This window comes from Herbaspirillum sp. NPDC087042 (genome assembly GCF_044745245.1).
Lineage (GTDB): Bacteria > Pseudomonadota > Gammaproteobacteria > Burkholderiales > Burkholderiaceae_D > Herbaspirillum.
Map to the genome: position 1 here is coordinate 172,752 of NZ_JBIUZW010000010.1, position 46,381 is coordinate 219,132.

A 46,381-nucleotide genomic window follows, 5' to 3' on the forward strand; every position below is an offset into this window, starting at 1 on the left:
AGGCCGAGGTGTGGAGCGTGACCAGCTTCACCGAGCTGGCGCGCGATGGCGTGGCGGCGCAGCGCGCACAACGCCTGGAGGGCAGCGACGCGCTGCCGTATGTGACGCAGCAGCTGCAGGCCGGCACTACCCCGGTGATTGCCGTGAGCGACTATATCCGCAGCTTGCCCGAGAGCATCCGGGCCTTCGTGCCGGGCACTTACGTCACGCTGGGCACCGACGGGTTTGGCCGCAGCGATACGCGGGTGAACCTGCGCGACTTCTTCGAGATCGATGCACGCTGGATCGCCTACACGGCCTTGTGCGAAGTGTGGGGCGAGGATCGCGCGCGACTGGAAGCAGCGGCGCGCACGCTGGGCATCGATACGACCAAGCCGCTGTCGAGCACGGTGTAGACAAGGTGTGAAGGCGATGGGCCGCAGATGCATGAATGCCGGCCCGGCGGATTGAAAATCTCTCATCTGCCCTTGCGCCGTGTTTGTTATAGTGAAAACCGCCTGTGCATCACAGGCGGTTTTTTTATCCACAGGTGATGCACGTTCCCGTCCATAAGATCAATTGAGGAGTCAATACGATGGCAGCACCGAAACGAATTGCGCTGGTGACCGGCGCCGGCTCCGGCATCGGCCGGCAGATCACCCTGGCGCTGCTGCGCGAAGGCTATGGCGTGGCCCTGGCCGGGCGTCGCCAGGATGCGCTGGAAGAGACCGTCAAGCTGGCCGGCGACGATGGCGCCAATGCGCTGGTGGTGGCCACCGACGTGACCGACGCGGCCTCGGTGAAGCAGCTCTTCGCCCGAACGAAAGAGCGTTTTGGCCGCCTGGACATGCTCTTCAACAATGCCGGCGTCTTCACTCCGCCGGTGTCGCTGGAAGAGATGAGCGTGGAGCAGTGGAGGTCGGCCGTGGATATCAATCTCACCGGCGTCTTCCTGTGCACGCAGGAAGCCTTCCGCATCATGAAGGAGCAGTCGCCGCGGGGTGGACGCATCATCAACAACGGTTCGATCTCGGCCCATGCGCCGCGTCCGTACTCGGCTGCCTATACCTCGACCAAGCACGCCATCACCGGCCTGACCAAGGCCACTTCGCTGGATGGCCGTGCCTATGACATCGCCTGCGGCCAGATCGACATCGGCAATGCGTCCACCGACATGACCACGCTGATGAAGAAGGGCACGCTGCAGGCCGACGGCAGTACCAAGGTCGAGCCGACCATGGATGCCGGGCATGTGGCCAAGGCCATCCTCTACATGGATAGCCTGCCGCTGGATGCCAACGTGCAGTTCATGACGGTGATGGCGACCAAGATGCCGTATATCGGACGCGGTTGAATCCTCGCGCGCGTTACCCCAATTGAAAATGGCCGCTGCATCATGCAGCGGCCATTTTCATTGCTTACCCGGATAGCGCGAGGGCCTAGCCGATGAATACCGACGTGCCGACTGCGAAGCGTTCGGCCAGTGCCTTGACCTGGCGCAGGTTGAGTTCGCGCTTGCCACGCAGGATTTCCGAGACGACACCCTGCGAGCCGATTTCCGGCAGGTCCGATTGCGTCAGCTGATGTTGCTCCATCAGGAATTGCAGCACGTCGATCGGTGTGACGTCTTTCAGCGGGAAATGTTTTTCATCATATTCGCCGATGAGGCTGCCCAGGGTATCGACCAGGTCGGACAAGGGATGGGCTTCATCAGCGGCACCCGCATCCAGCAACTGGTTCAGTGTGGCGACGGCGTGATCGTAATCCTGCGCGCTGCGGATCGGACGTAGCGGGATGACGGAGGACAACGCGGTAAAGTGCGAGGTGATGTCATCCATCACGTGCTTTTCCATCAAGGCTTCCATTTGTCATACTCCCTGTGTGTGAAGACGTACCGGATATAGAGCTTCTGGCTGTTGAAATTGATGAGCGTGATGATCCGGTACTTGTTGCCGCCAACATCGAAGACGTGGAAGTCACCTGCCTTGTCGGTAGCGTTGAAGGCTTTCTTCAACTCGGCGAAGTTGTCGAACGTGCGCGATTCGATGATCTTGCGCCACACTTGTAGTGGTGTCTCTGCCTGCGGATGGCGCAGGGAAAAATCGGTCAGGGCTTTGTTCGAGATGACGCGCATGAAGGCATGATATCTCAATTTGAGATATTTGCAAGAAGCATGCGGCTGATGAAGAGACCGGTGTCAGGCAGGCGGAGGTCGAATGCCCGGTCAGTCGGTGCTGCCCTTGAGCCCTTGCCACTCCGGCGTCAACTGCGAGGCAATACCAAAGAGGTCCAACACCCGTCCGAGGGTGTGATCGACCATCTCTTCCAGCGAGGCCGGGCGCTGGTAGAAGCCCGGCAGTGGCGGGAAGATCACCCCCCCCATTTCGGTGACGGAAGTCATGTTGCGCAGGTGCGCCAGGTTGAAGGGGGTTTCGCGCACCATCAGCACCAGGCGGCGGCGTTCCTTCAGGACCACGTCGGCGGCGCGCGTGATGAGGTTGTCCGACAGGCCATGGGCCACCGAGGCCAGGGTCTTCATCGAACAGGGGGCCACCACCATGCCGGTGGAGGCAAAGGAACCGCTGGCGACACAGGCGCCCACGTCACGCACGTTGTGCACCACGTCGGCCAGCGCTTCGACATCCTTGCGCCGCATGTCCAGCTCCTGGTGGAGCGTGAGCACGCCGGCGTCGGAAATCATCAGATGGGTCTCGACCTGCCCCTGCTTGCGCAGGTGTTCCAGCAGCCGCACGCCATAGATCGCGCCGGTCGCGCCAGTGATGGCGATGACCAGGCGCTGGCGCGGTGTGCCGGAGGTGGCGTTCATGATCGCCAGGCTTGTCGGGGAAAGCGGATCAGCCCTGGATGAGGGTCTGCAGTTCGCCCGAGGCGTACATCTCGCTCATGATGTCGGAGCCACCGACGAATTCACCCTTGACGTACAGCTGGGGAATGGTCGGCCAGTTCGAGTATTCCTTGATGCCCTGGCGCACGTCCGGGCTTTCCAGCACGTTGACGGTGACGATGTTCTCGGCGCCGCTGGCCTTGAGCAGCTGGATGGCCTTGCCGGAGAAGCCGCATTGCGGGAACTGGGCGGTACCCTTCATGAACAGCACGACAGGGTTTTGGGTCACGGTTTCTTTGATCCAGGATTGGACGTCGCTCATGGCTATGCCTTTGAAAATGGGATTGCCGACATTATAGGGAAAAGCCGGCGCTCGCGTTGGAACCGCCACACCCGGATTGATCTCGCACACAACAGTTTATTTCAATCGGGAAACTATTTATATGATATGCAAGCAATGACGCAGCTTGCCCAAATGCAAAAGGGCGCTTGCGCGCCCTTTGCTCATGTCAGGTGATGAAACTGTCAGGGCATCATGCCGCGCCAGCCATCATGTCGCCGGCAGCTTCGTCCGGCAGGCGTTTGGCGGCGGAGTGATGCTCCTGCAGCCGGTCCTTGTGCTTGATGACCTGGCGATCGAGCTTGTCGATCAGGGCATCGATAGCAGCATAGAGGTCGTGTGCGATGCTTTCCGCATGTAGATCCTTCCCCTTGATGTGGACGTTGATTTCCGCTTTTTGGCGCTTTTCCTTTTCTGTGAGTTTATCTACGCTCAGGATCACGCTGACGTCGATCACGTTGTCGAAATGGCGCTTGATGCGTGCCAGCTTGCTTTGCACGTATTCCCGCAGGGCGGGGGTCAGTTCGAGGTGGTGTCCACTGATGGTCAGATTCATACAACACTCCTATCGTGAAGTCACTGGAGGTTCGAGCAATCCATCGCTACTGCTGCGCTGCCAAAGGCACGTCTGACGTGTCGGTTGGCATCGGATGCTTGCCAGAACACAGCAACGGCTACTGCAGAGAAACTGAGAAAAAAATGCGAAACACTCAGAGGGACTTGCGGAGATTGACCGGCGGAATCTTCAACACTTCGCGGTATTTGGCGACTGTACGTCGCGCGACCACCATGCCTTGTTCTGCCAGCATATCCGCAATCTTGCTATCGGATAATGGGGTCTGCGGGTTTTCGGCTCCTATCAACTGTTTGATCAGTGCCCGTATCGCGGTGGAGGAGGCTTCGCCTCCGGTTTCAGTCGCGACGTGGCTACCGAAGAAGTACTTCAACTCAAACATGCCGTGCGGCGTGAGCATGTATTTCTGAGTTGTCACGCGAGAGATTGTGCTCTCGTGTAGACCCAGTGTATCAGCAATTTCACGCAGCACAAGGGGGCGCATGGCGACTGCCCCATGTGAAAAGAAGTTTCTTTGACGTTCGACAATAGCCTGTGCAACTCGCAAAATTGTATCGAAGCGCTGGCGCATATTCTTGATGAGCCACTTCGCCTCCTGCAGCTGGGAAGACAGCGATCCCTCGCCCTTGGCCTGCTTCAGCGCACTCGCATACATGGCATTGACGCGCAGCTTGGGCATGACCTCATGGTTGAGCATGACCTGCCAGCCGGTCTTTGTCTGTTTGACAATCACATCCGGCACCACGTAGTCGGAGGAATCGCGCGCGAATTCCGCACCCGGATGGGGGCGGCACTGGCGGATCACCGCCTGGGCTTCGCGCAGGTCCTCGTCGTCGCAATCGAGGGCTTTCTTGATCTTGTTGAAGTCGCGCTGGGCGAACAGCGGCAGGTAATCCTCAACGATCCTCAGCGCCAGCTTGCGGGTCACGAACGGCACCTTGGGCAGGCGCCGGATCTGCAAGGCCAGGCATTCGCCGGCACTGCGCGCGCCGACACCGGCCGGGTCCAGGCTCTGCAGCAATTTCAGCGCAATGCCCAGCTCTTCCAGGTCGATGCCCAGCTCTTCGGGCAGGCGCGCCAGGATATCTTCCAGCGGTTCTTCCAGATAGCCGCTGTCGTCGAGCGCGTCGGTGAGCAGTTCCAGCAGTGCGCGGTCGCGCAGGGTGCGGGCGGTCACGCGGATCTGGTCCAGCAGGTGTTCGCGCAGGGTGATTTCGTGGGCTTCCAGTTGCGGACGGGCATCTTCGTCGTCAGACGATTTGCCGTTGCGGGCAACGTCGTCGAAGCTCCAGTCGGACTCGCCGCTGACACCGCCCTCGGGGGCGTTGTCCTGGTATTCGAAGCTGGATTCGCCATCGGCGCTGGCGGGGGCCGCGTCGCCGCTGCCTTCGCTGTTGCCTTCGGCCACACCCGAAGAGGGCGTGGCACTGACGGCACCATCGGCCAGCAGGCGCACCGAATTGTCCAGCGCATCGTCGAGGCGTTCCAGCAGCGGATTGTCGGAGAGGATCTGTTCCAGCTCCTGGTGCAGTTCCAGCGTCGACAATTGCAGCAGTCTGATCGACTGCTGCAATTGCGGCGTCAATGCGAGGTGCTGCGAAGTTCGTAACTGGAGCGATTGTTTCATCTGTTTTTCGTGTGGCGGCGTGGCCCGCTGTTTTCTATGCCTAGCATCTCCGCACGCAGGTCTTACATGCGGAAGTGCTCTCCCAGGTAGACGCGTCGGACCGATTCGTTGGCGATGATCTCATCCGGATTGCCGCTGGCCAGGACCGTGCCCTGGTTGATGATGTAGGCGCGGTCGCAGATGCCCAGGGTTTCGCGCACGTTGTGGTCGGTGATGAGCACGCCGATGCCGCGTTCCTTGAGGAAGCGCACGATGCGCTGGATCTCGATCACCGCGATCGGGTCGATACCGGCAAAGGGTTCATCCAGCAGCACGAAGCGCGGATCGGTGGCCAGGGCGCGGGCGATCTCGACGCGCCGGCGCTCACCGCCTGACAGCGACAGGGCCTGGCTTTCGCGCAGCTTCTCGATCTGCAGTTCGTGCAGCAGGTTGTTGAGGCGGTTCTCGATTTCGTCGCGCGAGAGTGACTTGCCGTCTTCCTTGCGCAGTTCCAGCACGGCGCGGATATTGTCTTCCACCGTCAGCTTGCGGAACACCGAGGCTTCCTGCGGCAGGTAGGACAGGCCCAGCGTGGCGCGCTTGTGGATGGCCAGGCGCGAGATGGGCGAGCCATCCAGGTCGATCTCGCCGCCATCGGACGGCACCAGGCCCACGATCATGTAGAAGGAGGTGGTCTTGCCGGCGCCGTTGGGGCCGAGCAGGCCGACCACTTCGCCGCTGCGCACTTCCATGGAGACATCGCGCACGACCTGGCGGGCGCCATAGCTTTTCTTCAGTCCGCGGACTACCAGCGAGCTCGTCATTACTGGTCCTTTCCGGGTTGCGCGGCCTGGGGCTTGCGTTGCGGCGCGGCCGGCTGACCCGGGACGGAAGCAGGGGCGGGAGCAGGCGCAGCACCGGCCGGCGGCGGACTCTTGGGCTGGATCACGGCCGTGATGCGGCCGGCGCCCGGCTTGCTTTCGCCGCTGACGGTGTTGTTGACCGAGTAGAACTCGGCGCGGCTGTCATAAGAGATGAACTCGCCATTGACCTCGTCGGTGACGCGCTTGCCATCCATGCGCTGGATGTGGGCGCGCTGGAACAGCTTGGAAATCTCGGTCTGCTCGGAGTACTCGATGCGCTCGGCCTGGCCTTCGATCCACAGGTCGGGGCCGCCATCGCGCTTCTGGCGGAAGCTGGCCAGTGCGCCCGGGGCGGCGTACAGGGTCGCATACTCGTAGCCGTACTGGTCGGTCGTCAACACCACGCGACCGGCCTTGATGATGAGCGTGCCGCGGGTCATCACGACATTGCCGGTGAAGGTCTTCACCTGGCGCACGTCGTCATAGACCATCTGGTCTGCTTCGATGTTGGTGGGCTTGGTGGAGTCGGCCTTCTCGGCACGCGCCACGCCGCACACGGCAACCAGCATCAACAAGGGCAGTAAGAGTGAGCGTTTCATAGATTCCTGTCGGGTCTTGGCGATCTTGTTGTAATGGGGAGGGACTCAGCGTTTCTTCGGGGCCGGCTCGTAGTAGCCGCGGACATTGCCAAACAACTGCACGACCGCCGTGGCGTTGTTGGCCAGCATGCCCACACCATTCAATCTGGTGGTGCCCATCGTCATTGCAACCGGTTTGTCGGTCTTGACGATTTCATCGTCGGGCAGCAACAGCAGGTATTCCGACACCAGGTGCATGGGGTCGCGTCCCTTGGTGGCGCCACGGATGGCGTTGGCATTGCCGTACATGTGGATCTGGGTCTGGTCATCGGTCACGTGGGCGGTGTCCGAGTACAGCTCCATGGGGGGCTTTTCCTTGTCCAGGTTGTGCACCACCGGCTTGGTGATCTCGAAGGAGTCGTCCAGCGGGAAGTGGACCATCTTGGTGCCGGAGACGTCGTAGCGCGGCAGGCCGGTCGGCCCCATCTTCACGTAGTTGAAGTTGTCCAGGTAGTAGTCGGGCTTGCCGCGCGGACGTTGCGCCGCCTGCTGGTCGCCAGTGGCGCGCAGCGCCTGCAGCACCCAGAAGCTGCCCAGGGCGGCGCCGATCAGCAGGACCAGGATCACCACGATGCGGATCCGGTCGGCTGCACGTTCGCCGCTGCGCCCGCTCATGCCAGGTACGGCGCCAGCGCCGCCTCGTAGTTGCCCTGGGCGGCCAGCACCAGGTCGCAGACTTCGCGCACCGCGCCGTTGCCGCCGCTGGCCTGGGTCACGTAGTCGCTGCGGGCCTTGACCTCGCGATGACCATTGGCCACGCAAGCCTTGAAGCCGACCCGGGTCAGCACCGGCAGGTCGATGACGTCGTCACCCAGGTAGCCGCAGGCCGATGCGCTCAGGCCGGTGTGCTGCAGCAGTTGCTCGAAGGCCTGGCGCTTGTCATGCACGCCCTGGAACACCTGGGCGATGCCGAGATCGCGCGCACGACGCAACACGTAGGGCGACTGGCGCGCGGTGATGATGGCTGCCGCCGTGCCGAACTGCTGCATCATCTTGATGCCGTGGCCATCCAGGGCGTTGAAGCGCTTGAACGCTTCGCCGTCTTCGCCATAGAACAGCCCGCCATCGGTCAGCACGCCATCGACGTCGAAGATCATCAGGCGGATAGCGGCGGCCTTGGCCAGGACGGCCGGGTCGAAGGTGCTGGCGAAGGCTGGCGTGGTCATCAGATCACCTTGGCACGGGTCAGGTCATGGATGTGCAGCGCACCGGTCAGCACGCCATCGGCATCGGTGACCAGCAACTGGTTGATGCGGAATTCTTCCATCAACTGCACGGCATCCACCGCCAGTTGGTCCTGGTTCACGGTACGCGGGTTGGCGTGCATGATGTCGGCGATGCAGAACTTGCTGAAGTCCTGGCCGCGTTCGAGCAGGCGGCGCAGGTCGCCGTCGGTGAACACGCCGATGGGACGGAAGTCCGCATCCACCACGGCCGTCATGGCCATGCCCTTGCGCGTGATTTCCATGAGCGCCTCCGACAGCGAGACATCCGGGCGTACCGCCGGGATGGCATCGCCACTGCGCATCACATCGCGCACATGGGTCAGCAGGCGGCGGCCCAGCGCGCCACCGGGGTGGGAGCGGGCGAAATCCTCTTCCAGGAAGCCGCGCGCATCCAGCAGCGAGACCGCCAGCGCGTCGCCCATGGCCAGGGTGGCCGTGGTGCTGGCGGTGGGGGCCAGGTTGAGGGTACAGGCTTCCTTGTCCACGCCCACGTTCAGGTGGACGGTGGACAACCGGGCCAGGCTGGAGTTGTCATTGCCGGTCATGGAGATGATGACCGCGCCCATGCGCTTGACGATGGGCACGATGGCCATCAGCTCGGCGGTTTCACCGGAGTTGGAAATGGCGATGAAGACATCCTTGGCCGTCACCATGCCCAGGTCGCCATGGGCGGCTTCGGCCGGATGCATGAACAGCGACGGGGTGCCGGTGGAGGCCAGGGTAGCGGCGATCTTGCGGCCGATGTGGCCGGACTTGCCGATACCGGAAACGACGGCGCGGCCATTGCTTTGCAGCAAGAGATGCACGGCCTGGGCCAGTGGCTCGGCGCTGTCGTCGGACAGGCGGTTCTTCAGCGCCAGGATGGCATCGGCTTCGATCTGCAGGGTCTGGCGCGCCAGTTCGAGGGCGCGGCGGGCATCCCCGGCCGAAAAAGATGCAGGCGTGGTTTTGTCATCGGTTACACTCATAACCGAAGTATAAACGAATTAGCAAAGCAAAAAACTTGCCAGATGTAAGGGAATGCTGCTGGCCTGACCCGGTCGGGCGCGGTGCAGCATGCTTGCAACAGGGAGCGCACTGGCAGTGGCGACGATATCAGGTTGCGGTGCAAAAAATGGTAAGGCAATGGGGGCACAGGAATGAAGCTGCTGTTGCCATGTCGCCGGCCTGAATCCACAAACTGGTGCGCACCAAACTGGGCCGGTGCTGGCGTGCCGCGGCCATCATCCCGATCGGCCTGATCGGCTTGATCTGCCCACCCATCTCGGCCATCCGGCATGTTTCTCGCTTCACGGTGGTCAATGCGATTGCCCGTGCTGATTCCCGGCGAGTCCCAACATCGTTACCAGAATCACATCATCCACACATGTTTTCCGGACTGGAACTGACCCTCTTCCTTCTGGCCGCGGCGGTGCTCGGCGTGGTCGCTTTTCGCATGATGCAGTTGCCCCCCATGCTGGGCTACCTGGTGGTGGGCATCGTGATCGGGCCGCACGGCCTGGCCTTTGCCGAGGATAACGAGACCACCCATGCGCTGGCCGAGTTCGGCGTGGTGTTCCTGATGTTCTCGATCGGCCTGGAGTTCTCGCTCTCCAAGCTCTCGGCGATGCGGCATATCGTCTTCGGCCTGGGCGTAGCCCAAGTGGCGGCCACCATCGCCGTGACCATGGTCGGGGCCTGGGGCGCGGCCATGTTCCTGCCGCAATTCATCAACGTCACCTGGCAGGCCGCCTTTGCGCTGGGCGGCGCCTTGACCATGTCTTCCACGGCCATCGTCTCCAAGCTGCTCACCGAACGGCTGGAGCTGGAGACCGAGCACGGCCGCCGCATCCTGGGCGTGCTGCTGTTCCAGGATCTGGCCCTGGTGCCGCTGCTGATCGTGGTGCCGGCGCTGGCCAAGGATTCCGGCGACATCATGGTGACCCTGGCCTGGGCGGTCGGCAAGGCGCTGGTGGTGCTGGCGCTGCTGCTGTTCTTCGGCCAGAAGCTCATGCGTGGCTGGTTCCGCATCGTGGTCAAGCGACGCTCGCAGGAACTGTTCATGCTGAACCTGCTGCTCATCACCCTGGGCGCGGCCTGGATCACCGAGAAGGCCGGCCTGTCGCTGGCGCTGGGCGCCTTCATCGCCGGCATGCTGATCTCCGAGACCGAGTTCAAGCATCAGGTGGAAGAAGACATCAAGTCCTTCCGCGATGTGTTGCTGGGCCTGTTCTTCATCACCATCGGCATGCTGCTCAATGTGCGCACCCTGGTGGACCACTGGTTCCTGGTGCTGGCCCTGCTGACCGGCCCGGTGTTGCTCAAGTTCGGCCTGATCGCGGCGCTGGCGCGGCTGTTCGGGTCGAGCCCGGGCGTGGCGCTGCGCGTGGGCCTGGGGCTGGCGCAGGCCGGCGAATTCGGCTTCGTGCTGCTGAGCCAGGCCGGTGGCCTGAAGCTGGTCGACCCCATGCTCATCCAGGTGATCCTGGCGGCCATGGTGCTTTCGATGCTGGCGACGCCCTTCATCCTGGCCAAGTCCGACGCCATCGTCATGAAGCTCTCGGCCAATGAATGGATGCTGCAATCGCTGGCCCTGACGCAGCTGGCTACCCGCACCATGGGGGTGCAGAAGCATGTGATCATTGCCGGCTTCGGCCGCAGCGGCCAGAGCCTGGCGCGGCTGCTGGAAGAAGAGGGCATCGCCTACCATGCGCTGGAGATGGACCCGGAGCTGGTGCAGGATGCCCGCAATGGCGGCGCCAATGTCTCCTATGGCGATGCCGCACGGCGCGAAAGCCTGGTGGCCGCCGGTATCCATCGCGCCGCCGCCCTGGTGGTGACTTATGCCAGCACGCCCTCGGCGCTGAAGGTCTTGCATCATGCCGCCGAGCTGGAACCGGAGCTGCCCGTGATCGTGCGCAGTCACGACGACGCCGACATGGAAAAGCTGCTCCATGCCGGCGCCACCGAGGTCGTGCCGGAGGCGCTCGAAGGCAGCCTGATGCTGGCCTCGCACGCGCTGGTGATGCTGGGCGTGCCGCTGCGCCGCGTGGTGCACCGGGTGCAGGATGCGCGCGACGAACGCTATGCCTCGCTGCGCGGTTACTTCCACGGCATGTCCGACGCCGAGGCCGATGGCGTGGGCATGAACGTACGGCTGCAGTCGGTTTCGCTGATCGACGGCGCCAGCGCGGTTGGCCGCACGCTGGCCGAGCTGGACCTGCCGGCCCAGTGCGGCGCCGAGGTGGCCATGCTGCGGCGGGGCAAGCTGCGTATCGAAGCGGGCCAGGATACGGTGCTCCTGGCCGGCGATATCGTGGTCCTGCGCGGCAGCTCGGAGAGCATCCTGCGGGCCGAAAAGCGCCTGCTCAGCAAATAAACCGGTCGCCACACCAAAATAATTGTTCTCCTGGCCGGGCGCGCCCCTGTTCCCTTGGTACGGGAAATGCTAGTGTTTCCCTGCGGCAGTGAGCAGGCTTATCCGCGCCTCTCGCTGCACCCATGCGCGCTAGCGGCTTACACGATGAGTCGCTGGCAAAGAAAACAAGAACGCAAGTCCAGGAGAAACATGTTCAGCACACTCACGATCAGGGCACGCCTGATTTTCGTCATCGGTTTTCTGGCCCTGCTGCTGGTGGCGTCCGGCGTATTGGGCGTCGCCAGCCTGCGCTCGACCAATGCGCAGATGCGCTCGCTCTACGAGGACAGGCTGGTCGCCTTCTCCGAGCTGGAGCGCATGTCCTCGGCGCTGGATGCAGCGCGCAACGGCATCTCCAGCTCGCTGGTGGGGGACTCCGGCGAGATCGATGCCAGCATGGACAAGCTGGAAAAATCGCTCAAGGACAATGACGCCGTCATCAAGCAATACCAGGCCACCGCGCTTACCGACGAGGAAGCCGCGCTGCTGCAGAAGATGGTGGCGCAGCGGCAGAAATTCATCGCCGAGGGGATCAAGCCCGCCGTCGAGGCCCTGCGCAATCGCGACCTGCAAAGTGCCATCGAGGTGTATGGCGATGCCATGCTCAAGCGCTATACCGAGACCCACACCACACTGGCGCAACTGATGGACCTGCAGCGCAATGTCGGTCGCGATCTCTACGAGCAGGCCCAGCGGCGCTATCAGCTCCTGCTGGTGGTGATGAGCGTGGCCATGGCCGCCGGCCTGGCGGTGGCACTGTGGATGGGCGCCCTGCTGGTGAAGGCCATCTCGCGTCCGCTGCAGCGCGCTGTCACGCTGGCGCAGGCGGTGGCTGCGGGCGACCTGACGCAACAGATCGTCGTGCATAGCCAGGACGAGACCGGACAGCTGATGCAGGCGCTCAAGCAGATGAACGAGAACCTGCAGGGCATCGTCGGCCAGGTGCGTGCCAGCACCGATACCATCGGCACGGCCTCTACCGAGATCGCCCACGGCAATCTGGATCTCTCTTCCCGTACCGAGCAGCAGGCCGGTGCGCTCGAAGAGACCGCCTCGACCATGGAGCAACTCACTTCCACGGTGCGCCACAATGCCGAGAACGCCCAGGAAGCCAAGCAACTGGCGCAGTCGGCATCGGAGGTGGCGGTGCGCGGCGGCGAGGTGGTGCGCCAGGTGGTCGATACCATGAGCGCCATCAACCAGTCTTCCAGCAAGATCGTCGACATCATCAGCGTGATCGACGGTATCGCCTTCCAGACCAATATCCTGGCGCTCAACGCAGCGGTGGAAGCCGCGCGTGCCGGCGAGCAGGGACGCGGCTTTGCGGTGGTGGCCTCCGAGGTGCGCTCGCTGGCCCAGCGGTCGGCTGCGGCGGCCAAGGAAATCAAGGTTCTCATCGACGATTCGGTGGCACGCGTGGGCAGTGGCAGCGCCCTGGTGGCGCAGGCGGGCCAGACCATCGACGAGGTGGTCAGGAGTGTTCAGCGCGTCAGCGAGGTGGTCAGCGATATCAGTGCGGCCGGCCGGGACCAGAGCCTGGGCATCGAGGAGGTCAACCGCGCCATCACGCAGATGGACGAGAGCACCCAACAGAATGCCGCGCTGGTGGAGCAGGCTGCCGCCGCCGCGCAATCCCTGCAGGAACAGGCGGCGCAGTTGAGTGGCGCAGTCAGCGTGTTCCGGCTGGGCGGGACGAGCGGAATGGGCGGGGTGGGCGGGATGAGCAGCGCAGGTGGCCCCGCCCTGATCGCCTGATCGCCTGATCGTCTGAACGCACCCACGCCCGCTGCCGGCGCTGCCGCGCCGGTCAGCAAATGCCAGTAATTTCGCGCCGCTTTGCGGGACACTCCCTATCGTGACAAGTACAAGAACGATAGGGAGAATCCGTGAACAAGATGAGTATCAAGTTTCGCCTGATCCTGGCGATCAGTTTCCTCGCTGTGATGCTGGTGGCATCGAGCGTGCTGGGCCTGCTGGCCCTGCGATCAAGCAACGACCGCATGCGTTCGCTGTACGAAGACCGGCTGGTGGCGCTGTCCTTGCTGGAGCGCGTCGAAGCCACCCTGGAGGCCACCAGCAACGGTATCTACGGCATCATCACGCTCGATTCCAGCGAAGGCTGGAATCCCGCCGAGATCGACCGGCGCCTGGATGAGCTGGAAAACAAGCTCCAGGCCAGCGAGCCCGATATCCAGATCTACCAGGCCACCTACCTGACCGAGCAGGAATCGACCCTGCTGCAGCAATTCCTCAAGCAGCGCACCAGCCTCATCGAGGACGGCTTCAAGCCAACCCTGCTGGCCTTGCGCAAGCGCACCTTCCAGGCCGCCGACGATATCTTCAGCGGCACCGCGCGCAAGCGCTACGACGAGGTGCATCACACGATGGTGGAGCTGAAGCAATTGCAGATCGATGTCGGCCGCGAGCTCTATGAGACCGAACAGGGGCGCTATCGCCTGCTCATGCTGGTCATGGGCGCTGCCATGCTGACCGGCCTGGTGGTGGCTTGCCTGGAGGCGGTGCTGCTGGTGCGGGCAATTTCCCGGCCGCTGGGTCAGGCGGTCTCGCTGGCCAGGGTGGTGGCCTCGGGTGACCTGAGTCGCGACATCGAGGTGCGCAGCCACGATGAAACCGGACAGCTGATGCAGGCGCTCAAGGACATGACGGCCAACCTGCATCAGATCGTGGCGGCGGTGCGCGCCAGTACCGATACCATTGGCGCGGCGTCCAAGGAAATCAGCGCTGGCAATCTGGACCTGTCGGCGCGCACGGAACAGCAGGCCGGTTCGCTGGAGCAGACCGCCTCGGCCATGGCGCAGCTGACCTCGACCGTCAAGGCCAACGCCGACAATGCCAGCCAGGCCAACATGCTGGCGGCGTCGGCCTCGGAAGTGGCGGTGCGTGGGGGCGAGGTGGTGCGGCAGGTGGTCGATACGATGAACTCGATCAACCAGTCTTCGACACGCATCGTGGACATCATTGGCGTGATCGATGGTATCGCCTTCCAGACCAATATCCTGGCGCTCAATGCGGCGGTGGAAGCCGCGCGGGCTGGCGAACAGGGGCGTGGTTTTGCCGTGGTGGCGTCCGAAGTGCGTTCGCTGGCGCAACGGGCGGCAGCCGCCGCCCGTGAGATCAAGGACCTCATCGACGATTCAGTGGACAAAGTCGGCAAGGGCACGGCCCTGGTCGGGCAGGCCGGACAGACCATGGATGAAGTGGTGGCCAGCGTGCGCCAGGTCACTGACATGGTCGGTGAAATCAGCAGCGCCAGTCAGGAACAGAGCACCGGCATCCAGGAAATCGATCGTGCCATCGTGCTCATGGATCAGGCCACGCAGCAGAACGCGGCACTGGTCGAACAGGCCGCCGCCTCGGCACAGGCCTTGCTGGAACAATCGCAGCGCCTGGAGCGGGCGGTCAGCGTGTTCCAGCTGGGCAGTGCCGCCGCAATGGCGGTTACGAAGGTGCCGCCACTGGAAGATCAGTTGTCCAGCGCGATATCCTCGGAAGCCGCCGAGCGGGTGCCGGCCAAGGGGGGATTGCTCTTGCCGTGATAGGCGAACACCGCCGAGCACTTGACCCGGTCGCTGTCATTGCGGCCGGCGGCGTGGAACAGTCCGCTATGGAACAGCACCACGTCGCCCGGTTCCAGCGAGAGCGCGATGCCCTGCGCAAACAGGGCCTGGTTGGCCGGCACTTCCGGGCGCAGGAAGTCCAGCTCATCCATCTGCTCGGGCTGCAGTTGCAGCGTGTGGGAGCCGGGGATGAACTTGAGCGCGCCGTTCTCGGGCGTCTCCGCACCCAGCGCCAGCCACACCGAGACCAGCTCGTTGCGCGGGAATGACCAGTAGCGGATATCGCGATGCCAGCCAGTGGCCGTGCCAAAGGCCGGGTGCTTGGTCATGATGCAGTTGTGGTGCGCCAGCGTGATGCAGACCGGTTCCTCGAACAGCTGGTGCAGCATGGCCACCAGTTGCGCGTCGCCGGCCCATTCGCGATAGACCGGATCGCGCTGCCAGGCTGCACGCAGGCGCCGCGCGGTGCGTCCGCCTTCGGCTTCCAGCGAGGCCGGGGCGCCCTCATAGCCGACCTCGGCTTCGTATTCGAGCGGGGCGACGGCGTGTTGCAGATGATCCTGGGTCACCGCCAGCATGCGCTCACGCAGCGCGGCGGAGGCCATGCCCTTGATCAGCAGGTAGCCCTGCTCGCGGAAGAAAGTGACCTGGGCGGGGGACAGCGGGTTTGACATGATGGACTTCCTGGGTTGCACAAGGAGCGCATGGATTGCGCCAAGTGCATGACTGTATGCCTCGGCCAGCGGCGCGCAAGATACAGATGTGCTTCTTTTCTGTATCGTTTGCGCGCGCGCAAGAGCGGGCCGGTTTTTCCTACTTTTTCTTCTTCAGCAAGGGGGCCAGGTACTTGCCGGTGACGCTGGCCGGATTCTTGGCCACGTCCTCGGGTGTGCCTGCGGCCACGATACGGCCACCGCCGGCGCCACCTTCCGGCCCCAGATCGATGATCCAGTCGGCGGTCTTGATGACGTCCAGGTTGTGCTCGATGATGGTCACCGTATTGCCCTGGTCGCGCAGACGATGGATCACCTTGAGCAGCAGGTCGATGTCATGGAAGTGCAGGCCGGTGGTCGGTTCATCGAGGATGTAGAGCGTGCGGCCGGTATCGCGCTTGGACAGTTCCAGCGACAGCTTCACGCGCTGTGCCTCGCCGCCCGAGAGGGTGGTGGCGCTCTGGCCCAGCTTGATGTAGCCCAGGCCCACGTCCAAGAGCGTCTGCAGCTTGCGGGCGATCAGCGGCACCGGCTTGAAGAACTCGTGCGCATCCTCTACCGTCATGTCGAGGATCTCGGTGATGTTCTTGCCCTTGTATTGCACTTCCAGCGTTTCGCGGTTGTAGCGCTTGCCGTGGCAGACATCGCAGGGAACGTACACGTCCGGCAGGAAGTGCATCTCCACCTTGATGACGCCATCGCCCTGGCAGGCTTCGCAGCGACCACCCTTGACGTTGAAGGAGAAGCGCCCGGCACTGTAGCCACGCTCCTTGGACATCGGCACGGTGGCGAAGAGGTCGCGGATGGGGGTGAACAGGCCGGTGTAGGTGGCCGGGTTGGAACGGGGCGTACGGCCGATGGGGGCCTGGTCCACCGCGATCACCTTGTCGAAATGTTCCAGGCCGCCGATGGCTTCGTGCTCGGCCGGCTCGGTCTGGGAGCCATACAGGTGGCGCGCCGCCGACAGGTAGAGCGTGTCGTTGACCAGGGTGGACTTGCCCGAACCGGACACGCCGGTCACGCAGGTCAGCAGGCCCACCGGCAATTCCAGGTCGACGTTCTTCAGGTTGTTGCCGGTGGCGCCGGTGATGGTCAGCATGCGCGACTCGTCGCAGGGCGTGCGCTTCTTGGGCACGGCGATTTCCAGCGAGCCGTTGAGGTACTTGGCGGTCAGCGACTTCTTGTTCTTCAGGATCTCCGGCAGCGAGCCATGGGCGATCACGTCGCCGCCATGCACGCCGGCGCCGATCCCCATGTCGACGATGTAGTCGGCGGTGCGGATGGCGTCTTCATCGTGTTCCACCACCAGCACGGTGTTGCCGATGTCGCGCAGGTGGCGCAGGGTGTCGATGAGGCGGTCGTTGTCGCGCTGGTGCAGGCCGATGGACGGCTCATCCAGCACGTACATCACGCCGGTCAGGCCCGAGCCGATCTGCGAGGCCAGGCGGATGCGCTGGGCTTCGCCACCGGAGAGGGTGTCGGCGCTGCGTTCCAGCGAGAGATAGTCGAGGCCGACGTTGTTGAGGAAGGTCAGGCGCGAGACGATTTCCTTGATGATGCGGTCGGCGATTTCCTTCTTGGCGCCGGTCAGCTTCAGGGTCTCGAAGAAGGACAGGGTTTCGCGCAGGGGCGTGGCGGCCACTTCATAGATGGCGCGCTGCTGCTTGCCGCTGCCCACCTTCACGTAGCGTGCTTCCACCCGCAGGCGTGCGCCGTGGCAGGAGGGGCATTGCTTTTCGTTGATGAACTTGGCCAGTTCTTCCTTGACCGCCATCGAATCGGTCTCGCGATAACGGCGCTGCAGGTTGTTGACCACGCCTTCGAAGGTGTGCTCCTTGACCACGGTGCGGCCACGCTCGTTGACGTAGGCGAACGGAATGGTCTGGCGGCCTGAGCCGTACAGCACCGCCTGCTGGGCCTTGTCGTCGAGCTGCTCGAAGGGAACGTCGAGGTCGAAGTTGTAGAAGGCGGCGATGCTGGTGAGCATCTGGAAATAGAACTGGTTGCGACGATCCCAGCCCTTGATCGCGCCCGAGGCCAGCGACAGGTTGGGGAAGGCGACGATGCGCTTGGGATCGAAGAACTCGATATGGCCCAGGCCGTCGCATTCCGGGCAGGCGCCCATGGGATTGTTGAAGGAGAACAGGCGCGGCTCCAGCTCCTGCAGCGAATAGCCGCAGATGGGGCAGGCGAACTTGTTGGAGTACAGGTGTTCCTTGCCGCCGTCCATTTCGAGCGCGATGGCGCGGCCATCGGCCAGGCGCAGCGCGGTCTCGAAGCTCTCGGCCAGGCGCTGCTTGATCTCGGCCTTGACCTTGACGCGGTCGATCACCACGTCGATGGTGTGCTTTTCGGTCTTCTTCAGCTTGGGCAGGTCATCGACCTCGTAGACCTTGGCCGCGCCGGTGCCGCTCTGGATGCGGAAGCGCACGAAGCCCTGGGCCTGCATCTCCTCGAACAGGTCGGCGTGTTCACCTTTGCGGTTGGCCACCACCGGCGCCATGATCATCAGCTTGGTGTCTTCCGGCAGGGCCAGCACGGCATCGACCATCTGCGAGACCGATTGGGCCTCCAGCGGATGTTCGGGGTGATCCGGGCAATAGGGCGTGCCCACGCGGGCGTACAGCAGGCGCAGGTAGTCGTGGATCTCGGTGACGGTGCCGACCGTCGAGCGCGGGTTGTGCGAAGTGGCCTTCTGCTCGATGGAGATGGCCGGTGACAGGCCTTCGATCAGGTCGACATCGGGCTTTTCCATCAGCTGCAGGAACTGGCGTGCATAGGCCGACAGCGACTCGACATAGCGGCGCTGTCCCTCGGCATACAAGGTATCGAAAGCCAGCGAAGACTTGCCCGAACCGGACAGGCCAGTGATGACGATAAGCTTGTTGCGGGGGAGGTCTAGGTTGATATTCTTCAGGTTATGCGTGCGCGCGCCGCGAATGCGAATTTCTTCCATGGATGCCTTCAGCTAGGGTTTCCTGCCGCCGCGTGGAATGACGCCGTGCGCGGAGCAGCGGTGGGACAACATGTAACTATAACAGGACTGCGCATGGCCGGCAGGCAGGCTTGCCGCAGCAGGAGACCCATGTGGGCGCACTTGCCGCAAATGAAAGTGCAGCCATGAAAAAAGCCGGCGCGAGGCCGGCTTGGGGGGTAATCCGATCTTGTTGTCTGCTACACCACGGCCATCAACCGGCGCGCTGGTAGACCTTGAGCAACTGTCCGGTATCGCCGTCGCGGCGCCCTTCCCAGAACAGGCGCCAGTGGCCATGCGGATGCGGCGCCACGCCCGGGGTCTGCAGCATCACCCAGTTGCACTGGGTACGACGGGTGCCGTCGATGGGCTGGTGCAGGATGCCGGTGTAGTAATACAGCATCGGAGCCTCGGACTCGCCCAGGTTTTCGCTGGCCATGCAGTCACCGGGCTGCCAGAGCGGGGCGATCTGGGTCTTCAGGTCGGTGTAGACATATTCATAACTCTTGCCATAGTCCGCCCAGGGCAGCAACAGGGTATAGGCCAGGCCCCACATCAGGGTGATGCCGCCGAACCAGCTGAAGACACCGCGCCACTGGCCCGACAGGCGCAGCTTGTTGAGGCTCCAGATCCACAGGATGCTCATGGCGGCAGCCGCCAGCAGCGCCAGTGGTTGGAAGGGGGTGACGAAGTCCAGCGGCAGCCACTTGCCCATGAAGCCGATCCAGTGGTGGTAGCTGGTCGGCAGCGTGGAGACCACATAGGTCGCCCAGATGCCCACGGAGATCAGGCCGAAGACGATGCGCGAGAACCAGTCCCAGGCCAGGTGGGCCCAGTGAGGCAGGCGCGGGATGGCTTGCACGGCCAGCAGGGCCAGCGGCAGCAGCACCGGCAGCAGGTAGAGCTGGCGCGCCGTGGCCGAGCTTTGCAGTACGGCCAGGCTGATGCCGGCGAAGGCCAGCGGCAGCGCCACCATCGGCTGACCGATGCGGCGCCAGTCGCCCAGCGCCAGTGCCAGCAGGGCCAGCACCGAACCGGGCAGGGCGAAGCCGAACAGGGCGCGCAGGATTACGGCCTGATCGTTATCCGACCCCAGCTTGTTGACTGAGAAGCCGAAGAAGCGGCCGACGTTGTTATCCCAGAACCACTCCATGAAGAGCGGCACCGAGTGCTGTGCCAGCAGGGCCGGCCACACCACGAAGAAGGGCAGCGAGACCAGCACGGCCGCGCCGACCATCTTCCAGTACGACAGGCTACGGCATTCGCGCACCATCACGCCCACGGCCATCGCGGTAGCCGCGAAGGTCAGGGGAATGAACAGGCCCTTGGTCATCTCGGTGATGCCGACGCCCAGGCCGAACCAGAACGCCGCCATCCAGGCCGGCGTGCGGTTCTTTTCGTTGGTGGCAATGGCCAGCAGGCCGTAGATGGCCATGGCGCCGCCACTGACCAGGGCGACGTCGGTGAACATGTCGTGCGCATGCTTGACCATGCCGGGAGAACCGGCGAACAGGGCCAGCGTACCCAGTACCGGCAGGCTCAGCGTATCGCGCTGGTGCCAGACCAGCTTGGCGATGCGGGCCACGAAGGCCAGCGTCACCAGGTTGTAGAACACGCTGGCCAGGCGGGCGCCATCATGGTAGTCCAGCAGCGGATGGAAGAGCTTGGCCAGCAGCACCGCAGTCCAGTAGTACAGCGGCGGCTTTTCCATGAAGGGCTGGCCGGCATTGGTCGGAACCAGGTAATCACCCGAGACCAGCATGTGGTGGATGATGCCGAAGGTATAGGTTTCGTCCTGCTTCCAGGGGCCGTGGGCGAAGATGCCCGGCAGCAGCCAGGCGGCGCCGATCAGGGTCAGCAGCAGCCAGGCCGTGCGCGTGGGCAGCGCCCGTCGGGCCCAGGCATCGGTGGACGTGGCGGTAAAAGCGGATTCTGCTTTGGACTCGGAAGCCGAAGTAAATAAAAACATTGCTGGACACTAATGCGAACCATGCATCCGGTTCGCGCAAAATCAATCATGGAAGACCCCGGCGCGCAGGGGAATGGAAACACGAAAATGCCCACAGGCACTGTCATCGCCATCCTCTGCGTTCGACGGTCCTCACCCCCTCAGTACGCGTGATTGCTTTATTTTTCTTGGCGATTTTGTTGCCATCAGGAAATGTCTTCCGGATCAGACGCGATGGCGCTTATAGGGGGATGCAGGAAAAATGAGCAATCAGCCATTTTGGCATAAACCGTCCCGAAAATGACAGATCTGTCAGCAAGCTTGTGCTTAAAAAAGCTGCAAGACTTTCAGGTGTTGGATTGATGCCGCACATGGAATGCGGTCATGACTTCGTTTAAGGGGGTATTGCTGCAGACGGCGGGACAGTCGATGCTGTTACCATACTGCTTTTGCCCCATAGCCGGATTTGTACGCAGGTCCGGCAGTCGCCAACGCCAGCCCCCTACACGTATGTCCCAGTCCACGAGCTCAACGGCATCGCCTGAAAAATCCGGCATGTCGCGCGCCGAGGTGCGCGCCAGTGCGTCTCTCGCTTCCATCTTTTCCTTGCGCATGCTGGGCTTGTTCCTGGTGCTGCCGGTATTTGCGGTGCATGCCCATAGCCTGCCCGGAGGCGACAGCGACACCCTGGTCGGCATCGCGCTGGGGATCTACGGTCTGGCGCAGGCCTTTGGCCAGATTCCCTATGGCATTGCCTCGGACCGCTATGGCCGCAAGCGCATCATCGTCATCGGCCTGGTGCTGTTCGCGCTGGGCTCCTTCGTGGCGGCATCGGCCAGCAGCGTGATGTGGCTGCTGGTGGGGCGGGCCTTGCAGGGCTCCGGCGCCATCTCGGCGGCCATCACGGCCTTCATCGCCGACTCCACCCGCGAAGAGCATCGTACCAAGGCCATGGCCATGGTCGGCGCCTCCATCGGCGTGACCTTCGCGGTCTCGATGGTGGCCTCGCCGCTGCTCTACAAGTCCATCGGCATGGGCGGCATCTTCAGCCTGACCGGGGTGTTGTCACTGCTGGCCATTGTGGTGGTGGTGTGGCTGGTGCCCAATGCGCCGCGGGTCCAGGCCAAGCGCGTCTCGCTGGGCCAGGTGCTGCGCCATGGCGAACTGATGCGCCTGAACATGGGCGTCTTCACCCTGCACCTGACCCAGGTTGCCATGTTCATGGTGGTCCCCGGGGCGCTGGTGCAATATGCCGGCCTGCCGCTGGGCGAACACTGGAAGGTCTACCTGCCGGTGGTGCTGGCCTCCTTCGTCCTGATGCTGCCGCCGATCATCGTGGCCGAGAAGCAGGGCCGCATGAAGCAGGTTTTCCTGGGCGCCATCGCGTTGATGCTGCTGGTGCAACTGGGCTTCTGGGCGGTTCTCTCCCATCCGCTGGGACACTGGTGGATGCTGGTGGCCTTGCTGTTCCTGTTCTTCGTCTCCTTCAACATCCTGGAGGCGGCACAGCCCTCGCTGGTGTCGCGCATCGCGCCGCCGGCGGCCAAGGGCGCGGCGCTGGGCGTGTACAACACGCTGCAGGCGCTGGGCCTGTCCTGTGGTGGCGCATTGGGTGGCTGGATCAAGCAGAATGTCGGGATTTCGGCGGTCTTTCTGTTATCGGGTGTCGCCACGCTGTCCTGGCTTATAATCGCGGCTAACATGAAAAACCTGCCGCGCCGCACCGCGCCGGCGGCAGGTGCAACAGCCTAAACGTATTCAGGAGAAACAATGGCATCGGTCAACAAAGTCATCATCGTCGGCAACCTCGGACGCGATCCGGAAACGCGCTACATGCCCAATGGCGAAGCCGTCACCAACATCGCCGTGGCCACGACCGAGAGCTGGAAAGACAAGAACTCGGGCGAAAAGAAGGAACTCACCGAGTGGCACCGCATCACCTTCTACCGCAAGCTGGCCGAGATCGCCGGCCAGTATCTGAAGAAGGGTTCGCAGATCTACGTCGAAGGCCGCCTGCAGACCCGCAAGTGGCAGGACAAGGAAGGCGTCGAACGCTACACCACCGAAATCATTGCCGACACCATGCAAATGCTGGGCGGCCGCCAGGGTGCTGGCGGTGGCGGCGGCATGGATGAGGGCGGCTACGGCGGTGGCGGCGGCGGTGGTTATGGCGGCGGCGCTCCGCGCCAGAGCGCCGGTGGTGGCGGTGGTGCAGGCGGTGGCGGCGGCGCCCCGCGTCAGCAGCCGGCACAGCGCCCGGCGCCCAACTTCTCGGACATGGACGACGACATCCCCTTCTGAGTTGTGCCTGGGACCAGGACACAAAGCATTTCTCCGAAACCCCCGCATTGCGGGGGTTTTTGGTTTCTGGCGAATCGATCGGGGGCAGGCAGCATGCTGATTCGCCTTTTCCTCATTCGATGGGAATCAAGGGATCGCCGAAGTGGTGCGAAGCCCGCCGGTATCCTGCAGAATGCCCTGAATACGATCAGTCGTTCCCCCTGTTGATCTGCCCGCCGGGCTTCCATCTCCATCTTCACACCCCGTTTTCCTGATCCGCCAGTTGCCTGCCACAGGCCGCCAATGGGCGCTGCCGCCCTTGCGGGAAGGGCTGTTCCTGCCATCCTGCTGTCTCCATCTCCAGGTGAAAACTGCGGCCCTGCAGAGCGGGTCGTCTGGCATCGAAATTGCTTGTCAGGATCCCATGTTTGTAGATTGTGTATTGGATATTGTATATTCTTCGTTGTCGTCATACACTGGCGCCGGCTTAGATGCGCAATATCAAAACTCAAGGAGATGGAAATGACGAGTCAGTACGGGGATGTCGCAGCGCCCGGGAGCGAAGCGAAAACGAAGGGTGCAAGCAGTGAACTGAAGCAGGTAGTGGCCGCTTCCATGGTGGGATCGGTGGCCGAGTGGTACGAATTCTTCCTCTACGGGACGGCGTCGGCGCTGGTGTTCGGGACGCACTTCTTCAAGAAGACGGGTAATCCCATCGACGGCCTGCTGGCCGCCTTTGCGCTGTATGCGGTCGGCTTTGCGGCCCGTCCTATCGGCGGACTGGTGTTCGGCTACTACGGCGACAAGTTCGGCCGCAAGCATCTGCTGCAGATCAGCCTGGTGGTCGTCGGCATTACCACCTTCCTGATGGGATGCCTGCCTACGTTCGAGTCCATCGGCTATTGGGCGCCGGCGCTGCTGGTGACACTGCGCCTGATCCAGGGCTTTGCCTTTGGTGGCGAATGGGGTGGCGCTATCCTGCTGGTGAGCGAACACAGCCCCGACAACCGCCGCGGATACTGGGCGAGCTGGCCGCAGGCCGGGGTGCCGCTGGGCAATCTGGTGGCGACCATCATCTTGCTGATACTGTCCAGCTCCCTGTCGGAAGCCGACTTCCTGGGCTGGGGCTGGCGGGTGGCGTTCTGGTTCTCGGCCGTGGTGGTCCTGATCGGTTTCTGGATCCGTCGCAAGGTCGATGATGCCCCCATCTTCAAGGAGGCGCAGGCGCGTCGCGAGCTGAAGAAGGAAAAGCAGCTGGGTGTGGGCCATGTGCTCAAGCACCATTGGCGCCAGGTCATCATCGGTATCGGTGCGCGCTTCGCGGAAAACATCCTCTACTACATGGTGGTGACCTTCTCGCTGACTTACCTGAAGCTGGTGGTGGGGGCCGATACCACGCGCATCCTGAAGCTGATGTTCGCGGCCAACCTGATCCACTTCTTCTTCATTCCGCTCATGGGCCTGATGTCGGACCTCATCGGCCGCAAGCCGGTCTATCTGACCGGAGCCGTCCTCACCGCAGGCTGGGGCTTCGTGGCCTTTCCCATGATGGATACCGGGAACGACTGGATCATCATGGCCGCCATCGTGCTGGGATTGTTCATCGAGTCGATGACCTATTCGCCCTATTCGGCGCTGATGACCGAGATGTTCCCGACCAATGTGCGCTACACCGCGCTGTCGCTGTGCTACCAGGTGGCGCCGCTGATGGCCGGCTCGCTCGCGCCGCTGATAGGTCTGTCCCTGCTTGAGCGCTATCACTCCTCGACGCCCATCGCCATCTATCTGGTTGTGGCCGCGCTGATCTCGATTGTCTGCGTTGGCATGGCAAAGGAGACGCGAGGGAAGTCCTTGCGTGAGGTCGATGCGGAAGCTGGAGCCCGGGTGAAGTCCTGATCCCGACGCCTCTGATGACTTAGGGAGCCACCCCGGTCGGGGTGGCTTTTCTTTCTGGACGACGCGGTGGCAGTGCCTGCCGCAACATGTACAAGGAGTGCGGGTGAGCACCGGAACCATGAGATTGTCGCTTGCCGAAGTTTTCCGGCTGGGCGTGGACACGCTGACCCACAACGGTCTGGCCCGTGACCATGCCGAATCCATTGCGCGCGTGATCACCGCGGGTCAGCGCGATGAATGTCATTCGCACGGACTGTATCGCCTGATCAGCTGCGTAGATGCCATCCGCAAAGGCAAGGTGGTGCTTGATGCTGTGCCCGAGGTGGAGGAGGTGTCTCCCGCCATTACACGGGTTGACGCCGGATTCGGTTTCTCCCAGCTGGCATTCGACCGGGGACTCGGGCGCTTGATAGAGAACGCGCAAAGCATCGGTATTGCGGCGCTGGTGGTGAACAACTGCTATCACTTCTCCGCGTTGTGGCCGGAAGTCGAACGCATTGCGGAGGCCGGGCTGGTCGGCCTGGCGATGACGCCCAGCCACAGCTGGGTCGCGCCGGCCGGGGGCGGGAAGCCGGTCTTCGGTACCAATCCGATGGCCTTTGCCTGGCCGCGCCCGGGCCAGCATCCGTATGTGTTCGATTTCGCGACAAGCGCTGCCGCAAGGGGTGAAATCGAGCTCCACCGTCGTGCAGGAAAGAAGATTCCCCTGGGCTGGGCAGTGGACGCAAGCGGTGCGCCGACCGATGATGCCGAGGCGGCGCTCAATGGCGCCATGCTGACCTTCGGCGGACATAAGGGCTCGGCCCTGGCGGCCATGATAGAGCTGATGGGCGGTGCGCTCATCGGGGACATGACGAGTGCCGATTCCCAGCGTTTCGATGAAGGCGCGCAGGTCACGCCGTGTCATGGCGAGCTCATCCTCGCCTTCAACCCGCACTTGCTGGGCGGCGCCAAGGCAGCCCAGGGGGCGCAGAGCGCGGAGGCCATGTTCGACAGTATCCGGGCGCAAGGTGCGCGCCTGCCGTCGCAGCGCCGGTTTGAGGCACGCGAGCGCGCGCAACAGGACGGGGTGGAGCTGCCCGAGGGACTGTATCGGGACATCCTGGCACTGAGCGGCCGATAGATGACCGACCAGCGCCTGTCGAACAATCCTCGATCGGGGGCTCAGCGGCCTGCTGCGGGCGGGCAAAGTCCTGCCCCGATGGGGGTTTCTGCTAACATCGTAGAAAATATGCAATATTCATCGCCAGGCCGACCGGCTTGGCTGCATCCCAGTGATTACTTGAACCATGAACGAAAAACGTCCCGCCCTCGGCTTCGCCACACGCGCCGAAGCCGCCGCGAATGAACTGCGCCGCCGTATCCTCACCGGCGAATACGAAGAGGGGTATCAATTGCGGCAGGATGCGCTGGCCACCGAAATGGGCATCAGCCGAATTCCGTTCCGGGAAGCCTTGCTCCAGCTTGAGAATGAAGGACTGGTCAAGATCCTGCCTCACAAGGGGGCGGTCGTTTCCGAATTGTCCCCCGAAGATATTACCGAGCTCTTCGAATTGCGGGCACTCCTGGAGCCGGTGCTGTTGCGCAAGTCCATTCCCAAGCTGACGGCCGACGATTTTGCCAGGCTCGATGCCATCCTCGCCGAGTACAGCGTCGTGCTGCATGCCAGCCAGGAAGGGCGCTGGGGCGAGCTCAATACGTCCCTGCACCAGTTGCTGTTGTCGCGTGCCGAGCAGCCGAAGACCTCGGCCATCGTCGCCTCGCTGTTGCAGCATACGGACCGCTATACCCGCATGCAGCTTTCCCTTTCGGAGGCGGCCCGGGATGTCGCCGAGTCGGAGCACGCCGAGCTGGTCGCCCTGTGCAAAAAGGGTGACACGCGGGCGGCCACCTCCTTGCTCAAGCGTCATATCGAACATGCCTGCGATGAGCTGAAGGCCTTCTTGCGCGAGCGCCGTCAGGCGCGCTGATCTTCCACCCGCCTTCCCCCTGGCCTTCGGGCTAGCCGATCAGGTGTTGCGGTGGCCATGACCGCTGCCGCAACCCGCGCTGATCCGTTCTCTACCCGCCGTCACGCACGCCGGGGCATTCCCGAATCGACAAGATGCATGGGCGACCGGCCTGGAACGCCCTGTTGTCGCGACGTCTTATTTTATATTGTATATTCTATCCAAGTTGGATAGAATCTTTCCGTCGACGCCAGAGGCTCGGCGGAGCGGGCGATTCCTGTCCGGCGGACCTGCTTGAAAGCGCTTCTCTTGTGCCGGGTGGATTGCCTGGCCAGGTAAAAACACTGATCGCGGCACATCGGGCTCGGGCCATGCGCTGTGGATAAATCCAATTTGATTGAATGAGGAAACGAAATGAGCGACAACATCTTTACCGGCACCATTCCCGCCTTGATGACTCCCTGCACGGCTGACCGTCAGCCGGACTTCGACGCATTGGTCAAGAAGGGGCGGGAACTGGTGGCACTGGGCATGCGTGCGGTGGTCTATTGCGGCTCCATGGGCGACTGGCCGCTGCTGACCGAAGCGCAGCGCCAGGAAGGTGTTGCCCGTCTGGTGGCCGCGGGTGTGCCCACCATTGTCGGCACCGGTGCGGTGAACTCGAAGGAAGCGGTGTCGCATGCGGCGCACGCTGCCAAGGTCGGGGCCCATGGCTTGATGGTCATCCCGCGTGTGCTCTCGCGTGGCGCCTCCGTGGCGGCGCAAAAGGCGCACTTCGCCGCCATCCTGAAGGCGGCGCCGAACTTGCCTGCGGTGATTTACAACAGCCCGTATTACGGCTTTGCCACCCGCGCCGACCTGTTCTTCGAACTGCGCGCCCAATTCCCCAACCTGATCGGCTTCAAGGAATTCGGTGGTGCGGCGGACATGCGCTACGCCGCAGAGAACATCACCTCCCGGGATGACGAGGTCATCCTGATGGCCGGTGTCGATACCCAGGTCTTCCACGGCTTCGTCAACTGCGGTGCCGCTGGCGCCATCACCGGCATCGGCAATGCCCTGCCCCGCGAAGTCCTGCAACTGGTGGACCTGTGCAGCAAGGCGGCCAAGGGGGATGCTGTCGCCCGCACGCGCGCCAAGGAGCTGGAGTCGGCGCTGGCGGTTCTTTCTTCCTTCGATGAGGGCTGCGACCTGGTGTTGTTCTACAAGTACCTGATGGTGCTCAACGGCGACCAGGAGTATGCGCTGCACTTCAACGAGACCGATGTGTTGAGCGACGCCCAGCGTGGCTATGCGCAATCCCAGTACCAGCTGTTCCGCACCTGGTACGCGAACTGGTCCAAGAGCTTCAGCTAAGCCCTCCTTGCTTTTGCCCCGGATGGTGTTTCAGCGAGGCTGCCTGTCACCGGGCAGCCTCGCTTTTTTATTTCCTGCGGGGTGCGTCCCCCAAGTCGGGAAAGCCGGTGTCGCATCTCGCGTGCGACACGGCGGCTGCCTCACTGGCACTTCTCCCGCCGTCCCGCAGCCGCCGGGAAATATTGCACAGGCCGCCACTGGCCCTGGAAGCGATACAGGGTGAAGCGAGGATGGGCATTGGCGCCACCGGCATCGAAGCGGATCGGACCATGCAGTCCGGCATACTGGTCCTGATGCAATGCCTGCGCGATCTTCTCGCCATCACCAGCGCCCGACTTCAGGATGGCAGCGGTCAGCACGCTGGCGGCATCGTAGGCATAGTAGGAATAGGTGGTCGGCGTCGACTTGAACTGCCGCGTGTAGGCCGCCGAGAATGCCTTCCAGCGCGGGCAGTGGTCTTGCGGGATCTCGAACTCCAGCACGTATAACTGCCCATCGCCGGCCGGCTTGTCGACCAGGTTGGTGGCGCCAGCCGTGAGCAGGATACTCGCCGTCGATTGAGCCCGTCTGGCCGCATCGAGGAAGGCGCGTACCTGCGGATACATGGCCACGAACACGATGACATCGGCTTCCTGTTGCGCCGCTGCCTTGAGGGCGGCACTGAAGTCGGTGTTCTGCCGCCCGGCCTGGAAGCGTGTCACGCTGGCCGCGCCGCTGCTGCCCACTTTTTCCACAAAGGCATCGGCCAGCGCCATGCTGTAGGCCGAATCATTCTGGATCACCAGGATGCGCCGTCCCTGCAAGGGACCCATGGCGACCTCGGCCAGCGCGGCGGCCAGGTCGCTGGTACCACCCACGACCCGGAAGGGCATGGCACGGCCGGAACTGGTCAATTTGCTGACGGTGGCGGTAAAGCCGATCTGCGGAATATGCGCGCGCTCGTAGAGCTCGGCGGTGGCCAGCGCAGCGTCGCTGCTCCAGGGGCCGACGACGCCGGCGACGTTTTCCTTGATGTAGTAGCGTGCGATGTTGATCGCGAAGTTTTCATTGCCGCGATCATCCTGGGGCAGCAGCCTGAAGCGGATGTCCAGGTGTTTTCTTGTGGCCAGTTCGTTGGCGTCGCTGAGCGCCAGTTGTGCGCCCTGCAGGGCGCTTTGCGCAGTGGGTTCGGTGAGCCGGCCGGTGAAGCCCAAGGGCACATACCGGATATCCGCGCCGACAGCGCTGTCCGGTCTGACGCCTGACAACAGCGCGATGGTGATCGCCACCGCCGTGCCGAGTTTGCGCATCGATGTCCCCCTGGTCCAGTCAAGCTGGTGCTGTTCTGCCTATCCATGCGTATATCCACGGGAAAATATACACATCATTGCTCAATTCGGCCAGCATACCCGGAAGCAAGTGCCGCCCAGCTCGGAACGTCGGCAATCGGCCGTCCCCTGGTGCGCGCTGGCAATGGCCCTGACCACGGCCAGGCCCAGGCCGCTGCCTTTCTGGTGGCCATCCATGGCACGCGACCCGCGCTGGAAGGCGTCGAAGATCATCTGTGCATCGCTGGCCGGCAAGCCCGGGCCGCTGTCTTCCACGGTCAGGCAGTCCATGCCATTGCGGCGGCTCGTGCCGATACGCAGCGGGCCGGGGGTGGCATGCTGCAAGGCGTTTTCCAGCAGCGCCAGCAGGGCCTGGCGGATGCGCACCGGGTCGCATACCGTGCGCGCCAGCGCGATGTCCAGCACGAGCTGGAAGCCCCGGTCCTGCAGCGAAGGCTCGCAGGCCTTGAGCACGGTGGTGATTTCCTGGTGCAGGTCGGTGTCCTGCAACTGGATGTGCAGGTGGCCGCTCTCGGCCAGGCCGACGATGCGCAGGTCCTCGATGAGCCGACCCAGTCCCTCGACCTGGTCCAGCAGGCTGGAGAACAGCGCCGGATCGGGCTGGAAGACGCCATCGCTCAAGCCCTGCAGGCGTCCGCGCAGGATCGTCAGCGGCGTGCGTAATTCGTGGGCGATGGCGGCATTCCAGAAGATGCGTTCCTGCTGTACCCGTTCCAGCCGCTCGGCCATGGCATTGAAGTCGCTGATGAGCTGCGAGGCTTCGTCCAGCGCCTGGCCCCGGGTGGCGGCGCGTGCCGCCAGGTCGCCCTGGGCCACCCGGCGCAGGCTGGTGGCGACCGAGTTCAGGGGCGTGAGAATGCGACGCGAGAGGCGGATGGCCACCCAGATCGCGATGGCCAGGCCGATGAGCGTGCTGACGATGATCCAGCCCCATTCGGCCGGCGAGGGCAGCCAGCTGTCGGGGGCCGACAGGCTGTCCGGATAGAAGATCCACAGCGTGGAGTAGAACGCATAGGAGCCCAGCAAGACCATCAGCATGATGGTCAGCGCCAGGATCGCCACCGAGCTGATGATCTGGCGTGCCAGCCCCTTGCTGCGCCAGATGGCGACGAGATCGATGCTGTTCTTCATGGGCGTCATGCCGGGCTCAGCTGCCTTGCTGGAAGCGATAGCCGACCCCGCGGATGCTCACGGGGATGCCGGCGATGCCGAGGTCTTCCAGCTTCTTGCGCAGCTTGCTGACATGGCTGTCGACGGTGCGCTCCAGGGTATCGCCTTCGGGCAGGCAGGTGGTCAGCAACTCGGAACGCGTGAACACCCGACGCGGTGCGCGTGCCAGTTGCGCCAGCAGCTTGAACTCGGTCAGGGTCAGCACCAGGGTATGCGTGGTGCCGTCGAGCTCGGCCACGGCCTCGTGCTGCTCGAAGTCGATCACGAAGGGCGGGGCGCGCAGGATGCGGCGATCGTCGCGGTCTTCGCGTGGCTGGCTGCGGCGCAGTACCGCTTCCACCCGTGCCACCACCTCGGCCGGATTGAAGGGCTTGACCACGTAGTCATCGGCACCGATGCGCAGGCCGGTGAGCTTGTCCACGTCCTGGTCCAGTGCGGTGAGCATGATGACCGGCGTATCGCCGCGCTGGCGGATCTGCGACAGCACTTGCCAGCCGTTGACCTGGGGCATCTGGATATCCAGCAGCACCAGGTCGGGCTTGAGTGCCAGGTGCATCTCCAGCGCCCGCGCGCCATCGGTGGCGTGCACGCTGCGCATGCCATTGCGCGCCAGGTAGGCGGCCAGGATCTCGGCGATTTCCGGCGCATCCTCGGCGATGAGGATCAGTACGCCGCTGTCCGGGACGGTGGTGGACGGCGTCGTTTTGTCGGACATGCTTTCCCTCTCCATCGAAACTCCATTGTTGTATCGCGCAATCCTCATCGTTGTGACCCAGACTCCGCTCTCCCTGCGATTGTACTGTCGGCTTGCCACGCGCGGCAAAGCACTCCCGCTCATGTCGACGCGCAGGGATGATCCACGGAGTTCCTGCATGCCTCGTTTTTTCATCGATCGGCCCATCTTCGCCTGGGTGGTCGCGCTGTTCATCATCCTCTTCGGCGTGATCGCCATGAGCCAGTTGCCCATCGCACGCTATCCGTCGGTAGCACCGCCCACGGTCTCCATTACGGCCACCTATCCGGGCGCTACGCCCCAGGCCATGAATGACGGTGTCATCAGCCTGATCGAGCGCGAGCTGTCGGGGGTGAAGAACCTGCTGTACTTCGAATCCTCGGCCGACAGCTCCGGCTCGGCGCAGATCAGCGTCACCTTCAAGCCGGGTACCGATCCCGAGCTGGCCCAGGTAGATGTGCAGAACAAGCTCAAGGCCATCGAGGCGCGCCTGCCGCAGACGGTGCGCCAGAACGGCATCACGGTGGAATCGGCGGCCTCCGGCTTCCTGCTGATGGTGAGCCTGACCTCGATCGATGGTCGCCATGACGAGGTCGCGCTGAGCGACTACTTGGCCCGCAACGTGGTGGAGGAATTGCGTCGCGTGGAAGGTGTGGGCCGGGTGCAGTTGTTCGGCGCCGAGGAAGCCATGCGCATCTGGGTCGATCCCTTCAAGCTCAATGCCTATGGCTTGTCGATCGGCGACATCAGTACGGCCATCGCGCAGCAGAACGCCCAGATCGCCCCCGGCAGGCTGGGCGATACGCCGGCCCTGCCAGGGCAGCAGATCGCCGTGCCGCTGACGGTGCAGGGACAACTGCAGTCGCCCGTGCAGTTTGCCGCCATCGTGCTCAAGGCCAAGCCGGATGGCTCGCGCGTGTTGCTGGGTGATGTCGCTCGGGTGGCGCTGGGTGCGCAATCCTATGCCTTCTCCAATCGCGAGGATGGCAAGCCCGCCGGAGTGGCGGCGGTGCAGCTCTCGCCCGGAGCCAATGCGGTGCGCACGGCCGAGGCCATTGGCGCGCGCATGGAAGAATTGCGTGCCACGCTGCCGGAGGGCATGCGCTACTCGCTGCCCTATAACACCGCGCCCTTCGTCAAGATCTCCATCCAGAAGGTGGTGCAGACGCTGATCGAGGCGATGGTGCTGGTGTTCCTGGTGATGTACCTGTTCCTGCAGAACGTGCGCTATACGGTCATTCCGGCCATCGTCGCGCCCATCGCGCTGCTGGGGACGCTGGCGGTGATGCTGGTGGTGGGCTATTCGGTGAACGTGCTGACCATGTTCGGCATGGTGCTGGCCATCGGCATCATCGTCGACGATGCCATCGTGGTGGTGGAGAACGTCGAGCGCATCATGGCGCACGAGGGGCTGGGGCCGCGCGAGGCGACCATCAAGGCCATGCGGGAAATCACCGGCGCCATCATCGGCATCACGCTGGTGCTCACCGCCGTGTTCATCCCGATGGCGCTGGCCGGTGGTTCGGTGGGGGTGATCTACCGGCAGTTCGCGCTGGCCATGGCGGTGTCCATCCTGTTCTCGGCCTTCCTGGCCTTAAGCCTCACACCGGCCCTGTGCGCCACGCTGCTCAAGCCGGTGGCGCCGGGGCATCACGACAAGCGCGGCTTCTTCGGCGCCTTCAACCGCGCCTTTGCACGCCTGACGGCGCGCTATGAATCGGCACTGGGCCGGCTCATCGCCCGCAGCATGCGCATGATGCTGGTCTTCGCCGCGCTCTCGGTGATGCTGGTGCTGGCCTTGCGTGTGTTGCCTTCGGCCTTCCTGCCGGAGGAGGACCAGGGCTATTTCATGACCTCCTTCCAGCTACCGGCAGACGCCACCACCGAACGCACCGCCCAGGCGGTCAGGCAGTTCGAGCATTACCTGCAAAGCCGCGAGGATGTCGGCGCCAACCTCTCGGTGCTGGGCTATGGATTTTCCGGCTCGGGGCCGAATGCGGCCATGGCCTTCACCGAGCTGAAGGACTGGAAGCTGCGCCACGGCGCCACCGCCGCGCAGGAGGCGATGCTGGCGCAGGCCGCCATGGAGAAGGGGACCGATGGCGTGATCATGAGCCTCTTGCCGCCGGCCATCGAGGAACTCGGCAATTCGTCCGGGTTTGCGATGCGTCTGCAGGACCGCGCCAACCAGGGCTATGCGGCGCTCAAGCAGGCCGAGGCCAGCCTGCTGGCGCTGGCCGCACAGAGCAGCAAGCTCAGCGGTGTCTATTCCGACGGCTTGCCGCCGGGCGCCAGCATCGAGCTGGACGTGGACCGGCACAAGGCCGCGGCGCTCGGGGTGTCCTTTGCCAGCATCAACGAGACCCTGTCGGCGGCGCTAGGCTCGGCCTATATCAATGACTTTCCCAATGCCGGCCGCATGCAGCAGGTCATCGTGCAGGCCGAGGCTGGCGCGCGCATGCAGATCGACGACATCATGAAACTCTACGTGCGCAACCAGAGCGGCGGCATGGTGCCGCTGCGCGAACTGGTACGCGTTTCGTGGCATATGGCGCCCACGCAGATGCAGCGCTACCAGGGCTTGCCGGCCGTGCGTATCGCCGGCAGCGCCGCACCGGGTGTCTCCAGCGGCGCCGCCATGGATGAGATGGAAAGACTGGCGCAGCAACTGCCGCCGGGCTTTGCCGTGGCCTGGACCGGACAGTCGCTGCAGGAGCGCCAGTCGGCCGCGCAGGCGCCGATGCTGATGGCGCTGTCGATGCTGGTGGTGTTCCTGGTGCTGGCGGCGCTCTACGAGAGCTGGAGCATCCCGCTGTCGGTGATGCTGGTGGTGCCGCTGGGATTGATCGGTGCGGTAGCGGCAGTGATCCTGCGAGAGATGCCCAATGACGTCTTCTTCAAGGTAGGCATGATCACCGTCATCGGCCTGTCGGCCAAGAATGCCATCCTCATCGTCGAGTTTGCCCGGCAGTTGTGTGGCGAGGGGCTGGGCCTGGTGCCGGCGGCGATCAGGGCGGCGGTCTTGCGCCTGCGTCCCATCGTGATGACCTCGCTGGCCTTTGCACTGGGCGTGGTGCCATTGATGCTGGCCTCGGGGGCTAGCGCGGAGACGCAGCGCGCCATCGGTACCGGCGTGTTCGGCGGCATGGTCAGCGCCACCGTGCTGGCGGTGCTGTTCGTGCCGGTGTTCTTCGTGGTGGTGTTGCGCATCGCGGGACGCTGGCAACGTTATTGAGGCGGCGGTCGCCGGCGCAGAGGTGCGCCGGTGATATCCGGAAGCGCAAAAAGAAAAAGGGCCCATCTTGCGATGGACCCTTCTCTCTACTGCATATGGTGCGGCTGGCAGGAATCGAACCCACGACCCCTTGGTTCGTAGCCAAGTACTCTATCCAGCTGAGCTACAGCCGCGAAAGACCAAGATTATAGGGAAGTTTTTTGAAAAGTACAAATCTTTTTTAAAAGAATCTAAAAACGGCTTCAGTACACCTCGCGCGCGGCGAACGGGTGGTACTGGAACAGCCAGGTTTCGCTGAGTGCCTGGCCCGCATGACGCAGGAACAGACGCAGCTCGACCGCCTCGCTGCCCTCCACGGTCAGGTCGAATTGCGCGCGCCAGTGGCCGGCTACGCCGTCCGGCACGGCCTCGGTGAAGACATACGAGAACTGCCCGCGCGAGGTGGTGAGCACGGCCTCGGGGCGGGTGCCGAAAGGCAGCGCCTCCAGCGGGGCGCCCTTGAACTCCACCATGAACTTGCGCACATTGGCCGGTCGCGCCTGTCCCGGTTGCCCGCCGCGTCCCAGGCGGGTGGCGATGCAGCGCGCCAGCGGCGAGGGGAAGGGCTCGTCCTGCTGCCAGTAGAGCCGGTAGCGCAGGCGATAGGCGTCGCCGGCACGGGCCGGGGCCTTGGGGACCCACATGGCGACGATGTTGTCGTGGATCTCGTCGTCGGTACGCAATTCGATCAGTTGTACCTCGCCCGCACCCCAGTCGCCCAGCGGTTCCACCCACAGGCTGGGGCGGCGCTCGTAGTGCACGCCATCGAGGTAGTGGTCGAAGCTGCGGTCGCGCTGCAACAGGCCGAAGCCATGCGGGCGCTGGTCGGCAAAGGCTGACGACACCGTACGCGGCGGGTTGTTGAGCGGACGCCAGAGATGCTCGCCCGCGCCATTCCAGATGGCCAGTCCGTCGGAGTCATGGACCTCCGGGCGCCAGTCCACGCCCGTACCCTTGACGGTCTCCGAATACCAGTACATGGAGGTGGCCGGCGCCAGCCCCAGGCGCGCCACGTCGCGTCGCAGGAACAGGGCCTTGTCGATCTCCATGCCCACGCCCTGGTCGCGCCGCATGCTGAAGCGGTAGGCGCCGGCCACGCTGGGGCCGTCCAGCAGGGCGTAGACCACCACGGTATCGCTGCCGGGGGCGGCAGGCTCGAAGAAGAATTGCGTGAAATCGGGGAATTCCTCCGGCCGCGCGGGATCGGCCACGTCGATGACGATGCCGCGCGCTGACAGACCGTACTGGTAGAGATCGCCGATGGCACGGAAATAGGACGCCCCGAGGAAGGCCACCCAGTCGTTCTTGCGCCAGTCTTTGGCCTGTTGGTCGGCCAGCCGGCTTTCCTGGAAGCGGAAACCGGCAAAGCCGCTGCCGGCCGGCAGGCGATGCGCCGGGCTGTTGGCAGGCATGTCGAAGTAGCGGTCGCTGTAGAGCAGTTCGCGGGCGCGTGCGGGCGTGTTGCCATCACCCTGGCCATCGAGCAGGAACATGCGCACCGGCACCCGGAAGTACTTGCCCAGGTGGAAGAAGGTCAGCGGGAAGGGCCCGGGGCCGTCGGCGAAGGCCGCATCCTCGGGCCGGAAGCGGATCTTGCCATGCGCCTCGTAGTCGATCTGGTCGAGGATGTCGGCCGGGATCGCGGGCGGTGGCTGGTAGGGCGTCTTGGCCATCTCGCGGGCGCGCGCCATCAGTGCCTCGAAGGAAAAGCGCTGTGCCGCCCCCATCTTCAGGCCCTGTGCCGCCAGGGCCGAGGGTGACAGGCCCAGCGCGGCCAATGCCGCGCCGGCACCGGTGGCAGTGAGGAAGCGACGGCGGCTGGGCATGGGGTCTCCTGTTGTTGTCGGCGTACGGAACTGGTCAGAGTTTCGCGTGATGCGGATGGTTCCGGCAAAGAAAAAGCCCGCTGCACAGGCAGCGGGCTTGACTCCGGCAAGCGGAAAGATCGTGGGCAGCGGCGCCGCGAGGGACGCCGCCACACCGGATCAATATTCCCAGAAGATCTTCTGGATTTCCTTGGTGTCGGTGGTCTTGGTCAGTGCCAGCATCAGCAGGATGCGGGCCTTCTGCGCGTTCAGGGTGTCGGCGACGACCAGGTCCAGCTTGTCGTCATCGGCTTCGCCGTTACGTGCCACGATGCCTTGGCCAACGCGGCTGGCGCGCACGATCACGACGCCCTTCTTGCGGGCTTCGACCAGCGACGGGACCACGGTGTTGTTCAGGCTGCCATCACCCACGCCAGCGTGGATGATGCCTTGCGCACCGGCGGCCACGAAGGCGTTCAGGGCGATCGGGTTCATGTTGGCATAGCCGTAGACGATGTCCACTTGCGGCAGCTTGTCCAGGTTCATGATGTCGAACGGGGTGTCAGCAGTGTTCTTGCGGGTCGACTGGCGATAGAAGAACGGCTTGCTGCCCTGGATGTAGCCCAGGAAGCCCAGTTCAGGCGTCTTGAAGGTGTCCAGTGTGGAGGTGTTGGTCTTGGTGACTTCGCGACCGGCGTTGATCTGGTCGTTCAGGGTGACCAGCACGCCCTTGCCGATGGCTTCCTTGGAGCCGGCCAGCAGGACCGCGTTGTACAGGTTGATCGGGCCGTCAGCGCTGATGGCGGTGGACGGACGCATGGCGCCAACGATCACCACCGGCTTCTTGCTCTTGACCACCAGGTCCAGGAAGTAGGCGGTTTCTTCGATGGTGTCGGTACCGTGGGTGATGACGATGCCGTCAACGTCGCTCTGCGCCAGCAGGGTGTTGACGCGCTTGGCCAGCTTCAGCCAGGCGTCGTTGTTCATGTTTTCGCTGGCGATCTGCATGGTCTGCTCGCCGCGCACGTTGGCGACCTTTTTCAGCTCAGGCACGGCCGCGATCAGGGCATCCACGCCAACCTTGGCCGCAGTGTAGCCGACGGTGGTGGTGGTGGTGGCGCCGGTGCCGGCGATGGTGCCGCCGGTGGCCAGGATCACCACATTGGGCAGGGTTTGGGCTTGCGCGGCAGCGGCGGCTGCCAGGCAGACCAGGACCAGGAACTGGTGGAAGAATTTTCTCATGAGCATGTGTGCCTCGTACGTGTGGACGTGATTAGATATTGTTATGTGTGTGCAGTTGCCAGCTCACCGTGACAGGTGTCGTCGACAATGCACAGCGCCGACAAGATAGCACTGGCTCGCGTCACGATCAAAGCTTTTTTTATGGCATGAGAAAGCTGCACCAGCAGCGGGATTGGCCGCACCTTTGTGAGCACCGGAAGCCGCATTGCGGTGCATCAAGGAGCGTGTCGGCTCGCAACTGACAGGGCGCTGACGCGCGCGCCGCGGGAGGGGGCAAGATGGAGGGGAGGAACTCGCACGATAGCATTGAATCGGCGCTGCGCAAAGCCGGTGAAGCGCCGTCTTGATGCCCCTGCTTGACCGATCATGCGCTAGCGTCGTCTCAGGTAAGATGACACTGCGCACAAGCATTTTCGATGAATGTCCGGTTGCGTCGTGCCAGCGCATATTCCACTCCGGCGCGACGCGCGGCAATGATGGAGAACCACGATGTTTGCCACAGAAAAATTCACCAATCCCGAAGCCGCCTATGCGCGCGTGCTGGAGATCTACGAGCACAATACGTCCATCCTGCGGGATGCCTTCCGCCAGTTCTCTGGCGGCCAGCCGATGACGCAGCGTGTGCGCGCCTGCTATCCCTTCGTGCGCATCACCACCGAGAAGGCCACCCATGCCGATACCCGCCAGTCCTTCGGGTTCGTGGCCGGCCCCGGTTGCTACCAGACCACGCTGACACGCCCCAAGCTGTTCCACCAATACCTGCTGAGCCAGTTCCGCCTGGTGCTGCAGAACCACCAGGTGCCGCTGGAGATCGGCGTGAGCGACATGCCCATCCCGGTCCACTTCGCCTTCCCCGAAGGCATACACGTGGAGGGCAGCCTGGACCCCGAACACCTGCGCTCGCTGCCCGACCATTTCGACCTGCCCGACCTGGCGACCATGGATGACCGCATCGCCAACGGCAGCTACGAAGTCGACAACGGCGCCTGGCGCGAGGGCGTGCATCCGCTGGCGCTGTTCACCGGGCCGCGCATCGACTATTCGCTGCACCGGCTGCGCCACTACACGGCGACCTCGCCCGACCAGTTCCAGCGCTATGTGCTCTTCACCAACTACGCTTTCTACGTCGATGAATTCGTGCGCCTGGGACGGCGTCTCATGGAGCCGACTGACGATCCCGATGAACTGGCCTATCGCCGCCAGTACACCGCCTTCGTCGAACCGGGCAATGTCACCACCTGGAGTGCCAACCAGGAAGGCGGCGCCGCGCCGGCCCCCTCGGGTGTGGTGCCGGCACGCCAGCCGCAGATGCCGGCCTATCACCTGCAGCGTGCCGATGGCAGCGGCATCACCCTGGTCAATATCGGCGTGGGGCCCTCCAATGCCAAGACCGTCACCGACCACGTGGCGGTGCTGCGCCCGCACGGCTGGCTGATGCTGGGCCATTGCGCCGGGCTGTCGGCTTCGCAGCGCATGGGTGACTATGTGCTGGCACATGCCTATGTCCGTGACGACCATGTGCTGGACGACGACTTGCCGCTGTGGGTGCCGATCCCGGCCCTGGCCGAAGTGCAGCTGGCGCTGCAGGATGCGGTGGCCAGCATCACCCAGCTGGACGGCTATGAGTTGAAGCGCATCATGCGTACCGGCACCGTGGCTTCGGTCGATGACCGTAACTGGGAGCTGCGCGACCACCGCACGCCGCTGTTACGCTTCTCGCAAAGTCGCGCCATTGCACTGGACATGGAAAGTGCCACCGTGGCCGCCAACGGTTTCCGCTTCCGGGTGCCTTACGGCACGCTGCTGTGCGTCTCCGACAAGCCGCTGCACGGCGAGATCAAGCTGCCCGGCATGGCCAATACCTTCTACGAGCAACGCGTGGCGCAGCATCTGCAGATCGGTATCCGTGCGCTGGAACTGTTGCGCAACAACGGCATCGAGCAGGTCCATAGCCGCAAGCTGCGCAGTTTTGCGGAGCCGGCATTCCGCTGACCGTACTGCTGCAGGCAGAAGCCAAAACGCAAAACGCAAAACGCAAAACGCAAAACGCAAAACGCAAAACGCAAAACGCAAAACGCAAAACGCAAAACGCAAAACGCAAAACGCAAAACGCCCGCGACATCCCTGTGTCGCGGGCGTTTTGCCGTGTGGGACCGCCTTGCCGGATCAGCTCCGGCGTGCCGGTAGCCGGTGCGTCAGCGTGAGCCGGTAGTACAGGGCCGCACCGACCAGCAGGGTCACGGCAGCCACGCACAGCGATGGCGTGAAGGACCCGCTGGCATGCACCAGCGCCGTGGCCAGCGGCGGGCCGGCAATCTGGCCGATGCCGTAGGCCGCCGTCATCAGGGCCATCAGGCTGCTGGCGTGCTCCTTGCGCAGGCGGCGTGCCTCACGCATGCCGAACAGCGTGATGGCGGTGAAGGGCAGGCCCAGCAACAGGCAACTGAAGGCAAAGCCGAGCGCATTGGGGAAGAAGATCGACAGCGCTACACCAGCGGCCTGCATCAGGTAGGCACCGGTCAGCAGCAGCCGCTGGTCGGCATGGACCGACAGGCGGGTCGCGCCGAAGGCCCCCAACGCCACCGAGAAGCCGAAGATGGGCCAGAAGAAATCGGGCCAGGCCGATCCCGGCAGGGCCTGGCGGGCAATCACCGGCAGGAAGGTGGCGGTGATGATGTAGCCGAAACCGGCGATGCCGTAGGCGATCACCTGCACCAGCACCTCGCGCCGCTGTTGCGCTGTCTCGGCCTGGTGGGTGTCGGTGGCACCGGCGCTGGCCTGCGTCGCGCCGTGGCCGGCGTCGAAGCTGAAGGTCTTCCATACCAGCGCGGTGAGCGCCAGCGAGATCACGCCGAAGGCGATCCAGCCGCCGGCGGCCAGCCATCCGGCCGAGATCATGGGCCCGGTCAGCAGGCCGGTGAGGGCGATGCCCAGGCCCGGGCCACAGAAGATCACGCCGCCCAGTTCGGGCCGATGCAGTTGCGTCAGCTGCTGCAGGCACCAGCCGGCGGTATAGACGAACACATAGGCGCTGGCGACCCCGGAGAGAAAACGCATCAGCAGCCAGGCCAGGTCCTGGTGCAGCACGCCCATGCCCAGGGTCAGCAGGATGGTCGCCACCAGGCCGATACGCAACAGCGGCACGCCACGCTTGCTGCGATGGAAGGCACACAGCATGGCGCCCACGAAGTAGCCCAGGTAGTTGGCCGTGGCCAGCCAGCCGCCCATCTGCAGGTTCAGGCTGCCTTCGTGCAGCATCATGGGCAACAGCGGTGTGAAGGCGAAACGGCCGATGCCCATGGCCACGGAGAGCGCCACCATGCCGGACAGGCATACCTTCCAGGCCATGCCCTTGTGGTGTGACGAAGCAGCGGTGGAGACGGCGGCGGTGGTGGCGGTGGTGGCGGTGGTGGCGGATGCCCCCGGCCCCTGGCGGAGTGGCTCGGTCATGGCGGAGAGTCTGGTGAGGTCGATGGAAAGCTATGCTATCGTGTTTCAATCATTCGAAAAAATGAATAATAAGAATGAGTTCATCTTCATTGGAGAACGATATGGAACTGGCCGAACTGGAAATCTTCCGCACCGTGGTGGCCGAGGGTGGGGTGACGCGTGCCGCCGAGCGGCTCAACCGGGTCCAGTCCAATGTGACCACGCGCATCAAGCAGCTGGAAGAATCGGTGGGCGTGCCGCTGTTCGTGCGGGATCGCCGGCGCATGGTGCTCACCTCCGCCGGGGAAGCCCTGCTCGACTACGCCGACCGCATCCTCGACCTGGTACAGGAGGCGCGCCAGGTGGTGGCACCGCAGAGTCCGCGCGGACGCCTGCGCATCGGTTCGATGGAAAGCGCGGCGGCCAGTCGCCTGCCTGCGCCGCTGGCCGAATTTCACCAGCGTTGGCCGGAGGTGCGACTGGAGCTTTCCACCGCGCCCACCGACGTGCTCATCAGTCAGGTGCGCGCCTGCAAGCTCGATGCCGCACTGGTGGCCGGGCCGGTTGACGATCCAGCCTTCGATGCCACGCCGCTGTTCAAGGAGGAATTACTGCTGGTGACGCCGCGCAGCCATCGCCGCGTGCGCGCGCCGGAAGACATCACGCTCGATACCCTGATTGTCTTCGAGCAAGGTTGTGCCTACCGGCGCCATGCCGAAGCCTGGTTTTCCAGTCATGGCCGGGGACGCGGGCCGGTACGCACGCTGGAACTGGCCTCCTATCACGCCATCCTGGCCTGTGTGGCGGCCGGTGCCGGGGTGGCCGTGGTGCCGCGTTCGGTGATTGCCATGCAGATGGAGCCACATGGTTTCGCCACGCATTCGCTGGGCAAGGAGGGGCGCATCACGACTTTCCTGCTGAGTCGTCGCGAGCGACATTCTGCTTCTTTCCTGGCCTTGCGATCTTTACTTATGGCGAGTGTTTGATATATTTGATTCAGAAGATTTGCTTTGGATCTGACGCATGTTGCAGGTCTTAAAGAGCTGGTAACAATTTGTAAAATGCACTGCGGTGCGACAGTGATTTTTTTATATTCAAGTTCCCCCTCCATTCTCCCCCCCGAGAATGGGATTTACCCCACGGACAGCAATGGACGTGGGGTTTTTCTTTTGTCCCGGCGCTGCGTGAAGATCCTGGAAAGCCGCTTCAGGACTGGCTTTCCGGCTGGTCGTGCAATGCGCGTGAAGCATTGTTGCGGTGCGTGATCCCGTGCGTCGGGAATGCGTTGCAAGCCTGGCATGACACTGGTCTGCTTATCCGATCTCTTGCTTTCTGATTATCTGTTTACACCATCGATGTGTGACAAGTCGCCACGTCACTTCGCGTGTGCGCGCGAACTTCCGACCACCAGGTTGCCGCGTGCCGCCGACTGGATCGCGAGGACGGCAGGATGGGTCAGGCGGCGCTCCACCGAGATGGCATAGAACTGCTCACGTACGGCCGCCGTCTTGCCGATTTCCACCAGACCATATTGCTTGCTGATCTGCGCGGCAATGGCCGCGGGGGCGGCGAAAATGCCGGCACCGGCGTCGCCGAAGGCCAGCAGCAGGGCGCCATCATCGAACTCGCCGGTGATGCGCGGCCGGATCTTTTCCTTCTCGAACCAGCGCAGCAGGCGCGGGCGTACAGCGGCATCCTCACCGGGCATCAGGAAGGGTGCGCCCTCCAGGCTCTGTGGGAAGTTCTTGCGGTAGCGCCGGGCCAGTTCGGGTGTGGCGAAGAAGCTGGTGTCGCATTCGCCCAGCAGATGGTGATAGCCGCGCACCTCGACGCGCGGCGGCATGGGGCTGTCGGCGATGATGATGTCGAGCTTGTGGATGGCCAGGTCGGCCAGCAGGGTATCGAGCTTGCCTTCACGGCAGATGATGCGGATCGGATCCGGCATGGCCAGCGCACTTTCCAGCAGCAGGTAGGCAATCGCCTTGGGGACCGCGTCGGCCACACCCACGCGCAACTGCAGGGTGCGTCCGCCTGAACGCAGGCGCAAGGCTTCCTCCAGTTCTTCGCCGATGCTGAAGATGCGTTCGGCATAGTCGAACACCATGCGTCCTTCGTCATTGAGTTCCAAACGCCGGCCCACGCGCCGGAACAGCTTGTAGCCCAGGCTTTCCTCGAACAGGCTGATCTGGCCGCTGATGGTCTGCGCAGTCAGGTGCAGGCGCTCGCTGGCGCGCGCCACGCCACCGGTCTTGGCGACCGTCCAGAAATAGTGCAGATGCTTGTAGTTGAGATTGGGCATGGGTTTTCCGCGATGTGGAAATACTTCGGAAATTCCGATGGATTATCTCAGAATATTCGAATTTTCATTCACTACGCTTTCGCCTAGAGTAGCGCCATTGTCCGGTGCCGATTCCTTGCGGTGGCCGGTTTCGTCACTGTGGAGGGAGTCATCGTGAATGGCGTAGAAAGTTTTGCAAGTCCGCTCATGTGGGGCGGGTTCATCGTATTCGTACTGGGCATGCTGGCCGTGGACATGTTCGCCCTCGGCGGCCGTCACGCGCACCGGGTGACGCCGCGCGAGGCACTGGGCTGGTCGGTGGCCTGGGTTTCGCTGGCGCTGCTGTTTGCGGGCCTGATGTGGTGGTACCTGGATGCCAGCGTCGGCCGTGAATTCGCCAACCAGAAGGGCGCCGAGTTCCTCTCCGGCTACCTGATCGAGAAGGCGCTGTCGGTCGACAACATCTTCGTGTTCCTGATGATCTTCAGCTACTTCGCCGTGCCGCCCGAGATGCAGCGTCGCGTGCTGTTGTACGGCGTGATCGGTGCCATCGTCATGCGTGCGGTGATGATCCTGCTGGGTGCCTGGATGATCGCCCAGTTCAGCTGGATCCTGTACGTGTTCGGCGCCTTCCTGGTGTTCACCGGCGTGAAGATGCTGGTCTTTGCCGACAAGGAGGCTGACCTTGGTGATAACCCGTTGCTGCGCTGGCTGCGCGGTCATATGAAGATCAGCAACGACTACGATGGCGAGAAGTTTTCCACCCGCATCAATGGCGTGCGCTACTTCACGCCGCTCATGCTGGTGCTGCTGCTGATCGAACTGTCGGACGTGATTTTCGCGGTGGATAGCATCCCGGCGATCTTCGCCATCACCAAGGATCCGTTCATCGTCTTCACCTCCAACATGTTCGCCATCATGGGCTTGCGTGCCTTGTACTTCCTGCTGGCCGATTCTGCCGAGCGCTTCCACCTGCTCAAGTACGGCCTGGCCCTGGTGCTGCTGTTCGTGGGCTTCAAGATGCTGGCGTCGTATTGGTTCCATGTGCCGGTGCTGCTGTCGCTGGGCGTGGTAGGCGCGATCCTGGTGGTCTCCATCGTGCTGAGCCTGATGCTGGGCAAGGCGAAGGACAAGGACGAACGCACCGCCTGATCGTACCGATCACAGATTCAACCGTGGGGCTTGACCGGCTGGCGCAATCCAGCCGGTTTTTTTACGTCGTTATCATTCGACTATGGTGATGCCGATTTGGCATCTCCGCAAAGGGATGCTTTTATTGGGGACGGAGTACATTAGAATGTGCGCTCCATTCTTACGGTTTGCAGCGAATCTTCATGGCCCGCCTTCCTCGTCTCGTGGTACCCAACCAGCCTCATCACATCATTCAACGTGGACATGATGGCCTGGTCATCTTCCGGGATGCCGAAGACCACCTGGCCTTCCTCGGCTGGTTGAAAGATGCTGCACGACAATTCAAGGTGGCCATCCATGCCTACGTGCTGATGCCCGACCACCTGCACCTGCTGGCCACTCCGGTCGACGACCAGGGGCTGGCACGGATGATGCAATGGATAGGGCGTCACTACGTCCCGTATTTCAACCAGAAGCATGGACGTTCCGGCACGCTGTGGCAGGGGCGCTACCGCGCCACCGTCATCGATGCCGAGCTCTACCTGCTGGCCATCTGCCGCTACATCGAGCTCAATCCGGTGCGCAACGGCCTGGCGGGCGGGCCGGGCGAGTATCCCTGGTCCAGCTACATGCACCACATCGGCGCCAAGCAGGATGGCCTGATCACCGATCATCCCGCCTATTGGTCGATTGGCAACACGCCCTTCGACCGGGAAATCGCCTACCGCCAGCTCACCGAAGAGGGGCTGGCGCAGGCCGAAGTGGAGCGCATCACCGATGCCACGCTCAAGGGTTGGGCGCTGGGCTCGGAGAATTTCAAGCAGGGACTCGAACGCCAGACCCATCGTCGCGTCAGTCCCGCCAAGCGTGGTCGGCCGGTCATTTCCCGGCCGGTGACGGACGAGTCGCCTGTATCTGTGCAGCAAGACTGAAGCTGATTCAAAAATAAGCCTTTTAAATCAAAGGTTTGCGAATAATCCTTTTCACTATGTCCCTATTTAAAAAATCAGGGAAATCGTGGGGATTTTAATTTTACTCAGACCCTATTTATTTTCATTGAACTATTGGGTGCAGTGCACTATTCTTCAAATCCTTACTGTCAAAGTGGTGGAGTACCGATATGCACGCGCAAGGCCTTTACGACCCAGCAAATGAACATGACGCCTGTGGCGTCGGTTTCATCGCCCATATCAAGGGCAAGAAATCCCATTCCATCGTTGACCAGGGTTTGCTCATTCTGAAGAACCTGGATCACCGGGGCGCCGTTGGTGCGGACGCCCTGATGGGCGATGGTGCCGGTATTCTCATCCAGATCCCTGACCAGTATTACCGTGAGGAAATGGCCAAGCAGGGCGTGGACCTGCCGCCTCCCGGCGAATATGGCGTGGGCATGGTGTTCCTGCCCAAGGAAAACGCCTCGCGTATCGCCTGCGAACAGGAAATCGAACGCTCGGTGCTGGCCGAAGGCCAGATCGTGCTGGGCTGGCGCGACGTGCCGGTCGACACCGACATGCCGATGTCGCCCACCGTGCGTGAAAAAGAGCCGGTCATCCGCCAGATCTTCATCGGTCGCGGTCCGGACATCATGGTCACCGACGCGCTGGAACGTAAGCTCTACGTGATCCGCAAGTCCTCCGGCCACGCCATCCAGGCCCTGAACCTGCTGCACGGCAAGGAATTCTTCGTGCCCTCGATGTCGGCCCGTACCGTGGTCTACAAGGGTCTGCTGCTGGCCGACCAGGTCGGCGTGTACTACAAGGACCTGCAGGACGAGCGCTGTGTCTCGGCCCTGGCCCTGGTGCACCAGCGCGTCTCCCCCAACTCCTTCC

General features: G+C 63.3%; 39 protein-coding genes, 1 tRNA gene and 1 pseudogene (1 of these 41 running past the window's edge). 17 read left to right on the forward strand and 24 right to left on the reverse strand.

Annotated elements, in window-relative coordinates:
• Both mdeB and ACIPHN_RS15305 read left to right on the forward strand, forming a co-directional pair.
• Positions 1 to 395 carry the end of an alpha-ketoglutarate dehydrogenase gene (gene mdeB, locus ACIPHN_RS15300; protein WP_400437499.1) on the forward strand. 2,281 nt of this gene lie to the left of the window's left edge, so the window shows 395 of its 2,676 coding nt (coding positions 2,282-2,676); its start codon lies off the left edge, out of view; it ends in the stop codon at positions 393 to 395.
• 179 nt (positions 396 to 574) lie between these two features.
• On the forward strand, positions 575 to 1,333 hold the full coding sequence (locus tag ACIPHN_RS15305) for an SDR family oxidoreductase (RefSeq protein WP_400437501.1): 759 nt from the start codon (positions 575 to 577) through the stop codon (positions 1,331 to 1,333).
• A gap of 85 nt (positions 1,334 to 1,418) precedes the next feature.
• Here the strand turns inward: ACIPHN_RS15305 and ACIPHN_RS15310 are convergent, their stop codons facing one another.
• The 12 genes from ACIPHN_RS15310 to ACIPHN_RS15365 all read right to left on the reverse strand — a co-directional run bounded on the left by ACIPHN_RS15310 (position 1,419) and on the right by ACIPHN_RS15365 (position 9,373).
• Positions 1,419 to 1,832, reverse strand: a complete 414-nt coding sequence (locus tag ACIPHN_RS15310) for a type II toxin-antitoxin system HigA family antitoxin (RefSeq protein WP_400437502.1) — start codon at positions 1,830 to 1,832, stop codon at positions 1,419 to 1,421.
• Positions 1,832 to 2,113 (reverse strand): type II toxin-antitoxin system HigB family toxin, encoded by a 282-nt coding sequence (locus ACIPHN_RS15315; RefSeq protein WP_400437504.1) that lies wholly within the window; start codon positions 2,111 to 2,113, stop codon positions 1,832 to 1,834. The genes ACIPHN_RS15310 and ACIPHN_RS15315 overlap by 1 nt, the downstream gene beginning before the upstream one ends.
• Before the next feature lie 90 nt (positions 2,114 to 2,203).
• A complete protein-coding gene (locus tag ACIPHN_RS15320) occupies positions 2,204 to 2,806 on the reverse strand; it encodes a UbiX family flavin prenyltransferase (protein WP_400437506.1) in 603 nt (200 codons plus the stop codon).
• A 28-nt stretch (positions 2,807 to 2,834) separates the two neighbouring features.
• Positions 2,835 to 3,146 (reverse strand): Grx4 family monothiol glutaredoxin, encoded by a 312-nt coding sequence (grxD, locus tag ACIPHN_RS15325; protein ID WP_400437508.1) that lies wholly within the window; start codon positions 3,144 to 3,146, stop codon positions 2,835 to 2,837.
• A 211-nt stretch (positions 3,147 to 3,357) separates the two neighbouring features.
• Complete coding sequence (gene hpf, locus ACIPHN_RS15330) at positions 3,358 to 3,720, reverse strand: ribosome hibernation-promoting factor, HPF/YfiA family (protein WP_400437510.1); 363 nt, start codon at positions 3,718 to 3,720, stop codon at positions 3,358 to 3,360.
• A gap of 154 nt (positions 3,721 to 3,874) precedes the next feature.
• Positions 3,875 to 5,365 (reverse strand): RNA polymerase factor sigma-54, encoded by a 1,491-nt coding sequence (locus ACIPHN_RS15335; RefSeq protein ID WP_400437511.1) that lies wholly within the window; start codon positions 5,363 to 5,365, stop codon positions 3,875 to 3,877.
• Positions 5,366 to 5,427: 62 nt separating this feature from the next.
• Positions 5,428 to 6,168, reverse strand: a complete 741-nt coding sequence (gene lptB / locus ACIPHN_RS15340) for an LPS export ABC transporter ATP-binding protein (protein ID WP_400437513.1) — start codon at positions 6,166 to 6,168, stop codon at positions 5,428 to 5,430.
• Complete coding sequence (gene lptA / locus ACIPHN_RS15345) at positions 6,168 to 6,806, reverse strand: lipopolysaccharide transport periplasmic protein LptA (RefSeq protein WP_400437515.1); 639 nt, start codon at positions 6,804 to 6,806, stop codon at positions 6,168 to 6,170. Before lptA ends, lptB begins: the two co-directional genes overlap by 1 nt.
• A gap of 45 nt (positions 6,807 to 6,851) precedes the next feature.
• Positions 6,852 to 7,460 carry an LPS export ABC transporter periplasmic protein LptC gene (lptC, locus tag ACIPHN_RS15350; protein ID WP_400437517.1) on the reverse strand — a complete coding sequence of 203 codons (609 nt, stop codon included), beginning with the start codon at positions 7,458 to 7,460 and terminating at the stop codon, positions 6,852 to 6,854.
• Positions 7,457 to 8,011, reverse strand: coding sequence for a KdsC family phosphatase (locus ACIPHN_RS15355; RefSeq protein ID WP_400437519.1), 555 nt, complete (start codon positions 8,009 to 8,011; stop codon positions 7,457 to 7,459). The genes lptC and ACIPHN_RS15355 overlap by 4 nt, the downstream gene beginning before the upstream one ends.
• Positions 8,011 to 9,039 carry an SIS domain-containing protein gene (locus tag ACIPHN_RS15360; RefSeq protein ID WP_400437521.1) on the reverse strand — a complete coding sequence of 343 codons (1,029 nt, stop codon included), beginning with the start codon at positions 9,037 to 9,039 and terminating at the stop codon, positions 8,011 to 8,013. Before ACIPHN_RS15360 ends, ACIPHN_RS15355 begins: the two co-directional genes overlap by 1 nt.
• Positions 9,040 to 9,166: 127 nt before the next feature.
• On the reverse strand, positions 9,167 to 9,373 hold the full coding sequence (locus ACIPHN_RS15365) for a hypothetical protein (RefSeq protein WP_400437522.1): 207 nt from the start codon (positions 9,371 to 9,373) through the stop codon (positions 9,167 to 9,169).
• 64 nt (positions 9,374 to 9,437) lie between these two features.
• Here ACIPHN_RS15365 and ACIPHN_RS15370 point away from each other — a divergent pair, with 64 nt between their 5' ends.
• The 3 genes from ACIPHN_RS15370 to ACIPHN_RS15380 all read left to right on the forward strand — a co-directional run bounded on the left by ACIPHN_RS15370 (position 9,438) and on the right by ACIPHN_RS15380 (position 15,025).
• Positions 9,438 to 11,429, forward strand: a complete 1,992-nt coding sequence (locus ACIPHN_RS15370) for a cation:proton antiporter (protein ID WP_400437524.1) — start codon at positions 9,438 to 9,440, stop codon at positions 11,427 to 11,429.
• 189 nt (positions 11,430 to 11,618) lie between these two features.
• The gene (locus tag ACIPHN_RS15375) at positions 11,619 to 13,223 is read left to right on the forward strand and encodes a methyl-accepting chemotaxis protein (protein WP_400437526.1); all 1,605 of its coding nucleotides are present in this window, start codon (positions 11,619 to 11,621) and stop codon (positions 13,221 to 13,223) included.
• A gap of 140 nt (positions 13,224 to 13,363) precedes the next feature.
• On the forward strand, positions 13,364 to 15,025 hold the full coding sequence (locus ACIPHN_RS15380) for a methyl-accepting chemotaxis protein (RefSeq protein WP_400437569.1): 1,662 nt from the start codon (positions 13,364 to 13,366) through the stop codon (positions 15,023 to 15,025).
• Here ACIPHN_RS15380 and ACIPHN_RS15385 read toward each other — a convergent pair.
• The 4 genes from ACIPHN_RS15385 to ACIPHN_RS15400 all read right to left on the reverse strand — a co-directional run bounded on the left by ACIPHN_RS15385 (position 14,953) and on the right by ACIPHN_RS15400 (position 21,295).
• Positions 14,953 to 15,720 carry a phytanoyl-CoA dioxygenase family protein gene (locus ACIPHN_RS15385; RefSeq protein ID WP_400437528.1) on the reverse strand — a complete coding sequence of 256 codons (768 nt, stop codon included), beginning with the start codon at positions 15,718 to 15,720 and terminating at the stop codon, positions 14,953 to 14,955. The two genes, ACIPHN_RS15380 and ACIPHN_RS15385, sit on opposite strands and share 73 nt — an antisense overlap.
• A 139-nt stretch (positions 15,721 to 15,859) precedes the next feature.
• Positions 15,860 to 18,715: an excinuclease ABC subunit UvrA gene (gene uvrA / locus ACIPHN_RS15390; protein ID WP_400437530.1), complete on the reverse strand. Its 2,856-nt coding sequence runs from the start codon at positions 18,713 to 18,715 to the stop codon at positions 15,860 to 15,862.
• Between the two features lie 232 nt (positions 18,716 to 18,947).
• On the reverse strand, positions 18,948 to 20,702 hold the full coding sequence (locus tag ACIPHN_RS15395) for an ArnT family glycosyltransferase (RefSeq protein ID WP_400437531.1): 1,755 nt from the start codon (positions 20,700 to 20,702) through the stop codon (positions 18,948 to 18,950).
• A gap of 326 nt (positions 20,703 to 21,028) precedes the next feature.
• Positions 21,029 to 21,295 (reverse strand): hypothetical protein, encoded by a 267-nt coding sequence (locus tag ACIPHN_RS15400; RefSeq protein ID WP_400437575.1) that lies wholly within the window; start codon positions 21,293 to 21,295, stop codon positions 21,029 to 21,031.
• Between ACIPHN_RS15400 and ACIPHN_RS15405 the strand changes: the two genes are divergently transcribed.
• From ACIPHN_RS15405 to ACIPHN_RS15430, 6 genes are all read left to right on the forward strand, one after another.
• Positions 21,237 to 22,433: an MFS transporter gene (locus tag ACIPHN_RS15405; protein WP_400437532.1), complete on the forward strand. Its 1,197-nt coding sequence runs from the start codon at positions 21,237 to 21,239 to the stop codon at positions 22,431 to 22,433. The genes ACIPHN_RS15400 and ACIPHN_RS15405 overlap by 59 nt on opposite strands.
• 18 nt (positions 22,434 to 22,451) lie before the next feature.
• On the forward strand, positions 22,452 to 22,982 hold the full coding sequence (ssb, locus tag ACIPHN_RS15410; protein ID WP_400437534.1) for a single-stranded DNA-binding protein: 531 nt from the start codon (positions 22,452 to 22,454) through the stop codon (positions 22,980 to 22,982).
• A 501-nt stretch (positions 22,983 to 23,483) separates the two neighbouring features.
• Positions 23,484 to 24,857, forward strand: coding sequence for a fosfomycin efflux MFS transporter AbaF (abaF, locus tag ACIPHN_RS15415; protein WP_400437535.1), 1,374 nt, complete (start codon positions 23,484 to 23,486; stop codon positions 24,855 to 24,857).
• A gap of 118 nt (positions 24,858 to 24,975) precedes the next feature.
• Complete coding sequence (locus ACIPHN_RS15420; protein ID WP_400437570.1) at positions 24,976 to 25,980, forward strand: Ldh family oxidoreductase; 1,005 nt, start codon at positions 24,976 to 24,978, stop codon at positions 25,978 to 25,980.
• A 166-nt stretch (positions 25,981 to 26,146) separates the two neighbouring features.
• The gene (locus ACIPHN_RS15425; protein ID WP_400437537.1) at positions 26,147 to 26,827 is read left to right on the forward strand and encodes a GntR family transcriptional regulator; all 681 of its coding nucleotides are present in this window, start codon (positions 26,147 to 26,149) and stop codon (positions 26,825 to 26,827) included.
• A 393-nt stretch (positions 26,828 to 27,220) separates the two neighbouring features.
• A complete protein-coding gene (locus ACIPHN_RS15430; RefSeq protein ID WP_400437539.1) occupies positions 27,221 to 28,162 on the forward strand; it encodes a dihydrodipicolinate synthase family protein in 942 nt (313 codons plus the stop codon).
• Positions 28,163 to 28,302: 140 nt separating this feature from the next.
• Here ACIPHN_RS15430 and ACIPHN_RS15435 read toward each other — a convergent pair whose 3' ends face one another.
• The 3 genes from ACIPHN_RS15435 to ACIPHN_RS15445 form a co-directional block, all read right to left on the reverse strand.
• Positions 28,303 to 29,451 carry a branched-chain amino acid ABC transporter substrate-binding protein gene (locus tag ACIPHN_RS15435; RefSeq protein WP_400437540.1) on the reverse strand — a complete coding sequence of 383 codons (1,149 nt, stop codon included), beginning with the start codon at positions 29,449 to 29,451 and terminating at the stop codon, positions 28,303 to 28,305.
• 81 nt (positions 29,452 to 29,532) lie between these two features.
• Positions 29,533 to 30,621, reverse strand: a complete 1,089-nt coding sequence (locus tag ACIPHN_RS15440; protein WP_400437572.1) for an ATP-binding protein — start codon at positions 30,619 to 30,621, stop codon at positions 29,533 to 29,535.
• Between the two features lie 16 nt (positions 30,622 to 30,637).
• Positions 30,638 to 31,375, reverse strand: coding sequence for a response regulator (locus tag ACIPHN_RS15445; RefSeq protein WP_400437542.1), 738 nt, complete (start codon positions 31,373 to 31,375; stop codon positions 30,638 to 30,640).
• Between the two features lie 157 nt (positions 31,376 to 31,532).
• On the opposite strand from ACIPHN_RS15445, the gene ACIPHN_RS15450 reads away from it, so the two are divergent.
• Positions 31,533 to 34,628: a multidrug efflux RND transporter permease subunit gene (locus tag ACIPHN_RS15450; RefSeq protein ID WP_400437544.1), complete on the forward strand. Its 3,096-nt coding sequence runs from the start codon at positions 31,533 to 31,535 to the stop codon at positions 34,626 to 34,628.
• Between the two features lie 96 nt (positions 34,629 to 34,724).
• Here ACIPHN_RS15450 and ACIPHN_RS15455 read toward each other — a convergent pair.
• The 3 genes from ACIPHN_RS15455 to ACIPHN_RS15465 all read right to left on the reverse strand — a co-directional run bounded on the left by ACIPHN_RS15455 (position 34,725) and on the right by ACIPHN_RS15465 (position 37,720).
• A tRNA-Arg gene (locus ACIPHN_RS15455) sits at positions 34,725 to 34,801 on the reverse strand.
• 69 nt (positions 34,802 to 34,870) lie between these two features.
• Positions 34,871 to 36,493 carry a glucan biosynthesis protein gene (locus ACIPHN_RS15460; protein WP_400437546.1) on the reverse strand — a complete coding sequence of 541 codons (1,623 nt, stop codon included), beginning with the start codon at positions 36,491 to 36,493 and terminating at the stop codon, positions 34,871 to 34,873.
• 159 nt (positions 36,494 to 36,652) lie between these two features.
• A complete protein-coding gene (locus tag ACIPHN_RS15465) occupies positions 36,653 to 37,720 on the reverse strand; it encodes a type II asparaginase (protein ID WP_400437548.1) in 1,068 nt (355 codons plus the stop codon).
• A 483-nt stretch (positions 37,721 to 38,203) separates the two neighbouring features.
• Here ACIPHN_RS15465 and ACIPHN_RS15470 point away from each other — a divergent pair, with 483 nt between their 5' ends.
• Positions 38,204 to 39,706 carry an AMP nucleosidase gene (locus tag ACIPHN_RS15470; RefSeq protein WP_400437550.1) on the forward strand — a complete coding sequence of 501 codons (1,503 nt, stop codon included), beginning with the start codon at positions 38,204 to 38,206 and terminating at the stop codon, positions 39,704 to 39,706.
• 174 nt (positions 39,707 to 39,880) lie between these two features.
• Here the strand turns inward: ACIPHN_RS15470 and ACIPHN_RS15475 are convergent, their stop codons facing one another.
• Entirely contained in the window at positions 39,881 to 41,062 is a 1,182-nt protein-coding gene (locus ACIPHN_RS15475; RefSeq protein WP_400437574.1) for a YbfB/YjiJ family MFS transporter, read from the reverse strand.
• 203 nt (positions 41,063 to 41,265) lie between these two features.
• On the opposite strand from ACIPHN_RS15475, the gene ACIPHN_RS15480 reads away from it, so the two are divergent.
• Entirely contained in the window at positions 41,266 to 42,129 is an 864-nt protein-coding gene (locus tag ACIPHN_RS15480) for a LysR family transcriptional regulator (protein WP_400437552.1), read from the forward strand.
• Between the two features lie 389 nt (positions 42,130 to 42,518).
• Here the strand turns inward: ACIPHN_RS15480 and nhaR are convergent, their stop codons facing one another.
• Positions 42,519 to 43,442 (reverse strand): transcriptional activator NhaR, encoded by a 924-nt coding sequence (gene nhaR, locus ACIPHN_RS15485; RefSeq protein WP_400437554.1) that lies wholly within the window; start codon positions 43,440 to 43,442, stop codon positions 42,519 to 42,521.
• Between the two features lie 153 nt (positions 43,443 to 43,595).
• On the opposite strand from nhaR, the gene ACIPHN_RS15490 reads away from it, so the two are divergent.
• The 3 genes and pseudogenes from ACIPHN_RS15490 to ACIPHN_RS15500 form a co-directional block, all read left to right on the forward strand.
• Positions 43,596 to 44,573: a TerC family protein gene (locus ACIPHN_RS15490; RefSeq protein WP_400437556.1), complete on the forward strand. Its 978-nt coding sequence runs from the start codon at positions 43,596 to 43,598 to the stop codon at positions 44,571 to 44,573.
• A 182-nt stretch (positions 44,574 to 44,755) separates the two neighbouring features.
• Positions 44,756 to 45,484, forward strand: a complete 729-nt coding sequence (locus tag ACIPHN_RS15495; RefSeq protein WP_400437558.1) for a transposase — start codon at positions 44,756 to 44,758, stop codon at positions 45,482 to 45,484.
• Between the two features lie 188 nt (positions 45,485 to 45,672).
• A pseudogene (locus ACIPHN_RS15500) lies at positions 45,673 to 46,381 on the forward strand (glutamate synthase subunit alpha); the annotation flags it as partial.

Coding starts and splice junctions, on each gene's coding strand:
- ACIPHN_RS15305 (WP_400437501.1), top strand. CDS start 575: ATGGCAGCACCGAAACGAATTGCGCTGGTGACCGGCGCCGGCTCCGGC.
- ACIPHN_RS15310 (WP_400437502.1), bottom strand. CDS start 1,832: ATGGAAAAGCACGTGATGGATGACATCACCTCGCACTTTACCGCGTTG.
- ACIPHN_RS15315 (WP_400437504.1), bottom strand. CDS start 2,113: ATGCGCGTCATCTCGAACAAAGCCCTGACCGATTTTTCCCTGCGCCAT.
- ACIPHN_RS15320 (WP_400437506.1), bottom strand. CDS start 2,806: ATGAACGCCACCTCCGGCACACCGCGCCAGCGCCTGGTCATCGCCATC.
- grxD (WP_400437508.1), bottom strand. CDS start 3,146: ATGAGCGACGTCCAATCCTGGATCAAAGAAACCGTGACCCAAAACCCT.
- hpf (WP_400437510.1), bottom strand. CDS start 3,720: ATGAATCTGACCATCAGTGGACACCACCTCGAACTGACCCCCGCCCTG.
- ACIPHN_RS15335 (WP_400437511.1), bottom strand. CDS start 5,365: ATGAAACAATCGCTCCAGTTACGAACTTCGCAGCACCTCGCATTGACG.
- lptB (WP_400437513.1), bottom strand. CDS start 6,168: ATGACGAGCTCGCTGGTAGTCCGCGGACTGAAGAAAAGCTATGGCGCC.
- lptA (WP_400437515.1), bottom strand. CDS start 6,806: ATGAAACGCTCACTCTTACTGCCCTTGTTGATGCTGGTTGCCGTGTGC.
- lptC (WP_400437517.1), bottom strand. CDS start 7,460: ATGAGCGGGCGCAGCGGCGAACGTGCAGCCGACCGGATCCGCATCGTG.
- ACIPHN_RS15355 (WP_400437519.1), bottom strand. CDS start 8,011: ATGACCACGCCAGCCTTCGCCAGCACCTTCGACCCGGCCGTCCTGGCC.
- ACIPHN_RS15360 (WP_400437521.1), bottom strand. CDS start 9,039: ATGAGTGTAACCGATGACAAAACCACGCCTGCATCTTTTTCGGCCGGG.
- ACIPHN_RS15370 (WP_400437524.1), top strand. CDS start 9,438: ATGTTTTCCGGACTGGAACTGACCCTCTTCCTTCTGGCCGCGGCGGTG.
- ACIPHN_RS15375 (WP_400437526.1), top strand. CDS start 11,619: ATGTTCAGCACACTCACGATCAGGGCACGCCTGATTTTCGTCATCGGT.
- ACIPHN_RS15380 (WP_400437569.1), top strand. CDS start 13,364: ATGAGTATCAAGTTTCGCCTGATCCTGGCGATCAGTTTCCTCGCTGTG.
- ACIPHN_RS15385 (WP_400437528.1), bottom strand. CDS start 15,720: ATGTCAAACCCGCTGTCCCCCGCCCAGGTCACTTTCTTCCGCGAGCAG.
- uvrA (WP_400437530.1), bottom strand. CDS start 18,715: ATGGAAGAAATTCGCATTCGCGGCGCGCGCACGCATAACCTGAAGAAT.
- ACIPHN_RS15395 (WP_400437531.1), bottom strand. CDS start 20,702: ATGTTTTTATTTACTTCGGCTTCCGAGTCCAAAGCAGAATCCGCTTTT.
- ACIPHN_RS15405 (WP_400437532.1), top strand. CDS start 21,237: ATGTCGCGCGCCGAGGTGCGCGCCAGTGCGTCTCTCGCTTCCATCTTT.
- ACIPHN_RS15400 (WP_400437575.1), bottom strand. CDS start 21,295: ATGCGCAAGGAAAAGATGGAAGCGAGAGACGCACTGGCGCGCACCTCG.
- ssb (WP_400437534.1), top strand. CDS start 22,452: ATGGCATCGGTCAACAAAGTCATCATCGTCGGCAACCTCGGACGCGAT.
- abaF (WP_400437535.1), top strand. CDS start 23,484: ATGACGAGTCAGTACGGGGATGTCGCAGCGCCCGGGAGCGAAGCGAAA.
- ACIPHN_RS15420 (WP_400437570.1), top strand. CDS start 24,976: ATGAGATTGTCGCTTGCCGAAGTTTTCCGGCTGGGCGTGGACACGCTG.
- ACIPHN_RS15425 (WP_400437537.1), top strand. CDS start 26,147: ATGAACGAAAAACGTCCCGCCCTCGGCTTCGCCACACGCGCCGAAGCC.
- ACIPHN_RS15430 (WP_400437539.1), top strand. CDS start 27,221: ATGAGCGACAACATCTTTACCGGCACCATTCCCGCCTTGATGACTCCC.
- ACIPHN_RS15435 (WP_400437540.1), bottom strand. CDS start 29,451: ATGCGCAAACTCGGCACGGCGGTGGCGATCACCATCGCGCTGTTGTCA.
- ACIPHN_RS15440 (WP_400437572.1), bottom strand. CDS start 30,621: ATGAAGAACAGCATCGATCTCGTCGCCATCTGGCGCAGCAAGGGGCTG.
- ACIPHN_RS15445 (WP_400437542.1), bottom strand. CDS start 31,375: ATGTCCGACAAAACGACGCCGTCCACCACCGTCCCGGACAGCGGCGTA.
- ACIPHN_RS15450 (WP_400437544.1), top strand. CDS start 31,533: ATGCCTCGTTTTTTCATCGATCGGCCCATCTTCGCCTGGGTGGTCGCG.
- ACIPHN_RS15460 (WP_400437546.1), bottom strand. CDS start 36,493: ATGCCCAGCCGCCGTCGCTTCCTCACTGCCACCGGTGCCGGCGCGGCA.
- ACIPHN_RS15465 (WP_400437548.1), bottom strand. CDS start 37,720: ATGCTCATGAGAAAATTCTTCCACCAGTTCCTGGTCCTGGTCTGCCTG.
- ACIPHN_RS15470 (WP_400437550.1), top strand. CDS start 38,204: ATGTTTGCCACAGAAAAATTCACCAATCCCGAAGCCGCCTATGCGCGC.
- ACIPHN_RS15475 (WP_400437574.1), bottom strand. CDS start 41,062: ATGGCCTGGAAGGTATGCCTGTCCGGCATGGTGGCGCTCTCCGTGGCC.
- ACIPHN_RS15480 (WP_400437552.1), top strand. CDS start 41,266: ATGGAACTGGCCGAACTGGAAATCTTCCGCACCGTGGTGGCCGAGGGT.
- nhaR (WP_400437554.1), bottom strand. CDS start 43,442: ATGCCCAATCTCAACTACAAGCATCTGCACTATTTCTGGACGGTCGCC.
- ACIPHN_RS15495 (WP_400437558.1), top strand. CDS start 44,756: ATGGCCCGCCTTCCTCGTCTCGTGGTACCCAACCAGCCTCATCACATC.